Source organism: Mesorhizobium sp. BR1-1-15 (assembly GCF_020165475.1).
Taxonomy (GTDB): Bacteria; Pseudomonadota; Alphaproteobacteria; order Rhizobiales; family Rhizobiaceae; genus Mesorhizobium.
In genome coordinates this window covers 1-42,763 of record NZ_JAIUIF010000026.1, presented here as the reverse complement: position 1 = coordinate 42,763, position 42,763 = coordinate 1, and the positions used below count along the sequence as shown (strand labels likewise).

The window sequence follows — 42,763 nt, the reverse complement described above, 5'->3', positions numbered from 1 at the left end:
GCCAAGCTCTACAATGCATGCCGGCGGAGCGCCAAGCAGTGGTGGGAGCGCATGTTCCATTCCAAGCGGCGTTCGATCATCTTTTTAGGAGCAGCCTGCGAGCATTCTCTATCTCACCATTTCGGCAGCAACGATCACCGTGGTTTGTGTTCCTCGATTGCGCGTTCGATAGCCTTTACGCGTCTCACCCAAGCGAAGGTCGGCAGTCTGGAAATCGTCTGATGGCCGCGCCACTGACAGTCTCCGAAGCCGACAGTTCCTCAACACGGGTTCGGGCGTCCAGCCGTGTGAAGATGCAATCGCTTTCAGTTCGGCGGCGGTTTGCGTCGTCGGCGCCCGCCAAACGGTGAGTACCCCGCAGCCGTGAGCGAGGCGGCCCATCAAATGACCGAAGATGTTGTCGCTCGACATCGCTGCATCGTACTTCAGCTGCCGAACCTCACGATTTGAGCTTCTATTGTGCAGCTTGCATCCGGAACCAAAGTCTGAGGAGCAAGTTTGGCCGTGAATGCCGAAGTTTGGCATGGCCATTCAAGGAAGGAAAATCCGATGAAAGTACAATGTGGGACGACGGCAGCTGCCGCTGCTTTGGTCATGTTAAGCTTGCCGGCGCTCCCCCAGACGAGTGGGACACCGGAGCTTAAGCCGCCGCCGCAGCAGTCTGGATCCACACCACTGCCAGGCCCTAACAAACAGACAGAAGACCAGACGCGTGAGATGATGCGGCAGATGATGGACGAGATGTTACAGGACAAGCTGCAGGGAGATCGCGGCCCCGAAGAAAGGCCTCCGCATCGGCAAGATTGGCACCGGGACATAGGGCAAAGGCCGCACGATGGGGACAGGATAGCTCGAAAGCCTGATCGCATGGGGCCTCGCATGATGCACGCGGCCAGGATGAAAATAATGTTTGCGATAATGGACGCCGACGGCGATGGAGCACTTTCGCAGAGCGAGATCCAGGATGTGATCGGGAGGATATTTGACGTCGTCGACGAGAACGGCGATGGCAGGATTGATTTGGAGGAGATTGAATCCTTCTCACATAGTCGCGGAAGTGGAGAGATGCAGTAGCACTTCGAACTTAGGCGCTTTTTTGGACGCTATCCCTAGCATCGGTTGGTAGTATGCCCGGCTGGTCGATCGGACCTCCACACCGATGCGAGCATGCTCGTGCAGTGACCCGAAGCAGGCAAGCGTCTCTTCAATTCGTGGAACGTGCCAGAGGCCGAAGTGCCTCGGCGCTTCCAGCAAGGTTTCATGAATTGGCTCAGTTCCGCACCCTGATGGGCGGCTGGTGCAGGCAAAGCACGTCTATTCAAATGCAGGACTGCACAAAACCCGGCGCAAGCCGAACATCCGCCTCACACACCCGACCTTGCGCGTCTCCGATGCCGCGGCGGCGCGGACTCGCCACGACTGATCAGATAATTCGCGACGATTCTCCTGTGGCAGCGCCACCAAAGCGTTTCCGAGCACATGATGGCGCACCGCTGCTGCCTGCCGACGGACAAACGAACCTTAACGGAGACTTTCATGGGCAAAAATCAGCATGTCGTACCTCGCGACGGTCAGTGGGCGGTGCTCGGCGCCGGCAATAACCGCGCCACTTCGCTTCATCCGACCCAAGCCGGTGCGGTCGCCTCGGCAAGAGACATCGCCATCAACCAGCACAGCGAGGTGGTGATCCATCGCCCCAACGGGCAGATCCGCGACTCGAACTCTTACGGCAACGATCCCTTCCCGCCGCGCGGTTAGCGGCTTCAACACAAGGATATCCTGCGCACGTAAAAATAGGCGCTCTTCTTTCTTATCAGACCAGCGACTTTTGCCACCCAAAACCACCCAAATGTTGGAGCCAATGTTGGAACCATACAGGGCGGAAAGCGCTTGGAAACAGCAGTTTGTAGGATTTACAAGGGGTCTAGAGGACGATGGTGGGCCCGGAGGGTCATCGTTTTCTACGGGAAAACAATACGTTAGTAGCTGGTTCGCCAAACCTTTTCCTTCGTATTCTCTCGTATGGTCTGGCGAACCAAAGGACCAAAAAGACGACTAGTTTCTCTGAAAGCGGTGCCTCAGTTCTAACCACAAAGAAGGTAGTCATGCATTTTGATGATAGCGTTATGAGCGCGGCCGCATTCGTCACGAAAGCGGGTTGACCGTCTCGATATGGTCTGGAGGGAAAGCTGACCTTGCATCCAGCTCAGCGCGACGCGGCTTAAATCAGTGGCAAACAACGGCTGACGAACTGTCCGGCCTTGGCGTGCTGATGGGCAGCGCTATCCAGGCGATTCCGAGAGCGGCATGGCCGCGCTGAAGCTGGACTTTCGCTTGTCGAAGGTCGGCACGCGATCTGTGCCGGCAGTTGCGCTGCAAGTTCGGACAGCGTGGTCCGGGACGCCCGGAAACTCTCCCTGCGAGGCCTGCTCATTATCTTGCCGCTCTTCATACGCTGACCATCACGTTCTTCCCAAACTGGCCTCGCGCGCTGGCGGCGGAAATACCCGACTTGCAAAGCTCGCTGATCCCGGATCGAGGCGGGATCGAAGCAAACCTGTCCGCGCTGACAGATGGGAAGGCTGGCTTCTTCCTGACCTATGCGCATCCTGATGTGGCGTTTTAACTCGACCGCGAGCGCTTCGATTTCAGAAACTCTCGTGTCTCGCCAGCGTTGACCATTGGTTCGCGACAAGCAATCGAGAACGCATTCTCAAAACTCACGGCGCTTCTGCGCTCCAAAGCAGCGCGACTCATCAAGGCGCTGTGGGGCGCAGTCGGTTCGATCGTCGAGCTGCTCTCAGGGTGAGTGCCAAAACTACTTCCACGCCACAGGATATGATCCGGATTAAGCGGACATGCTCCAGCCAAGAAGCGGCGGAGAAAGGTCGGCCGGAAGAATGTTCACCACAGGATCGCGCGCCAGTCTGGAGGCGTGCTCCTTCTTCGCCTCGATCAACACGGCAGCGTCGCTCAGCAGATCCGCCCCGGTGGCTGCCATCACCTTCGAAACATGCACCATTCCCTTATGGGCATGAGGCGATTTGCCTTGGGCTGTGACCTGCCAGGTGTGAAGCGGCGTCCCGATCGCCATAGTGGCGCCATAAGCCTGGACCGTCGGTACCTTCCAACTCACGTCTCCCACATCAGTCGATCCGAGCATCTGCTTGCCGTTCGATCCGACTCCAATGATGCGGTCGCACAATGCCGTTGCGCCGGGCTCCAGCCCGAACATCGCATATGCCGACTGCACATGATCCTGCGTCAGACTTGCCTGTATCCGTTGCGCGAAGGCCTCGTCCTCCGCGTCGAATTCCGGTGGCCCGAGCATTTCGAAATTGCGGGCCAAAGCCCGCTCCAACACGCGATTCCCAAGCAAGCTGTTCATGGCGCACACGAGGCGCGACTTTACTGTGGTCTCACTCATCAGGGCAGCGCCATCGGCGATGCCCTTGACACGGTCGACAAGCGCCACGACTTCGCCGGCGCGTGGCGATCGCACGATGTAACGCACCGTCGCCTGAGCCTGTACGATGTTGGGCGCCGGCCCACCTGCGTCGAGATAGGCATAGTGAAGCCGGCAGTCGGAGGGGATATGCTCGCGCAGGTAGTTCGAGCCAACGCTCATCAGCTCGACGGCATCGAGCGCGCTACGCCCAAGGTGCGGTGAGCCAGCAGCATGAGCCGAGCGCCCCGTGAAGGAAAAATCCAGAATGGCATAGGCCAGCGCTGCTGGCTCCATCACGCCGGCGAATGCAAATGGATGCCACGAGATCGCCGCATCCACATCATCGAAAATGCCGTCGCGAACCATGAAGGCCTTGCCGGCCCCGCCTTCCTCTGCCGGACAGCCATAGTAGCGCACGCGGCCGGGCAGGTTGCCCGCGGCCAGCCATTCCTTCACCGCCGTGGCGGCGAGCATCGCACCGGACCCCAGAAGGTTGTGGCCGCAGCCATGGCCTGGCCCGTTTCCTGCGAGAGGCCGATGTTCCGCCGCGCCAGCCTCCTGGCTGAGTTCCGGCAGCGCATCGAACTCTCCGAGGAAGGCTATTACCGATCCGCCCTCCCCCGATTCTCCCATGACTGCGGTCGGCATTCCGGCGAGCCCCGTCTCGACCCGAAAACCCTGCTCCCGCAGCATGCGCGCGTGCTCCTGTGACGAGCGGTGTTCCTGATAGTTGAGTTCGGGCGTTCCCCACACCCTGTCGCTCAGCTCAACAAAGCGCCTGGCCAATGCCTCAACGTGCCCCCAGACGGCAGGACTATTGCTCATGTCGTCCCCGCTCAGACAGCTACGGTCTTGTGTTCGATGTAGTGGTTGATCGCCTCGGGACCGAATTCGCGTCCGATCCCACTGCGCTTGAAGCCGCCGAATGGCGACAGGAGATCGGAGGCCGCGTTGTTGACGGTCACGCCGCCGGTTCGGATGCGACGCGCGACCTCCAATCCTCGATCAGGATCCGAGGTCCACACCGAACCCGACAGGCCATAGATAGAGTCGTTCGCGAGCCGAACGGCATCGTCCACGCCGTCGTAGGGAATGACGCACACGACCGGGCCGAAGATTTCCTCCTGAGCGATGCGCGAGGCGTTATTGACATTGGCAAAAATCGTGGGCTTGACGAAGGCGCCGTGATTGATGCCTTCCGGCATCCCCAGCCCTCCGGCGGCAAGATCGGCTCCGCTTTCGATGCCCGCAGCGATGAAGTCGAGCACACGCTGACGCTGGCGTTCCGCCACGAGCGGCCCCAGAAAAGTCTCAGGATCCGCCGGATCGCCAATCGTCATGCCAGAGACATTGTCCACAAGCGCGTCGACAAAGGCATCGTGGCGCCGGCGCGGCACGAGGATACGCGTTTGCGCGACGCAGACCTGCCCATTGTCGGGAAAGGAACGATAGCGGAGCGCATCGACTGTCTGGCCGATATCAGCATCGTCCAGCACGATTGCCGCGGATTTGCCACCGAGCTCGAGGCTGACGCGCTTCAGTTGTGCGCCCGCCAGGCTGGCGATGCGGCCGCCGGCAGCAGTGGAGCCGGTGAAGCCGATCTTGTCCACGCCCGGATGCGTCACCAGATATTCGCTTACCTCCCGGTGAGCGACCAGGATGCTCAGGACACCCTCCGGCAGTCCCGCCTCACTGAACAACTCGCCCAGATACTGGCCGTCAATCGCGGTTTCCGGCGCCAGCTTCAGGATCACCGTGCAGCCGGCGAGCAGGGCCGGAAAGAGCTTCGCCAGAGCGACCTGATGTGGCGCGTTCCACGGGATGACAGCGGCGACCACGCCTACCGGGTCACGGACCCAAACTGCGTTGCCCCGGGGATAGCCAGCGCGATGCACTTCCCAAGGATACCCCTCGGCGGCAACGACATAGGCTTGGCCCTGATCACGAATGAGGGTCTGGATGGCTTTGGCAAACCAGGCCGGCGCGCCCATCTCCGCCGTCACCAAACCGGCGAACTCGTCGGAGCGGGTCTCGTAGAATTCCGCGAACCTGCGGATAACAGCAATACGGTCGACCACCGGCATGCGCGGCCAAGCGCCCTCGTCGAATGCCTTGCGCGCCGTCGCGACCGCAAGATCCACGTCGGCCTGCGCTGCCAGCGGCACCGCGCCGACCTGGCTTCCGTCGTAGGGCGAGCGGACCTCGATGAAATCGGCGCCCAGGGGATCCACGCGCCTGCCGCCGACGAAGTTCTGCGTGAAATTCCGCGTCATGATAAACTAGTTCTCCGCTACGGATGGATGAGGTCGGCCGCACGCTCGCCGATCATGATCGCCGTCGCGTTGGTGTTGCCGGCGATATGACGCGGGAAGATCGAGGCATCCGCGACCCAGAGCCCTTCGGTGCCGTGTACGCGAAGCTCCGGGCTGACGACCGCGTTTTCGTCCGATCCCATCCGGCAAGTGCCCACCGGATGCAGGAACGGCACCGTGGCCTTGCGCGCATAGGCTTCGTCCGCGGCAGGCCCCGCGCCTTCAGCCGGCACGTCGATGAGCTCGCGCACATGGCTGCCGAACGGGGGCGTCGAAGCGAGCCTGCGTATCCAATCCAAGCCGCGCAGCACGCAGGCAACGTCGTCTGGATGGTCGAGCAGGCGCGGATAGATCGCCACCGGCTGTCGCGGATCGCTGGAACGAAGCTCGAGGTGGCCGGTGCTCTTGGGATAGTTGACGTTGGCCAGGATGGTAACAAGGTTGCGCGTCGGCACGTGCAAACGGCCGTTGTCGTTGAAGTATCCGAAGGGGAAGAGATGGAACTGGAGGTCCGGTATCTCCCTATCCGGCGTCGATTTCAGGAAGGCGAGCACCTGGGCGGTGGGCACGCTCAACACACCATTGCGCGAGAGAATCCATTCGGCGAATGCTTTTGCCCGTCCGATCGGCGATGCATAGGCATTCCCCGTCTTGACATTCATCTCCGCACGGACATAGAGGCCCGGATGTTCCATCAGGTTGCGGCCGACCTCGGGACTTGCGATCCGCACGCCAATCCCATGGGGGGTCAGTTGGTCCGGATCGCCGATGCCAGAGAGCATCAGTATCTGCGGCGAGTTGATGGATCCGGCCGACAAGACCACGCCGCGCCGTGCCGTGGCTCGTACCTTCTGGCTGCCGCGCAGAATGTCGACGCCGGTAGCCCGTTTGCCTTCCAGTACGATGCGCTCGACCAACGCATCGTCCAGGAATGTGAGCTTGGCGTCACCGAGGCGAGGCAGGATGAAGGCGTCGAATGCCGAGTGACGAACGCCGCCTCTGGTGGAGCCCTGATTCCAGGCGACACCCTCGTGGGATCTTCCGTTGAGATCGGGGTTCAGGGGGACGCCCGCATTGACGAAGCTGTCGATGAACTTGGCCGATATCGGGTGCTTCCAGCGTAGGGCCGACACCCGGAGAGGTCCCATGCCGCCGCGATAGGCATTATCCTTGTCGTTATCGGCGGTCTCCATCTTGCGGAAATAGGGAAGCACCGAATTCCATCCCCATCCCTTGTTGCCCATCGCCTCCCAGGCGTCGTAGTCGGCCGCGGCGCCGCGAATGAAGATCATGCCGTTGATGGCCGAGGATCCGCCCGGAACGCGCCCCCGTGGCCATGATTCCTGCAGACCATTGCGACTGGGATCCGGCTCGGTCACGTAATTCCAGTCGTAGCGGACGTTGCCGATCGTATGCATCAGCGCGGCCGGCACGCGTGTCAGATGCAGCTTTTCGCTTTTGCCCGCCTCGAGGAGAAGGACACTCGCGCCCTTTTCGACGAGACGCGCTGCGAGCGGTGAGCCGGCGCTGCCAGACCCTACGACAATGTAATCGAATTCCATAGTGGACGTGCTCATCAGAAATTTGAGGCGGGCGCTGCAAGCCGCATCGCGCTGCCGGACGCGGTTGGAAATCTAGCTATCCTCACGATGCCCTCACATCCACGGCGGGCATCCTCACCGGTGCGGCGGCTCCGGCGGTGACAAGATGGCAGGCAGCATAGTCGTCGCCGCTGCGCTTCATCAGCTTGGGGTCCTCGCTCACGCAACGCGCGAAGGCGAAGGGGCAGCGTGTGCGGAAACTGCAGCCCGGAGGGATGTCGATCGGATCGGGCGGTTCGCCTTCCAGCAGGTAGGTCCCGGTATCGTAAGGCTTGTGCTCAATGGCTGGCACCGCGCTGAGCAATGCCCGCGTATAGGGGTGCGCGGGATCGAAAAACGTGGCCCTGTTGCCGGCAAGTTCCGCCACGCGCCCGAGATACATGACGGCTACGCGGTTGCAGACGCGGCGAACCATGCTCAGATCGTGGGAGATATAGACATAAGTGATGCCGTGCCGGTTCTGCAGCCCCTCGAACAGGTCCAGCAACTTGCCCTGCTCGACCTGATCGAGCGCGGACAAGGTCTCGTCGAGAATGAGCAGTTCCGGCTCCAGCACCATGGCGCGCGCGATATTGACACGTTGGCGCTGACCGGCGCTGAGGCCCACCGGCAATCTGTCCGTAAGGTCGGACCGCAGGCCAACCTCGTTCATCGTCGCCGCCACGCGTTCCCTGATCTCCTTCGCGGCCAACCCGCCATGGATACGCAGCGGCTCAGCGATTGTGCGACCGATGCTCAGGTGTGGCGGGATGGCGTTGTAGGGGTCCTGAAGCAGCAGTTGGAATCTGTGGCGCAAGTCCATCAGCTTGCGGCCGCCCAGACGGGCGATGTCTTGTCCCTTGAACAGTATCTGTCCCTTGTTCGGAGCCTCGAGGCGGCTGAGCAGCCGCGACAACGTCGATTTCCCGCAGCCGGATTCGCCCACGATGCCGAGATTGTCACCCTTGTAGACGTCGAACGAGACGCCGCGTACGGCCTGCACCACGCGATGCGCGAACAGCCTCTGGCGATCCTTGGTGGAGTAGGAGCGATAGACGTCACGTACCGAGAGGATGACTTCGCGCTTGTCGTCCACAGCTTCTTCCGGCGCGGCCGCCGTCGGTTGGGCATTCCATATGCGAGGCAGGCTCCCGATGAGATTGCGGGTGTAGCTGTGGTCCGGCTTCTCGATGAGGCTGCGCGTGTCACGACATTCGACCACCCGGCCATCGGCCAGCACCAGAATGTTGTCCGCAATCTCGTTCAGCACCCCGAGCGCCGAGGAGACGAATATGATCGCTGTCGAGAAGTCGCGCTGCAGATCGCGCAGGAGGCGCAGGATCTGGGCCGCCACTGTCACGTCGAGCGGCTGCGTGATGTTGTCCGCCACCAGCAAGTCCGGATTCGTGACGAGCGCGTCGACGATCAGTACACGCTGCATCATGCCGCCGCTGAACTGGAACGGAAATTCGTGGAAGCGCTGCGCCGGCGAGGGAATGCGTACCGCATCCAGCACCCGCAATACGCGGGCCCTCGCGTCGGCGGTCGAGATACCAGGCTCAACGGCGCGAAGCTTCTCTATGATCTGCTGGCCGACCGGAATGGTGGGATCGAGCGCGCTGCCTGGGTCCGAGCCGATGTAGGCTACCTTGCGGCCGCGCAGCTTCTGCATCTCGGCGGGCGGAAGGCCGAACAGATTGCGCCCACGGTAGGCGATACTTCCACCCGTCGGCAGAAGCGGTGGGCTTATCCAGTTCACCAGTGCGCGCGACAGGACCGTTTTGCCGGAGCCGCTTTCGCCGATGATGCCCAGGACTTCGTTCTTCGAGACCGAAAGATCGACGTTGCGCAGGATCGCGCGCCGAGCACCGGCAGCCGTGGCGAGATCGATCGAGAGGTCCGAGACCTCGAGGATTTTGGCACTTTCCGCGCTCATAGAACCCCCTGCAGGAATTTGTTACGGGAGCGTTCGAGAGCGCCACCCATCAGGTTGATGCCGCACAGCGACGCTGCCAGCAGCAGGCCGGGTATGGTGGTGATCCACCAGGCATTCATGAGATATTTCGTGCCGTCGGCGATTATGGTGCCGAAGGTCGGCGTAGGCGGCTGGATGCCGATGCCTATAAACCCCAGGATCGCCTCGAATATCATCATGCGCGCGACGTCGAGCACGGCCACGAAAGCTATAGGCGGCAAAGTGTTGGGCGCGATGTGCACAAGCAAAATGCGCAGGTCCGAGGCGCCCAGTATCTTGGCAGCGCGCACATATTCCTTTCGCCGTTCCGACATGGTGACGCTGCGCGCTATGCGGGCGTAGCCCGGCCAGCCAGCGAGGATGAACACCAGAATCACCGACATCGGTGTCGGCCGTGTCACGCCGAGGATCGTGATTGCCAGAATGATGACTGGGATGGACATCTGCGCGTCGGTGATGCGCATCAGGATGAGACTGGTCCAGCCGCCGGCATAGCCCGCCAGCATTCCGATCGCCGAACCTATGACGAACATGCCGATGACGCTGGCAATGCCGATCATCAATGCGTTCCGCAGCCCTATCAGCGAACGTGCCAGAAGATCGCGGCCGAGCTGATCTGTGCCAAACATATGCGGCCAGACCCAGCCTTGCTCCGGGAAGGGCGGTGAGAATTTCAGCCCCACGCTGAACTTTGTCGCCGAAAGCCCGAGCAATGTGGGCGCGACGACCGACAGTAGCAGGAGGCCGAGGAATATCACCGCACCCACCCTGAACTCCGCCGTCCTCGCGGCATTCAGGAAAATGCTGGCGCCCAGGCTGCGCGACTTCGCCGGCTGGCTGGCAGTGGTTTCGACGATGGCTTGCTCCGACATCAGTACTGCAGCCTTCTGTCTATCGTGGTCGAGGCGAAATCGACCAATATGTTCACAAGTACGAGCGCGACGCAGGAGAAGATTGCGATCGCCTGGATGATGGGAAAGTCGCGCTGGAACACTGCATTGATCATCAGCAGACCGATGCCTGGATAGTTGAAGAGATACTCGATGACGAAGAGACCACCGAGGATCAGACCCACCGCCTGAATGCCGAGAAGGTTGAGCAACGGAATGGATGAGTTGCGCAGCACATGCGCGGCGATCATCCGCGCACGCGTCAGGCCGCGTATCTGACCTACGGACACATAGGGATCGAGGAGGTTCGACGACACGGACACCGACAGGGAGCGCACGATCACCGGAATGAGTTCAACCGCGAGGACCAGCGCCGGCAGTATGGCATAGGTCCAGTTCTGATAACCGATCGCGGGAAGCCATCCGGTTTTGGCTGACAGCAGGAAAATGAACACAAGTCCAAGCCAGACATTGGGCAATGAAACCAGCACTGAGCTCAGATAGAGCGCGAAGCGATCCGGCCATCTCCCGGCATTGAGCCCGGCCCAGACACCGAGCGGCAAGGCGACAGCCAGCGAGATCAGAAAAGCGAGGCCGGCCAGCAGGAGGCTGTAGGGCAAGGTCGTGACGATAAGCCCGATCACAGACGCTCGATTGCTCGCATCGAAAGTCGATTCACCGCGAGAACCGCCAGTGCTGCCGCCTTGAGCGCTTCGCACGAAGGAGCGTCCGAAATCGCCTTGCAGAACGTGTCCCATATAGCGACCGAACTGAACGATTATCGGGTCGCGCAATCCAAGATCCTTGGCGGTTTGCTCCGCGACCGAGGGCGACACCATCGGCCCCAGCATGAGCCGCACGGGATCTCCGGGCACGACACGCAGCAACGTGAAGATCAGCAGCGCGATGGCAACGACGATGATCGCGCCCTGGGCCAGGCGGCGGATGAGAAAATCTATGGCAAACAGCATGGAGTCCGTCTCGTGCGGGGAGAGTGGCGGCGTCGGCCGGTAAGAATCCGGCGCCGCCTGTTCCTTGCGTCAGACCAGATCGGCTTTGGACAAGTCGATCGGCCCGTAAGGGAGGTAGACGGCGCCCTCAAGGCTCTTGGATGCGCCATGGAAGGTGAGCGCAGAGAATAACGAGAAGCTCGGAACCTTCTTCGCCATCGTCGGGAAGGTTTCCTCGGTAAGAATCTTCAGGCGCTCTTCCGGATTGGGTGCCTTGCGCTCCTTGTCGAGCGCCGCATCGATCTCGGGATCGTTAATGCCGCTGATGAGCGCGGCACTCGAATGCCAGTTCGGCCGCAGCACAAGGTCCGGCTCCGGCGAGGGCGTCATCCAGCCCACGTCGCACATATGGCCCTGACCCTGTCCGTCCGCTCGCCGATAGATGGCGACTTCCCATGCGGCCGGCTCAAGGACGGTAAGCTGGACATTGAAGCCCTGCTCCTGGAGCATGGCGGTGATCAGCTCGCCATATTCCTTCGTCTTCGGATAGAAGCCGATCGACGTGATGTATTCGAGCTGCGGCAGGCCTTCGCCTTTCGGGAAGCCGGCTTCCGCGAGCAGGCGCTGCGCCTCCTCCGGATTGTAGTCGGGATAACCCTCGATATCCTTGAAGCCGAACTTCATTGGCGAGATGTAGCAGCTGGTGGGCAGCGCCGCGTCACCCATGAGTTCCAGGATCTGCTTGCGGTCGATCGAATGGCATGCCGCGAGGCGGATGCGAGGATCATCGAATGGCGGCTTGTTGCAGCGGAAGTGCAGATACTTGTTCTCTGTCGTCAGGCCCTTGCGGGTGACGACCTTGGGGTTGCCCTGAAGCGAGGCGTACTGCTCTGGCTCGAGGCGCTCGGCGATATGATACTGGCCGTTGAGCAAGCCTAGGACACGTGTATTGGCGTCGGGCACGTAGGCGTAGATCACCTCATCGACTTTCGGACGGCCGCCGAAATAATCGTCATTGGCGGCCAGCACGTTCTGGTCGCCGTTGGTGGCAACATATTTGAACGCGTTGGTGCCGTTCGGGCGCTTTTCCAGGCTCTTGGGATCGGCGACATCCTTGGCCGACAGAACCGGTATCACACTCGAGATGAACCACCAGGCGGAAGCCGGATAGCCGTACTTCCCGGTGTGCAGTCGAACCGTGAGGCGGTCGACGACTTCGACATCAACCTTGCCAGGACAGAATGAGGCGGCCGGGCGCTTCGGATCGGAAGAGTATTCGTAGGTGGCCTTCACATCCTCGGCGCCGAATTCCTTGCCATCGTGGAATTTCACACCATCGCGCAGCTTGAACTCGATCGTGTTCGTGTCGATCAGGGACCAGCTTTCGGCCAGCGCCGGCTCCAGAAGGTCCGCCTCGCCGTCACGCATCGGGGCCCTGGTCAGCGCATTGAACACGAACTTCTCGAAATTGCCCTGCCCGAGCGTGGTGTGGGAGGTCGGGTCCCAGTTGCCGGTAACCGGCCCCATCGAGGCAAGCACGACACTTTTCTTGCCGTCAGCGCGCACTGGCACCGGCATGCCGCCGACCATGCCCGCCACGCCAAGCGCACCAGCCCCTACAATAAGATCTCTACGCGTAACCATTGATGTTCCCCTTTGCTTGCATGCGCGCCTTGCTGGAACGCGCGACTTCGTTATCAATTGCCAAGCCGATCACAGTCCCAGCCTCCACCGCCGGTCCGAAACACTCCATCCATCTCTGGATGTGCAGGAAATGCGCGGCGTCGCAGCCACACTCGGCGATTCCAATCGCGGCGCCCGGAAGGGCGCCTTGAAGGGCTCGTCGCGCAACCGATTCGTCCGCCAAAGCCAGAATCAACAAATCGGTCAAAAACATCATTATAGTCGCACCATTCAGAGTCAAGCCAAACCGCTCTGCAAGCGCACAGATTCGTAAATCGGATGACATTGAGGCCGCTTAGAGTCAGTCAGATTTGATATAACTGTTGATTTTAAAGGTGAAATTTCTTTCCAAACTCAGCCTGATGCATGCTATGGCTGAACGATTTGGATGTTTTATGAATTTTTGCCGAATTGACGGATCATCGGCCTGAACTTATCATGCCGGAAACGGGAGGCTTGACTTGGTCGCGGAAGCCATTAGCCCAAGGCTGTTGAAGCCGCTCATGTCAGGGAACGCAGATGGGCTGCCCCAGCGGCCGGCGGTAGAATGAGTCCATGAGATTTTCAGAATTCCGGCAGGAAAAGATTCTTGAAATCCTGCGAGCCAACGAACGCGCGAGCGTCAATGCCTTAGCGGAGCGTCTTGAGGTCAGTCCTGAATCCATCAGGCGCGACCTGCGCATCCTTGAAGTCAACGGCTTCGCCCGAAGAGTCTATGGCGGTGCGGTCATCACGCCCAACGAGGCCGACAAGCCCTTCGTCGAACGAAACAAGGTCAACGCGCCGGAAAAGAACCGGATCGCGGAGAAGGCTGCTAGCCTCGTTCGCGACGGGATGAAGATATTCGTCAGTTCCGGCACGACGACGCTCGCCTGCGTGAAGCAGTTGCACAAGCATCAGGACCTGACCATCTTCACAAATTCCATTGCCGTCGCGGCGCACTTCTTTTCGCATGGCTGGGGTACCAGCGTTCGCGTGCTCGGCGGCCCGATGGTGCCGGAGTACCAGGCGACCTTCGGCCACGCGACCATCACCGCGCTCAATGGCCATCGTTTCGATCTGGCGCTGATGGGCGTCAGCGCTGTTCACTACGACCACGGCTTCATGGGCTTCGGCGAGGACGAGGTCGCACTGCACGATGCCGCCAGACTACAGGCTTCCACCACCATCATGGTGGCCGACGCATCGAAGTTCGGACGCTTCGGCTCCGTGCGCGCCTTCGGCCTTGGCGATGCGCATCACGTCATTACGACTAAGGGCGTGGGCGAGGAGTTCGTGCAACGTTTCGACGAACTGGGCGTCGACCTCATCAGGGTCTAGCCAAGGCGCGCATTCCAAAACCTGCCTGCCTCCAAATCTTTTCTTTACACAAGACACCGGAGCGATAGCATCGGCTTGGCCCTGTCGGCGCCGTTGGCCGGACCGGCAGCGGCATCGTTCGAACAGTGCGCGAGACAATCTTACCTGACGGAAATGGCTTTGGCGGAAAAGGGCTCGACGCCCCGCAAAGACTTAACGGAAGTCGCCGGCACTGCCGCGACGAATGCACTTTCTGCGATTCTCGCGAAGGATTGGGATGGCCTTGTCGATCGCGCGGCGACATCGCGCCTGGACCGTCAGACATGGAGCGCAGCCCGGATAAAAGTCGCGGCGGAGGCGGGCGCGCCTGGTCTCCTTGTGCCTACGCATCGCGGCATCGACAGCACGCGGCTCGAACTATCAATGGAAGGCCAACGCCCTTCCCTGCTGCTGAAAGTCATTCATCCCGATCAGCGTCGTTATATCGATACGGCTGCTTCTTTCGACGCCCAGCGGAAGGCGGCGATACTCGGCTGCGCGCCCGACATCCTGGTTTCGGACGCCGTGCGCGGCATCGCGCTGATGGACTTTCTGGACGGATGGAGGACAGCACGCGTCAATGACTTGCGCAACGCAGACGTCATGGATGCCGTGCTTGCCATCAAGCGCAGGATCCATTCCGGCCCTCGCCTGACGCGTACCTGGTCTGTCTTCGACAGGATCAGAATCCTTCAGGCGGAAATCGCACGCAACACGAGCGGTGCGCCGAGTGAACTAACTGTCTTGCAGGACGATGTGTTCCGTATCGAGCGCATGATCGAGGCTGCCGGCGTGGACACCGTTCCGGCTCATGCCGATGGCCTCGCCTCCAACATCCTGATCGACACTCACGGCAATATCCAACTCGTGGATTTCGACGAGGCGCGCAATGTCGACCCCTACTTCGAGTTTGGTATCCTGATGAACGAAGCCTTCGGGCCTGAAGAAGAGATGCTGCCTGCTCTTGAAATGTTCGAGGGCCGCGCGCGGCTTGAAAGCCTTCGCCGCGCCAAGCTCTATGCGGTTGCCGATGACCTGGCGTGGACCATGTGGGGACTGGTCATGGACGCCGTCTCCGCAAGGAAGGATGTCGAATTCTTCCGCTATGCATGTTGGCGCCTGATCCGGTGCCGGACCACATTGGCCGGCGTCGATCTCGACCCTCGTGCCGGGTGGCTTTGAATGTCCGCCGTTGAAAAAAGCCTGGGCGAAGGCAACACCCTCGCCGAGCGCCAACTCGAGGCAGCATTATCCAAGGTCATCGCCTGGCAAGGCAAGGCCATTCGCTACCGGCCGATGTTCGGCGGCTTCAGCAACTCCAACTGGCGTGTCAGCGTGGCCGGCGAACGCGGCTCCTTTTTTGTCAAGTTGCCTGGCCCGGGCACGGAGCGCTTCATCGATCGCGCCGCGTCCCTGGAAGCGGGCCAGCGAGCCTACCTGCTCGGCATCGGGCCCCGATGCTTCGACTATCTGAAAGACGAGGGCATAGAAATCTACGATTTCGTCGAGAATTCCCGCACATGCGTTACCAGGGATTTTCACGCGGCCGGCATCAGGGAGAGCACAATCGCGCTTTACCGCTCGTTCAACGACTCCCCCCTTCTCGGTCTCACAAAGACCGTCTTCGACATGATCGAGGAGCATCTCGAGCAACTGGCCGAGTTGGGAGGGGAGCTGCCCCTCGGCTTTCCTTCGATCCACGCACAATATCGGGCAGCGCGTACTGCGCTCGAAGCCGCGGGGATCGATCTCGTGCCTTGCTACAACGACCCCGCCCCCGCCAACTTCCTGTCAACCAGCGACGGCCGTATTATGATCGTTGATTTCGAATACGCTTCCAACAACGACCGTTGCTACGATTTGGCAACGTGGTGCTCGGAAATGTTCTTCGATGATTGTATGAACAACGAAGCCATCGAAGCCTATTTCGGCCGGGTGGAGCCGGCCGTTCAGGCGCGCATGTTCGTCTATCGGATGCTTGGCGATTTCAAATGGTCGCTTTGGGCCATGATCCAGACGGCTATCTCCGACATTGATTTCGATTTCTACAAGTTCGGCGCCTGGAAGCGGATGCGACTGCACTCGACGCTGAACGACCGGCGCTGGGGCCGATCGCTGGCCTCACTCTGATTCGGGGACGATCCGAATCTCAAATTGCCGATTGGCTGGTTTGCAGTCAGTGCATTAATCACGACCCTCCAATCGGGATGGTCCATACCCCTGTTGATCTCGAGCCAAGGCAGTCGCGCACCAGTATTCCTCGTTGCTCAGCGCCAACCTCGCGCCCTGCCAATCGCGTCCTTGTGCCTAGCCCTTAGAACATCGCGCGCGATAGCGGCGGGGAAGAACCGCGCCACGACCCCGGCCGCAATCTTCATCGGGATTTTTCTGACCTGGTCGTTTGCAAGCGTCGCGCACCCCAGGGCAGTCAATTCATCTATTTGGGAGCATATGATTTCCCGTCCGAGAATGTCGGCCAGAAACTGGCAAAAAAAGGTGCTACGCACCAAACCGCCATCGATTGATATGGGATCGGCCAGGGTCAACGTTTCCTGTGGGCAATCCATACGTTAGCGAATGGTTCGCCAGCCCATTCCATCGTATTCTCTCGTATGGTCTGGCGAACCTAAGGACGGGAGGAGGACTAGTTTTCCATGCGCGCGGTGTCTCTTTCATCCACAAAGAGTCGATGAACCCGCAAACGAGCACGGCTGGTTTGGGGCCGGAGCAGATCGGCAGCTTCCGACCGGGAAACATCGATTGCGGCATCCAGCTTAGCGTTGGCGTGGTGCTCCGGCGCTAGTACCGCGGTGGCGTAAGCCTTCTGGGTCGAGATCGTCCCAGATTACGCATTGATCGCAATACGCGAGCGCCGACATCACGCCAACGGAGGAAGGCGCCTGGTTTCGTGAATGCTTCTCCCGGTGGCGGAAATCGGAGACGGTCATCAAGCTGCAGTCGCTTGCACGATGAGGTTGGTCTTAGCCGTTGAGCAAGTCGTAACGGCGTCGCAATCCAAAAGCTGATGGGCTGTCGCTGCAGCAAGTCGGTGTCAGCTCTCCAGATCACGACCGTTTGAGCTTTCCATGACGATGCCACCCCAGTCCTCGGGCACTACATCAGCGATCGACTGCGAAAAGGTCCAATTGTGGCCGTCGAGGTCACGGCAGGAATACTGACGCTCGCCATAGGGATGGCTCGTTGGCCCGCTGAGAATAGCTGCGCCATGCCGCGCGGCTCGCCTGTGGTGCCCGTCGACATCCTCGACGCGTACCATCACTGCGAATGGACCACCTGTCCCCGTCAGTCCGCCAGACTTCAATTCTGTGACAACGACGGTGCCGTCTCCGAAGCCGAGCTGGGCACGATGATTGCCGATCATCAGCCGTATTTCAAAGCCGAAGGCCTCACAAAGCCAATGGCTGGCCGTCTCGACATCGCGATACGAAAGCACCGGTATGACCGTGCTCGTGGGCATCGAGCGGTTGTCGATCATGGTCATCCCCTATGCTGCCTTGAAAGGGTTGGAGGCCCTCAGCGAAGAGCCTTCAACTATAAGGCGACCAACATTGTTGGCGAGGACCGTTATAGGGCTGGTAGCTGTTGTCCCAGGCGCGGTAGGAGACGTAGCGCTCGTAGCACCAGCGCACATGCGCTGCTTCCAATCGGACGGCCGGACTTGGCGCTACCGGTGCGACAGTCACCGCCGCGACGCCGGCGGCAAAGGCGGCTGCCGGGAACCAGTAGCCATTATAGTAGCGGTAGCCTGGCCGCACGCGGGCATAGCCGCGATACCCATTATAGTAGTATCCGCCGCCAACGACGTAGAAGCCGCGCCGAAACCAGACTGGCGTCGGCGCTGTGGCGACCGACGCCGGGGCAGAGGCCGGCACGACAGGCAAGGCCTCGGCCGGCGAGGCGAGCCCTGTGGCGCCAATCATCAAACCGCAAAACGCTGTGATTGTCCGCTTCATCTTTTCACTCCTGTTGAATGGGGTCGAAGGGTTCGGGGATTACTGACGTCGGAGCGCACGCAGTTCGGAGATAGAAAGCGCGCCATCGCCATTCGTGTCCGCCTGCAGCAACCGGTCAGGGATGAAGGCGGCGAACTCGGCGCGCGAAATCTTGCCGTCGCCATTGCGGTCGATGCGGTCGGCCTGGGCCTGGAAGCCGCCGAATTGGGCGGCCTGGAAGTCGCGCTTCGACTTCACCTGTTCCACTGCCGCGCGCACTTCGCCCGCGTCGAGCAAACCATTGTGGTTGGCATCCATCCGGTCGAACATCTGCGCTCGCGCGGCCTGGATTTCGCTGAATTCGAGCTTGCGGTCGCCGTTGGTGTCCACGCGCCGGAAGAGTTCCCTGGCACTGCCGTCCGCCGCACAGGCGCTTCCCGCGCCAAGCAGCAGGCCGGCAAAGGCCATGACGATCTTGTTCATATTGATCTCCGCATTGGGGTCGGATGGTCCGCCGCGGACCGTCCTTGCAGAGGCTTCTACGCAGCGCCTTTTGTGCTCCTACGCAACGCGAAGATGACTTTTTTCAAAGTGCGGTCGGCGCCGCTGCCTATCCCCGCCGCGATAGAGAATTCGAGGCAGCAAAGAATCTTGGGCGTCGAGCGTAGGAGCCGAGCTCTCGCTGCGTATCGGGCTGCAGTGGCCGCCCGCGGCCTGACAATGAAAGGACATGATCATGAAACGCTCAGTACTGATAGCGGCCTTGCTTATCGGGCTCTCGCCGCTGTGCGCGGCTCAGGCTCAGGACATGCCGGGCCAGCGCATCCTGCAACGGATCGATACCAATGACGACGGCGCCATCTCCAAGGATGAGATGACAGCCGCCCGCCAGCGCCTGTTCAAGCGGCTTGATGGCAATGACGATGGCGTCATCGACGAGAAGGAAATCGAAAGCGCCCGCCAGGCGATCAATGACCGCGCCGAGACCGCGCAGGCGCGGCTCGCCAGCCGCTGGCGGCGCATGGACGCCAATGGCGATGGCAAGGTGTCAGAACAGGAATTCGCCAGCAGCATGCCTTTGTTCGACCTCGCGGACCGCGACAGCGACGGCAAGCTCTCGGCCGACGAGCTCGCCTCGGTCCGCAAGCTGATCGCCGAGCACGCCAATTGATAATCGGCAGCGATCATTCCCTTTACAAAACAAGGAGTACGACATGTTGTCTTCGGTAAAGATTCCGATGTTCTGCCTCGGTGCGATGCTTGTCTGGTCGGCCGCTTCGCCGGCGTCAGCCGAGGAATGGCAGCGACCGACCGTGCATGGTGGCGAGATCAGCCGCAGCGTCGGCAAGGACAGCAGCGTCTACACCGGCTCGACCACCCGCACCGGTCCGAATGGCGGCACCTACACGTCGAGTTCCAAATGCGTGGGAGGCGTTGTTGACCGCTGCGCCAGAAGCTATTCTGGGACTGGGCCGAATGGGCAGTCCTTTTCGGGGAAACGGGTGTCGGCGCGCGGGCCGTTCCGGGGCCGCTCGGTCGGCAGCTTCACCGGCCCGAACGGCAACACGGTCCATGGCTTCCGCCACTGGCGGCGCGGACATCTGGTGTGATGGACTTGAATCCGAAATTCGTTTCTGTGCTCCTCCTGATCGATGCGAATTTCGGATTCGCCGAACCAGCAGTCTCGTCCGTGGATGCCCGCCGCCGTGCGACATGAGGAGCCCCGCGGTGACGATGAGCTTCTGGCGCGCATCGCCGCGGGCAGCCAAAGCGCGCTGTCCGAGCTTATCGCCCGCCATGGCCGTGGGCTGCGGATATTTGCCGCGCGCTATCTCGGCAATGCCGGCGACGCCGAGGATGTGGTGCAGGAGGTGTTCGTGACCGTCTGGAAACAGGCCGCGCGATTCGATCCGGTCAGAGGGCGGGCTTCAACCTGGCTCTACCGGATCACTGCCAACCGTTGCATCGACCAGCGTCGACGCAGGGCGCTACGCAGTTTCATCGGGCTGGACGACGTAAGGGACGAAGTCGCTTCGCCGGAGGCGGATGCCGAAGCGACGACCGCGGCGCGGCAGGAACTGGCGATCGTGCGCGACGGGCTCTCGCGCCTGCCGGAACGGCAGCGCATGGCGGTGCTGCTCAGGGCCGTCGGCGACCTCGACATCGCGGCGATCGCCGAGGTGATGGGCAGCAGCGTCGGCTCGGCCGAGCAATTGCTTGTCCGCGGACGGCGCGCGCTCAGGGATCATTTGGCAATGGCGGCCGTGGGCCGCGAAAGGAAGTCCTCATGACACGGGACGAATTTGAACGATGCAGGCGCCGCTTCGGCGACACAGTCGAGGCATGGCCCGCACCCTTCCGCCAGCAGGCACTGGCCTTGATGGCAGCGGAGCGGAAGAACGATCCCGATGCCGCTCTCGACCGCCTCGTGCTCGAGGCGGCGCTGATCGATGGCGACGACCAAGAACTGGCACGCAATGTGCTGGCTCGCATCGAAGCCGGCTCGCCTGGCCCGTCCTTGTTGGCGCGCCTGCTCTTAAGTCCGACCGGGTTCGTAGCCTGCGCCGCTGCCGCGCTCGTGGCGGCGACGCTGGCCGGCTACCAGGTGGCGCGGCTGCAGGACGATCCGTCGGATACGGAGCTTCTGGCGTTGGCGTCGGGATCGTCATTGGCCGATGGCGGTGTTGTCGCGGATTATCCGGCAGAGGAGGGCTCGCTTTGAAGCGTTCCTGGACATGGACGGCGACGCTGGTGCTGCTCGCCCTTTCGCTCGCCGTCAACTTCTTCCTGGTCGGTTATGCCATGCACGGCCTGCGCCAGGGCGCGGCGGCGCGCGTGCTGTTGTCAGAGATTGCCGGCAGCTATCCGCCCGAGGTGAGGAAGGAGTTCCGTGGCGTGCTGCGCGACAACCGCGCGCGCACCTTCCAGGCACTGCGCGAACTGCGTGCCGCGCGCGCCAATCTGGCAGCGGCACAATCAGCCAAACCCTTTGACGAAGCGGCGGTGAAGGACGCGATGGCGGCGGTGCGCAGCGCAACGACCAACCTGCAGGCGACCATGCAGGACTATCTCCTGGCCGCGCTAAAGAATGTCAACGCCAAGGCCGCCGTGGGAGGTTGAGACGCGACGGCCCTACTGGCGGCACAATCGTCGCCGACCTATGTCGATATCCAACGGTCTGCGATCACGATGATGGAACAATGCGGCACGACAGGCTTGTCCTGACTCTGCTTCGGCGCGAGCTCTTGGCTGGCTTGCGCTCGATGCGCTGCCGCGACCTTGCCTGGATCGTCGCCGGCGGTGCGGCTCTGCTTGCCTATGCCATCGCTGACATCGTTCTCGCTTTGCAGGCGGCATCCGCGACGCTGCGGCAGGAGCAGGCGCTGTGGCTGCTTGGTTTGCCGGGCGCGCTTCTCATTCTTGGCGGCTTCGCTGGCAACGCGCTCGCCAGGCTTTGCTTGTCGCGCGCCTTCGCGCCGTTCCTGAAGGCGTTGCCGCTCTCTCTTCGGGAGCGCCGGCGCATGGCGACGGTGGCGATATTTGCGATGGGCGTTCCGCTTGTCGTGGCCGTCATGGCGGCGGTCGGTCTTGGCTGCGCCGTCATCGCAAAACCGCTGGCGCCGGTCTGGGGTCTGGGCGCCGCGATCCTGTTTGTCGCCGGCCTGTGGGCGGCAGCCGGCTGGCGGCTGCGCGGCCGGGACACGATCAGCCTCGACGACAAGGCCAGCCCGCTGGGCGATGGGCGTAGGCGCCGTCCATGGCTCGGTGCTTTCGACCGTTCGGCACCAGCCTGGCTCTCCAGCTGGGCCTTGGGCCTGCCGGCTGGCCATGTGCGCGCGTCCTGGCGACTGGTGGGGGCGGCCGTCTTCTTCGGTTTCGTCGCGGCCCTTTCCGCAGCAATCAGCCTCGTTCATCACGACGCCGTGCCAGCGGCCATGGCGGGCCTGACCGGCGGCCTTCTCGTCTTCATGCTGAGCGCGCGCTTCCATCCGCTCGGCTCGCCGGTACTGCGCACGGCTCCAATCGGCTTTGTCAGGGCGTGGCTGCGGCTGGCGCGGCTGCCCCTGCAATTGTCGCTTGCCTTCTTTCTCATGCCGGCAGGTGCTGCCCTGGCGGCGGAGCCATCGGCTTGGACGATGCCGCTCGCCAGTGGCTTGTGGCTGCTGGCGCTGAACGGCGCCTATGCGGTGTTCGCCGCCTATTTCATGACGGCGCCGTTCGTCGCCGTGCTGAGCTTCCTCAGCGCCATCGCCTACACCAGCTACGAATCGCTCGAATATGGGCGCACGGTGCTGATTGGCTTTGCCGCCCTTGTCCTGTTCCTATGGCACCGGGCGCAACGGAGATACCGCCATGGATAGCAGCGCCGATCCCGTCGAGATACTCGCGGTTCGCGGGCTCAGCGCCGGCTATGGGGGCCGCGCGGTCGTCAGCGACATCGATCTGTCGATCGACCGAGGCGACATCCTTGGCCTGCTTGGCGCCAACGGCTCGGGCAAGTCCACCTTGCTCAGGGCGATCACCGGCCAGATTCCGCCACTTGGGGGGACCGTGGCGATCGACAGGATCGACCTTGCCGGCGCACCGGAACGTGCCAAATCCGGTTTCGGTCTTGCCATGCATCCATCCGATCTACCGGTGGCGCTGACCGGGCGGCAATATCTTGAGCTCGTCGCCTCGATCCGCGGCTGCGCCGAAGACGACTGGCCTGGCGTCAATGTCGCTGACCGGCTCGGGCTCAACCGCTGGCTCGACCGACCAATCGCCGAATATTCACTCGGTACGCGGGCCAAGATCGCCATTGCCGCGGCTCTCCTCGGGGCGCCGCCGCTGCTGATCCTGGACGAGTCCCTGAACGGCCTTGATCCGCTTGCCGCCTTCGAGGTCAAACGCGTCATCCTTGCATTGCCGGCGAGCCGCCGCCAAGCCGTCATCATCTCCACCCACGTGGTCGAAGCGGTTCCCGGCCTGTGCAGCCGCGCGGTGCTTCTGGCCGAGGGCAGCATTGCCCGAGAGTGGGACGCCCGGCAGTTGGCCGACGCCAGCCACGCACCCGGGACCTTTGAGCTCCACGTTATGCAGGCGCTGTCGGAACCCATGAGCTGGCGAAGGAGGTAACGCGGCATATTTTGCCGAGAGGGGATGGCTTTCGGGTGACGTCTGCTTTTGGGTAATGGCAAAGGCATCCCGAACTGCCGGAATTGGGCGCATTGCTGCCATTCGGTAGAAGATGAATGCGGTTCAGCGAATGGCTGGATCAGTTTCTTGAATCAATTTGGGCGAACCGCTTCGTAGCCCATTGACAAATAACCATCATCTTAGTCGCCGAGGGTCAGCATTTTCTAGAGCGGTGCCTCAGTTCTAACCACAAAGAAGGTAATCATGCATTGTGACGATAGCGTTATGAGCGCGGCCGCATTGGTCACGAAAGCGGGTCGACCGCTTCGCCATGATCTGGAGGGAAGCTGACCTTGCATCCAGCTCAGCGCGATGCGGCTTAAATCAGTGGCAAGTAACGGCTTTCGTTAGGTAAGGAAACGGACAACCCAACAGAGAATCGTCACGCTCCAGCAAGAACGCTTAGCCTGTCCAGAGCAGGTGCGAGCCCTTTCAGCGATACGGACAAAGCGACGTCCTTCTGGTCGGTGCTTCTGACCTTGATCTTCAGCACCGAACCCGCCCGCAATGCGGCTACTGTTCCTTCATCGAGGCTGAGCGGTACGATGCAGCCGGCCGGCAAGCAGGTGGAGAAGCGCAGCGCCTCAGGGGGCTGGCTGTCATCGATCTGCAATGTGGCGCCGGCGTCGAGCATAAGCCCAAACGGAAGCACGACATTGCCCGCGAGCGTGGCGTCGCTGTTTCGCCTAAGCTCAACAGCCAGGATCCGCTGTCCGTTCTGCTGCGTCTGTTGCTGGGAGACACCGCACGCTACCGTTGATGTGCTGCTTTGACAGGTCAGGCTCCAGTCCTGGTAGCTCTCCTGGAGCGAAGTCGCGCCGCCTGGCAGCTTTGAAGTCACCTCTTGAGACAAGGCCGCGGTGCCCATCACCATCAAGCTGAGTGTTGCTGCTGCACTGGCCAGCGGGAATTTCCACATGCGCAATTCGATGACCTTTCATTACTCAGCCGGCGCCTTGGCCGGCCGACACATTTGATAAGCCGACCTTATAGTGATCGGCCGAACCATCACTTCGGTCCGCCTACCACTTGACGCTGAAGCCGAGCTTGGCGCCGATGGAGCGGCTGTCGCCGAACTCTTTCAGGCTCGACTTGGCGAAGGCCTCGCCGAAGACGGTGTAGCGGTCTTCGTTCCAGCTCAGTGATCCACCGACACCCAGCCCGCCCCATAGCGGCTGGTCGTGCTCGTGCAGCGCGGTGCCGGAGACATCGACGTCGTTGCCGTCCAGGAAGTCATAGTAGAGATTGGCGATGCCGTAGAGATGCGATCGGCTTACCCTTCCCTGAGCTCCTGTCCAGGCATCCTCGTGGTCGAGCGACAGGCCGGCACGGCCGATGAGCGTCTGGCTGCTGTCGAGCGACACTGCCGCATCGAACGGATCGGTGAAGCCGTCGAAGCGGACTGAGGAATAAGAGAGTTGAGCCTGCGGCGTCAGTGTCCATTTGCCCTGGAGCGCGAACTTCTGGCCGGCTTCGATGCTCAGAGCATAACCGAACCCGTTATTGCCATTGGCAAGTTCGCTGCCCAGCGTGGCGGACTTCAGGTCGCTGTCATACCACGTCACCTGGGCCTGGGCGTCGGTGTAGAAACCGTTGTCGCCATACCAGGTCAGCGTGCCGCCGAAGCCATAGCCGGTGGCATCGATGGAGCCGGCCCCATAGATCGAGGAGATGTCCGACGAGGCTGTACCGTAGTGGAAAGAGACACCGCCAAGCAGGATGCCGGTGGCGTCCTCATAGAGCAGGCCGTCGACGCCTGACTCCAGTCTCCATGTCGTCACGTCATAGTCCGAGACGGTGGTGGCGCTCTCGGGGCTCTGCCGCGTGTGGGCGCCCTCGATGCGGGCCCAGATCGCGTTCTGTGTGGGAACGCTGCCGATCTCGTCGGCGCCCTGGGCGGCACCCACCCATGAACGGTTGCCGACGCGCTGCTGCAAAGTGCCCAGTTCGTTCAAGCTCTGCAGGACACCCGGATAGGCCTCATAGATTGGCACGGCCGGCGAATAGAGCGGTCCCTGTGGGCCGGTCGGGGTGGTCAACGCCGAGCGCAGATACCAGTCGCCGTCGCTCGGCGTGCTGACGCCATTCTTATAGAGCCGGTAGGCATAGGCGCCGCTGACCACGGCCTGGTCGCCTTGGAAGACATAGTCGCCGGCAAGCGAGAAGGTGCCGGCCGAGCTTCCGCCCACATCGATGATCTTGATGCCTTCCACCGTCTGCGCCCCTGCCCCGCCGACATTGGCGACCGCAAGAATGCCGGTGCCGGAGGTGTTGCCATGGATGACGACCTTGTCGGTGGTCGAGGCATCGCCATCGAGCGCTGCATTGAGGCTGCCCAGACCACGAGCCGCTCGAGATCGACTGACTCGGACCAATCTTACGCGCAGATATTCTGTTATCGCGGGATATCTACCATCAGGGTTTTCTGGTAATATACTTCTTGGCGGACCCCAACCCGCTAGGCCGGCGCCCTATTAAAAGCCGGGTTTACCCCCCCGCCCCCCCAAAAGGCGCCGGCCAACAGTTCTATATGGTACCTCTGTACTGGGTAGCCTCAATCCATAATGAGAGTGCAATAGCTGGCGACCGCCCCTTAACTTCCAAATCGCGACCTCGAAAGCCGCCAGCCGCGATCCATACTGTCTTTGAACGCTGATAGATTTTAATGCCCCGTGCGCTGGCCCAAGCGCACAGGTATTCAAAGTCTCGCTTCATGGTTTCTCCACACTAGCCAATCGGAACGCACATAACTGCGAGGGCGGAGGTATGTTCCATTGAGCAAGAGCAGCCCGCATTTGCCTGTTGGTTTGCGTTGCCACTCTCATTAGTTCTCTGGATCGATGTCATTGTCTTTTGCTCACCAAACATACTGCAAATAGAGGGCCCGCCAGCCACCGAGGCGGCTTGCGGGTCCTATCAGCACAGGAAGGGACGTAGCTGTGCCGATCCACAACATGTCAGCCAAGGAATATGCCGATCACCAAAAATGTGACGGCTGCGGCGAAAGTTGGCGCGAGCAACCAACGCGCTTGGCCAATGCTTTTATCCATCTGCTTTCTCCGAATTTGGAGAAGCAACTAGCCTAGCCCTAAGCCGTTCCGCCTAGTCTCAAGAGATAAGACCATTGCGTTTTGTGATCGGCCTTTGGTCTGGTCAGGATTCCGACTGAAGCCTGATCGAGGAACGTTCGGCCTGCCGACGTGTTCAGTTGCCTGGCGCACAGAAGACTTGTGCTGTCGCCGGAACAACAGGAGAAAAACCATGAGGATCCCCCTTACCAGCACCGCTGCCGCGCTATTGCTTTTGGCCGGCGTCGGCGCAGTTGCGGCACAGGATGTTGTCATCACACCGGAACAGGACACCGTCGTGCGCAAATACGTGAAGAAGCAACCGCTGGCTTCCGTGAACCTTCTCGGACTTGAGCTGAATGTCGGCACGGCTCTGCCGGACACGGTCGAGCTCCATGAGGTCCCCAATGTCAAATACCGGTATGTGGTGATCGACAACCGCACGGTTTTGGTGGACCCGGGCACCCGCAAGATCGTCAAAGTCTACGACTGAGACCTAGAACGAACCCGACCTCCGCCATAGCTGGCGGCGGGTTGGGTATGTCAAATCGCCATTCGGACAGTTGAGATAAACTCCTGAAGTCGAGACGTCGCAATCCCCTCGTGGCGCGCCTGGTGGATCTCTAGAACACGCGCTCAACTCGACTTGGCACAAGGTACTTACTTCCTGGTGATCCAATCCAGCAAGCCAATTTGGACCTCATCACACCCGGCGTACCCGAGTACCAGGGTCTTAGCCAGATCGCGCCATTGACACTCGGGCACGCTCGTTCCCAACACCAAATCTCTGAACGCTGCGCGGAGGACATCGGCATCGAACGCTGAGATAGTGAAGGGAGCCGGGTCTGCATCCGCCCAAGCTCGGGAGGTGTCATCGCCATGGCTTTGGCGCAGGCGTTTCAGAAGCTCTCGTGATGCCGCGAGCACGCGTCGGGAGTGATCAATATCGCGCCGAAATGCGGCGTTTGCTACCATGGAATGACGTCGCAACAAAAAGGTGGCTTCAATAGCCGCCCGCGCAATGTCTATATGGGTATCATGGGTATCGAGCATCGCTGCCTCCCTTAAGCAGCTATCGGGGCTGCACCTTCTTAGGTGCTGAGCTGCGAATCTCAGCGGTCAGCCGCTGCTCCCGGAGCCGAGCTGTCTTCGCATCCCGTGCCGCCCGCTCGACCTCGATCAGCTCGCGCGCAACATCCGAGGTACGCTCCTTTCTCTCGTGCCTTTCTTTGTCGGTGAACCGTTGCCTTCTCCGCATCGTTGTCCTGATCTAACGGTCCCGCAGTGTTGCCGCACAGAACGATTGTCGCCAGATGGGGTTCCACCCACACAGTAAAAAGCCCGCCACCTTCGGCAGCAAGTGTTTGGCCGCAAAAAGACGTAGGCGAAATGCGGGAGAGACGCCCTTAAACGCAAAACTGGGCAGGCGGTTAGTTTCCGTGACTTTGGCTAACGGCCCAGCGGCTGCCTCGAAAGCGAAAACAACTCGGCCTCGTCAACCACACCTGCCATGTAATTTGCAATGATCCGGGAGGCAATCGAGTCGCGCTCATCAGGCAATGGGTTGTCCGGCTTAAGCTCGTCGAAGACCCGCCCAAGCAGTGCCAACTCGGATTCGTCGAAAATACCGGCCTCGGCCGCCTTTCGTTGAATTGGCATGATTTTCTCCCGGAAGTCCAACCGCGAAAACATGCAGCAGGACCTCCGGTCGCGCAAGGGCTTCACGGGCCGCGATCCTGGCCGACATCAAAATGGCCGGCGCTGGGTTTTTAGAAACCGGGCTTCGCGCAGCAGCGAGTTCCAGTCTGTCCCGATGAGCTTGATCAGATCCAGTGCATCCACTTCGGGAATGCCGACCTCGTTTGCGAGCCGTCGGGCGAGCAATTGCTGATTCTCCCTCTCGTGCCCATCGCTATCCTTTTGCATCGGATCGATCCTCCTTCGCAACCAAACTAGCCAACTGGCCCTTCGTTTCTCGGAAAAGAAAAAGCTCGCCACTGAGAAGCAGTGGCGGGCTTCTGGGAGCTGGCCAACGGAGGACGATGCTGGCCCAGGGCAGCAACGTGGCCCCAAACCATTGGTTGCATCTAAGCGGAAAAAGCCTGCCACATCTCGGCAAGCGGGCGAGTCTGGGGGAACACATGCATTGTATGGGAACAGTGCAAGGGCCGAAGTTTCGCGGCGTTGGCGATAAACAAATTGAAAGCCTCCGATTAGGAGATAACCGGCAGGCCGCGCTACATGGCGGCGTGTATGCCGCCACGGCTGGGTCCACCGGCATCGGCACGACATGCGCGCGCGCCACGCCGTCGCGGAGCCATGTCGATCCGGTGGCGATGGCGATGTTCTGAAAGCCCAAGGCCAGTAAGTCCTGCGCCGACAATCGGCTTTCGAAATAGACGTCGACATTGGGCATCTGGCTGAGCTGATACTGGCCCACCCGGCCCCATGCCGAGAGGCTGGGCAAGCGGCATTCGCGCGCGACGAAGCCGCCGACTTCGGTGCCGGTCTCGGTAATCTGATAGCCGCGCAGGCCGAGCGGGCACGCGCCGATCGGCACGGACATGCCCGGCAAGCGTATTCAGCAACGGATGGACACCAACGGCGACGGCGTCATCTCGAAGGAGGTGGCGACCGCCCGCGAGCGCCTGTTCAGGAATCTCGACCGTAATGGCAACGGCGTCATGGAATGAAATAGAGAGCGCCCGCCACGCCATTAAGGACCGCGCCGAGACCGCGCAGGCGCGGCTCGGCAACCGCGGCATGCTGTGCGACAACCGTGGGCGCGCCTTCCAGGCGCTGGGTGACCTGCGCACCGCGCGCTAATTTGGCGACGGCGCAGTAGCCACGCCCTTCAACGAAGCCGCGGTGAACAACGCGATGACAGCGGTGCGCACCGTCACAACCAGCCTTCAGGCGACGATGCAGGACTGTCTCCTGTCAGCGCTGAGAAACGTCAGCGCAAAGCCCGCGCATGGGAGGCTGAGGGCGACGGCCCTACTGGCGGCACACTCGTCGCCGACCTATGTCGACATCCAACCGGTTTGCGAGGTCGATCGCGATGATAGAACAATGCGGCACGACAGGCTTGTCCTGACCCTACTCCGGCGCGAACTCTCGGCTGGCTTGCGCTCGACGCGCCGCCGCGATCTTGTTTGGATCGCCGCTGGAGGTGGTGCTCTGTTCGCCTACGCCGTTGCCGACATCGTCGTCGCATTGCAGGCGACATCCGCCACGCTTAGGCAGGCCCAGATGATGTGGACGGTCGGACTGCCGGCCGCACTTCTACTGCTTGGCACCTTCACCGGTAGCGCGCTCGCCAGGCTTTGCCTGTCGCGCGCCTTCGCGCCTTTTCTCAGGGCATTGCCACTTTCACTCGTAGAGCGCCGGCGCATGGCGGCGACGGCAGCGTGTGTGCCAGGCGTTCTCACTACCTTCATCGTCGCGGCGGCAGTGGGCCTTGGCTGTTTCGTCATCGCAAAACCTCTCGCACACGCCTGGGGTCTCGGCGCTGCGATCCTGTTTGGCGCGGGTTTGCACGGCAGCCGTCCTGCGCCTGCGCAGCGCTCGCGATCTGGTCAACACCGACACTGCCCATCCGGTGAGCGTTCGCGGCGGACGCAAGCCTTTGCTCGGCGCCTTCGATCGCTCGACGCCGACCTGGATCTCGAGCTGGGCCTGGGGTTTGCCCGCCGGCCACGTAACGCTTTCATGGCGGCTGGCGGGAGCAGCTGTCCTGTTCGGTCTGGGGGCGCCAACCTCCGCTTCCATTAGCTTGGTTCGCCATGACGCGGTGCCGGCGGCCATGGCCGGCCTGACCGGTGGCCTTCTCATATTCATGCTGAGCGCGCGGTTCCATCCGCTCGGCTCGCCAGTGTTGCGCACTGCCCCGCTCGGCTCCGCGAGGGTCTGGCTGCGCCTGACGCGGCTCCCGCTGCAACTGTCGGTCGGCTATTTTGTCCTGCCCGCCACCGCTGCCCTAGCGGCAGAGCCGTCGGCCTGGGCTATGCCGCTTGCCAGCGGTTTCTGGCTGCTGGCGCTGAACGGCGCCTATGCGGTGTTTGCGGCCTATTTCATGGCCGCGCCGTTCGTCGCCGCGCTGAGCTTCCTCGGGGCTATCGCCTACACCAGCTACGAGTCGCTCGAATATGGGCGCACGGTGCTGATTGGCTTTGCCGCCCTTGTCCTGTTCCTGTGGCACCGGGCGCAACGGAGATATCGCCATGGATAGCAGCGCCGATCCCGTCGAGATACTCGCGGTTCGCGGGCTCAGCGCCGGCTATGGGGGCCGCGCGGTCGTCAGCGACATCGATCTGTCGATCGACCGAGGCGACATCCTTGGCCTGCTTGGCGCCAACGGCTCGGGCAAGTCCACCTTGCTCAGGGCGATCACCGGCCAGATTCCGCCACTTGGGGGGACCGTGGCGATCGACGGGATCGACCTTGCCGGCGCACCGGAGCGCGCCAAGTTCGGCTTCGGCCTTGCCATGGATCCATCCGATCTACCAGTGGCGCTGACCGGGCGGCAATATCTTGAGCTCGTCGCCTCGATCCGCGGCTGCGCCGAAGACGACTGGCCTGGCGTCAATGTCGCCGACCGGCTCGGGCTCAACCGCTGGCTCGACCGACCAATCGCCGAATATTCACTCGGTACGCGGGCCAAGATCGCCATTGCCGCGGCTCTCCTCGGGGCGCCGCCGCTTCCTGGACGAGTCCCTGAACGGCCTTGATCCGCTTGCCGCCTTGGAGGTCAAACGCGTCGTCCTTGCATTGGCGGCGAGCCGCCGCCAAGCCGTCATCATCTCCACCCACCTGGTCGAAGCGGTTCCCGGCCTGTGCAGCCGCGCGGTGCTTCTGGCCGAGGGCAGCATTGCCCGAGAGTGGGACGCCCGGCAGTTGGCCGACGCCAGCCACGCACCCGGGACCTTTGAGCTCAACATCCTGCAGGTGCTGTCGGAACCCATGAGCTGGTGAAGCGGTAACCTCGGCCGCAGACATGGGGAAGTCGAGAGTGACGATCAACCGGCGGGGGTGCACCCTGAGCCTAGGCGATCGCCAGCGAGCTTTCGAGGTCTCTGGTCGATAGCAGCGTCGCCAACCGAAACGTGGGCCGCCGGCGTCAGCCTGGCACTCCCATCCCCCACCGACGAGCCGTTGGGAAAGGGTAACCGGTTGTCCTCCTCAGCGCCAGTCCCTCCCGCCGACGGCACCACTGCCAGATGGCCTCATCGTCACCCGCAGATGGAAGACGCTGGCCGGTCGCCAACGTCGTGGGGAGACCCCGCTCCCATCAAGGGCTATCTGCTCGACGGTTGAGAAGTCGTTGGCAGCTGATTAGTGGGAAATTTTGACGTCACTCTGCCGTTTTCACCAGCGACTCGGCCATGCCCCGCTCCGTGCTCGCCCGTGGGAGGGATGGGGCGGTGGTCGAAGCATAAGGGTCTGATGCTCTGTTTTCGGCATTGCGGCGATGAGGATGATGATAGTCCATGTCCAGACCACGACCGCGCAGCCACGGGCCGGAACAAATCTTGGCAAACGATGTTTGGCAGCCCGAACAATAGGTGGAGTTTGATGCTGCAGCAAATCGTATCAGGTCTCAGGCACATGCTTCGACCGCGGGCGCGTGAATCGCTGGCGGATCCGGTTGACGCCATCATTCGCCTTCTCAAGGAAGACCACCCATCGACCCGGAATCCTCCCGCGACCGCAATGCCCGAACGTCCGTATCAGATTCAGCGAAGACGTCGCCGCTACCGCGATCGCGGAGATCCACCCCAGGGCTGATTGCCTGCGGGTGTCGTCCGATCCGCGATCGAAGCGAGCACTTGTGTCCTCACTTACAGGCGTGGGGGACGGTTGACCGTCGCGGTGATAGCGCCTTTCCGGGCGCGCTGGGTCAAGCGACGTTTGAAAAAATCTGCTGATCCAGGTCGCACGTGGCCAGCCCATAGCGCCACCTGTGATTCGTTGCCTCGCGCCGGCTCTGATAGAACAGCGTCAGTTGCCGGCCCTCTATCATCACAGTCGAGTGCCCGTTCTCTCCCGGCTCGCCCGGATCCAGCACTGGGCCGACGGACACGTAAGGTCCTTCGACGCGATCGGCAATTGCGAAGAATACACGCTGGCGGCTGCCGCGCGGCCCCTCGGGCAGGAAGCAGGTTGCATTGAGCAGCACGCGTCCATCCGGCAACTCGACCAGTTGAGCGCCTTCGATGCCCCATTCATAGTCGGGATGCTCGCGTGCGTTGTGATGCGGAACGTCCAGGTGGTCCAGGATCTTGCCAACGCGCTTCCATGGTCCGAACCAGGAGTCGGACTGGCTGCGTGCGAGATAGACGTCGGGTTGCGGGACCCTGCTGAACTTCGGCATTCCCGAGTAGACGATGTAGCGCTTGCCGCCGATGACCGCCGGATGGGGATCGTAGATGCCATCTTCATCGGTGTCCGGCAGGGATAATATCGCCGACGTCAAAACAACCCAGTGGAAACCATCATTAGACACCGCATGCTCGCACCGCCCACCCGACTTCATGAATTCGGTCTGGATGAACATGTGGAAAACCCCGCCTTCGTGGATGACACCGGGCGCCGCCACACCCGAGCCGGTGATCGGCAAGGCGATCGGTTCATGCTCGGTCCAGGGGCCACGCGGATCCGGCGCTGTGGCGTGCAGTATCTTCCATTCCTCCCTCGTAACGGTGCCGCTCGATCCGAACATGTGCCAGAGCGTTCCGTCGAATACGGGACAAGGATCTTTCAGGTCGTCCACCTGCTGCGGGTGAAACAACGGAAAGACGTGCGTTTCGAAATTGATCTTCATGTCCACAAACCTCGACCGCCTCTCTCAGCTTCCGACACCCAGGTCCAAACAAACTGATTCGAGGCGTTCGTATTCTAGCAGCGTCGGCTAACACGTGTTGATTTTCCCGCCGGCCTTCAACAGCTGGATGCGTGGCAAAGCGCCACGTTAGGGCGCCGCCGTAGTCCCAATTCCAGCGGATCTCATGCCGCATTCCGACACCGCCTGCGAAGCAGTCGGGCGAGGCCGGCGATCGACCTACGCGGGTCAATTAATCCCGTTGGAACAACTTACTGAATCGCAAGTTAGATAGGACTGATGGGTATCAGATGGCAACGTGAAAAATTAACCTACGTTAATTTTCGCAGTTATAACTCGTATTAAAAGGGAAAATATATGGACATCGCGCTTTCAAAAACAAAAAAAAGCACATCACAGGCGTATAATTCAGTACTTATCTGCTTTTCACATCTCCGATGGAATTTTGTATTTCAAAGGCCACAGCACCTCCTGACCCTCGCCGCCCGGCAGCAACAGGTAATTTACTTCGAAGAACCAGCCTTCGAAGATGTCCGCGGTCCCTTCATGCGCGTGAACGACGTAGCTCCGGCAATCAGGGTTGTCACGCCGGTCGTCCCCATTGGAACATCAGCGACAAAGGTGGATGCGATCCAGCGAAGTTTCGTCAATGAACTCGTCGCGCCGGTTCCTCATGACCGGCTGATTGCCTGGTATTACACGCCAATGGCGCTGCGCTTCAGCAGCCATCTTCGCTGCAATGTGTGCATCTACGATTGCATGGACGAGTTGTCCGCCTTCCGCGACGCGCCGGCGGAATTGGCACAGATGGAAAAGGAGTTGTTCGGCCGCGCCGATCTGGTCTTCACGGGCGGGCAAAGCCTCTATGAGGCAAAGCGCAGTCAGCATCGTTCAATTTTTCCGTTCCCAAGCAGCATCGATGCTGCTCATTTCAGCAGGGCGAGAGGGGGTGGCGACGAACCGGCCGACCAGGCAGGCATCCCCCATCCAAGGGTCGGCTATTTCGGCGTGATAGATGAACGGCTCGACATCGCCCTTGTGGGCCAGACGGCTGCGGCAATGCCCGACATCCAGTTCGTCATGCTGGGGCCGGTGGTCAAGATCGATTCGGCGATCCTGCCACGGGCTGGCAATTTGCATTGGCTCGGTCCCAAGAACTATGCCGACCTGCCGAGCTATCTCCGTCATTGGGCAGGCGGATGGATGCCATTCGCACTCAATGAGGCAACGAGATACATCAGCCCAACCAAGACCCCCGAGTTTCTTGCGGCCGGACTGCCGGTGATCTCCACCGCCATCGTCGATGTCGTTCGCACCTACGGTGCGGCGGGTCTCGTCGAGATCGTCGACGCCGACGATATTGCGATCAAGCTTCGCTCCATTCTGGCCCGCCCCAAAGACCTGCAGGTGAGGGAAGTTGATGCCTACCTCGCCGACAAGTCGTGGGAACGTACTTGGGATGCCATGGCCTCACACATCCAGGGTGTCCAGGCGATGAAAACTGTCGTTCCGCTGCGCAGGAGAGCCTGACGATGTTCGACTGGCTGATCGTCGGAGCCGGCTTTGCCGGCAGCGTGCTTGCCGAGCGCATTGCATCGCAACGCCGCGAAAGTATCCTGCTCATAGACCGCAGAAATCATGTCGGCGGCAACGCCTATGACTGCTACGACGAAGCGGGACTCCTGATCCATCGCTATGGTCCCCACATCTTCCACACCAACGCGCAATCCATCGTCGACTATCTGTCGCAGTTCACGGCGTGGCGGCCCTACGAACATCGCGTCCTGTCTTCGGTGGACGGCAAACTGCTGCCCATCCCGATCAATCTCGACACAATCAATCGTCTTTACGGACTTGATCTCACCTCCGACCAACTGGAAGACTTCTTCGCTTCGCGACGCGAAACGGTGGAGGAGGTCCGAACCGCCGAAGACGTGGTGGTCAGCACCGTGGGCAGGGAACTCTACGAAAAATTCTTCCGCGGTTATACCCGTAAACAATGGGGCGTGGATCCGTCTCAACTGAGCAAGTCCGTAACGGCACGGGTGCCGACCCGCACCACCCGCGACGACCGCTATTTTGGCGACACGTTCCAGAACATGCCCGCCGGTGGCTATACGCGGATGTTCGAGCGGATGCTGGACAGGCCTGAAATCAAGGTGATGCTGCAGACCGACTATGGCGAGATACGCGAGAAGATCGGCTTTCGGCAGCTGATCTATACCGGGCCGATTGACGAATATTTTGATTGGAGGCTCGGCCGTCTGCCTTACCGTTCCTTGCGGTTCGACCATGTGACAGTGGATTGCGAACAATTCCAGCCAGTGGCGGTGGTGAACTATCCGCAGACGGAAAACTACACCCGCGTCACGGAGTATAAGCATCTGACAGGCCAACGGCATCCGAAAACCAGCCTCACCTACGAATACCCGACCGATATAGGCGATCCCTATTACCCTGTTCCGAGAGCCGAGAACGAGGAGCTGTACAAACGCTACGAGGCAATGGCGGACGCCTGCCCAAACGTCTGGTTCGTTGGACGGCTAGCGACCTACCGTTATTACAACATGGATCAAGTGGTGGGTCAGGCCTTGGCCACATTCGCGAGGATACAAAAGACCCTGCCGGCCTCGGCTTCTTTGGAGGCGCCGACATTTGCTGTGCTCGCGCCGTAACCATTTGCCGGACGAAGCCGAACGCGATGCCGTTCTACCCGACAGGCCCATGCTGCACGCGTGATGGCCGGGCTTACGCGAACAGAAGGCGCTGGCGCGCCAGCTCGTCCGCAACTGGCTGCCGGATGCTGCGCGAACCATCCGCGTGCACGGTAGAAAACAAGCCGACTTCGGCGTGGCGGGAATTGTCCCAACCCGGATAGGCTGTCACGGGATAAATGCAAATGCCTTGGATGGGGACGCCCAGCTTCATCGCGGCGCGGACCTCATCGCAGACATAATGCAGCCATGCTGGCCCGGCGGATCCTTCGGACCCGGTTTCAGCAATGAACATCGGCTTGCGGAACCTGTGAGCGACCTCGAGCAACATCTCGGACAGCGCCCGATATTCATGGTGGCCCATGGGAATGGTCGGACCGTTTAGATACCACTGGTTGTGAGGATAAAAGTTCAGGCCAATCACGTCGACAAGATCTTGGCTGCCGCCCAGTTCAGGCTCGACCTGTCCCATCAGCATCTCATACGCCTCGAACTGACCTCGCCGGGCGTTCTGCGCGCGTTGCCGTTCCGCTCGGCTGCCGTCGCGAGGCGCGATATGGATCAGCGGCTCAGCCCAGACGAATCGACAGTCGGGGTCGGCCTGTCGCATTGCACGGATGCCCGCGACCGCTGCCTTAACGAGATGCCGTTTGAACCATCCGCGCTTCTTTGGGCCGACACGCGGGAAGTAGCCGACTTCGACGGCCCAGGCAAAGAACGAGATTTCGTTGATTGGACAAAGCAGCGGAGAGGTGCCCGTGAAGGAGCGATGGAACCGCACGGCCTCCGCGGCAAAAGCGGCGTAGGCGTCGATGAATTCCTGCGATCCCTGATCGATGTGATCGGGCGATCCGTAATGAAAAACATCCCAGATCACCTGCACGCCAACGGCACGAGCCGCTTCGATCATGGCCGCCCAACTCGACCAGTCATAGATGCCCGGCGCCGTTTCGATCAGGTGCCAGCGCAACCCGTCTCGGATCGTTCGAAGCCCGAGCTCGGCACAGCTCCGGTAGTCCGCCAAGGCATGGATGTTGTGCGAGGTAGCGCGAACAAGATCGAGCCGGACACCGTCGTTCCGCCTGTGGGAGGAACATTCAAAGCCGGCCATGAAGAAGCTTTCGAAGGTTCGGCCGACCGCTCGGTGTTGACCACCGTCTACCACATCCTGGACCGGGCCGGATCGTTCGGTGGGGGCCGGCCTGGCCATCATGCTCTCTCGCGGGTCTGGCGATTTGCCCGTAGCTCGTTGCAGTTCACGGTGCTACGCGATTCGTCGACAGGATCGGCTTCAGGATGCCGACTGGCGCGAGCCTCTGCTTGGCTTCTGTCCTGCTCGTCCATGCCGCGCTTGGCTGTGTGCGGCCAGGCTAGCCTACCCGAGTGTGCCGGCTCCTTGATTGTCATTGATGCATTTCTCCGCTGGCGATCGGCGCCGGAGCTAAACCGCGAGCACAATGCTTTGTTCCGGCTGCGCCCGTTACGAACCCCATGCGGATGATTGTTCCCCGGCGCGTCGCAAACCCCCACGGCGGGTCACCGCCTGCACGAGAATGGAACCGGCGACCGTCCCGGTAGTTGGGATGATTATCGGTCGGAGGTTTGTCCATGCTTTCCCCCATCGAGGAGCTCGCGCGTTCCGTCAGGGAGCGGCGCGCGATCCTGTTCGTTGGGGCTGGCGTGTCAATGAGTGTCGGCCTGCCCTCCTGGCGTAAGCTCATCGATCATCTGGTCGAGGACCTGGGCATCGATGATGGCATCATCGCGCCGTCGGACGTCAGCTACCAGACCCTGGCGGAGTTCTACCGGTTGAAGCGGGGCACCATCGGACCGCTGCGAAGCTGGATGGATCGGAACTGGAGTGTCTCGCATGAGAAAGTGAGACGTTCGGAGATCCACCGCCTGATCGTGGCACTGGACTTCCCGATCATCTACACGACCAACTACGATCGCAACCTCGAGGTCGCCTTCGAAGTCCATAGCCGCGACTACGTGAAGGTGGCAAACGCAAAAGACATCGCCAAAGCCAGCAACGGGGTCACCCAGATCGTCAAATACCACGGCGACTTCGACGACGACTCCTCCCTCATTCTGGCCGAGACCGACTATTTCGACCGGCTGTCCTTCGATTCACCCTGGATGTGAAATTCCGCGCGGATGCATCGGGGCGGACGATCCTTTTCATCGGCTACAGCATGTCGGATATGAACATCCGCCTGCTTTTGCACCGCCTGTGGCAGACCTGGAGGCTGTCCGGCTATGAGACCGACCGCCCCAGATCGTTCGTATTCATGCCAAGCCCGAGCGTCGTCCAGGAGGCGGTGCTGGGTCGATGGGGCATCGAAATGTTGAGTGAAGAGGCGGCTCAGCCTGAACAAGCGCTAGCGGCGTTCCTGTCCAAGCTGCTTGACGCCATGAGGGGGGACGAACCGGGCACCAGGGCGGCCTTGAGGGCGGGGTGAAGGCGATCACCCCGCGGGTCGCTTCATGGTGGTCTTGCGCCAAACAACCGCGCCCTGCCGAAGCGGATTGCACACGTTTCGCGCACTCGCGTGCAACTCGACATGGTCAGGATAAATACTGTCGAACAGAAGGAACATCTGGTTCTGCGGTCGGTTGGGCGAGATCAATGGAGATAATATGAGATGTTTTACACCGACAAGAAATTGCAATTCCCTGTGCGCGTGGAAACGCCCAGCCCGATCTTCGCTCGCGCCTTGCAGCAGGCGATCGGGGGCGTCGAAGGCGAGATACGAGTTGCGCTGCAGTACTTCTTCCAGGCCTGGGGGGCGCGCGGCCCAAGCAAGTACCGGGACCTGCTGCTGAACACCGCCACTGAGGAACTCGCCCACATCGAGATGCTCGCGACGGCCGTGGCGTTGAATCTGGAAGGGGCGCCGCTGTCTTTGCAAGAAGACATTTCAGCCGATACGATCGGCGGCTCCGTGTTGAACGGCATGAACTTCCGCCACATCCTTTCCACCGGACTCGCGGCATTGCCGGAAAATTCAAACGGCGTGCCCTTCAATGCTTCACACGTCTACGCCAGCGGCAATCTCGCCGCCGACATGATCGCTAATGTCACGGCGGAAAGCAGTGGCAGAGTGCTTGCCACACGCCTCTACAATATGACCGACGATCCCGGCATGAAGGAGATGCTATCGTTCCTGATCGCCCGCGACACGATGCACCAGCAGCAATGGCTAGCAGCCATCGAGGATATGGGTGGGCTCGCGACCTCGCTGCCGGTTCCAAACTCCTTCCCCCAGGAACAGGAACTTCGCGACGTCAGCTATGCATTCGTCAACTGTTTCGTCGACGGCGTGCCGCCGCCCGAGGGCCGTTGGTCGAGCGGCAAATCCATTGACGGCAACGGAGAGTTCACGACCGTCCCGGGCCAGCCGATGGGTGAGGAACCCATGCTTGGCTCCCCCCGCGCGGACAGCGGAGCACAGAGCGAACAGATCGGTTCTGCCAAAGGCTCCAGTCGCGCCAGGGGGTCGGACGGCAACCGCGCTCGCGCCTAGTGACACCTTCCAGCTCGGGGCTGACGCCAACGCTTTCTCCCGTGCCGCCAATCCCGGGGGAAAGCACTCTATGGCGTCGCGCCTCTGCTCAGGGTGAAGTAGCCGTATTGGCGGAACTCACCTGCTGCCCATCACTTGGCCAGCGAACCATCGTCACCGTCAATCGAACAAATCGATGAGGGGACGCGTGATCATGAGCCAGAAGATGGCGAGCACGGCGGCGAAGGCTGGGAAGCCGAAGACAAACCACAACCGAAACAGCTTGTTGTATCGCTCCGGCGGCGGGTCGCCAGATGTGGCGGCGCGCGCCACCAGATTGCGCATCTCCATCTGCATCCAAACAACCGGCAGCCAGAACAGGCCGGTCACGATATAAAGCACAATCGACAGCACGATCCATCCTTCCCTCAGTGAATAGCCAGCCTGCCAGGCAAGGGCTACCCCGGTGATCGGCTGCGCGACGACGGCAGTCGCGGTAAAGAGGAAATCAGCGACAACCACGATGCGGGCAACTGCCGCGATCGTTGCGGCATTGCCGGTCCGGTGGGCAAGGAGCATGAAGAAGGCGATCCCCGCCCCTGTCCCAAGCAGCACGGCTGCGCCGATGACGTGCAGATATTTGATTACGAAATAAAGCATCAGCGCTCATCCAGGATCGCCAGGGCAACGAAGTGCAAGACGAGGATCGGCAGGATCTTCATCAGCGGGCCGAGTGACTCGTTCCAGAGATCCGGGCGCAGGATGGTGCCGGCGATGGCGTAGGACAGCGAGATCGCGATCGCACCCCAAAGACCCGGGCGGCTTGTCGGCCGGAAGGCAATTAGCGCGCCGACAGCCGCGTCGGCGATTGCACCGGCCACGACCGCGGCCTCGGCGTGGGGCGCCACCGCAGTGCCGATCAGCAGTTCGACGCCATTACGCCAGCCTGTCGTGAGCGAGATGATGCCGGTCATGATCCAGAAGAATGGCAGCACAACGAAGATCGCCGGCTTGATGAAATAGAGCCCGGCAAACCATCGCTCCTGGACCGTTGCCGGGTCGGCCGCAAGTGCTGATGCGAGGCTTGCCGGGTGAATGCCTGTCGTCGCGATCCAAGGCTGCGGATCACCGACAGCGCCTCGAGTGATTTCTTTTTGCGCATTGCTGCGGATCGGCGGTCGCCAGCCGAGCCATCCAGCCAGATCGCCCAGACGATAGAGGCCTCTCGCCGCCCAGCCAGGCACGGTGAATACGGTCGCCTTTTTCCATCCGAACCACTGGCGGTAACGACTGATGAGCTCTGTCATGGTGAGTGCCTCCGGCCCCGCAAGTTCCAGCGTCAAGCGAGTAGGACTCGCGGGCTGGAGGAAGAAAAGAACAGTGGAGACAATGTCATCGAGCTGAACGACTTGCAGGCGACCGGTATCAGGCATGGCGGGCAACAATGGTAGTGCGGCCAGCCCACGCAACAATGCGCTTGCGCCAAAGACGCCGCGCCCCAGCACCACCGAGGGACGCAGGATCACCCAGCCGATATCGAGCGCCATCAATGCCTTGTCGCCGGCCAGCTTGCTGGCGGAGAAGGCGGACGGGTGATCGCGGTCGACACCGATCGCCGAGAAGTGGATGACCGTCTTGATGCCGGCCCGTTCGCAGGCCCTGAAGAGAGCGGAAGCGGCGAAGGCATGGACCTCCTGAACCTTTTCCCGCGCGTTGTCCTGCAGAACGCCGGCGCAGTTCACGACGGCATCGACGCCTGAAAGAGGGGAAGACCAGTCCTCCGGTCGGACCGCCTTCGTCATATCCACGATGACGTCCGAATTCTTCGGAAAGCCCGCAGGTCGGGCGCGGCGGAGCACGCGCCGTACTTCGTGTCCCTCCGCTTCCAGGCGCGCGCATAGTGAGGCGCCTATCAAACCCGTAGCGCCGGTGACGAGGATCTTCATCCCTGGAGCCCGGCCTGCACCGGCGCTCGAGTCTGGGGTGCCCTGTTTGCCGGCCCGGAAAGAACCACGCCTTGTTTGTCGAAGCCGGATCCGCGGCAGGACCAGTACCATGTCCGGTCGACCGGGTTCCAACCGTCGATGCAGCCGGCAATCGAACCGTCTGCCGCCTCGCTGATAGCGAGTTGCTCGCCATCATGGTTGATCACCCGGCCGTCGCCTGGGTCGATCTCATCGATCTCAACAGCTTTGGTGCGACGTTCGGACAGGAGCTGTCTTTTGCTCGACGCCGGTTCCGCGGACATAGGCGCGGCCGCTGCTTGGTCAAGCGCCATCAATGGCCGGACATCCATGACGGACCTCCTCGGCGTGATCCAGTGCGGATATCTAGGCCGCCTTTTGCATCGCTCTCTCGTTCACACCGGCCTCCCCGAGTTGCGTCAGTGCTTCATCGGTCGCCTTCTCCTCCTTGAGCGACTGTTCGAGCAGCGGAACGGCGTTTTTCAGCCCAAGCAAACCGGCCCAGGTGATCAGCGTTCCATATCGGGCGATCTCATAATGCTCGACGGCTTGCGCGGCGGCCACGAGCCCGGCATCCAGGGCTGGAGCCTGTTGAAAGTCCTCCAGGATCTCCTGCCCTTCTTCTATGATGCCGTCGATTGCCGGGCAGGTCTTTCCCTGTGCCCGCTTGCCGAAGATCTCGAACACCTGCTGCAGGCGCTCGATCTGGCCTTCCGTCTCACCTCGATGCTTCTCAAAGGCAGCAATCACCTTTTCGGATTCAGCTCCCTTCGCCATCTTCTTCAAGGCGGAAAGGATTTTGCGCTCAGCGTAGTAGATATCCTTCAAGCCGTCGTGGAAGAGATCCTCAAGTCCCTTTGTCTGCGAAGCTTTCTTGGTTGCCATCCTCATCTCCTGCTTGAAAGCGCGCCGGGCGGCACCCCGTTCAAACGAGGCGGCTAGTTGTTTGTTCCGCCGTGTTTCAGCAGGCGGCCGGCACGCCGTCGGTTGCGAACAACCGGTATCGACGCACTGCCTAAACGCGCACACGATGGTGCTGTCTCGCCAATGCCGCATCCAGGCGCGCTATCACGGCGCCGATGCGACACTTCGATAACGCGAGCGACGAGTATCCGTTTGCGGGCACTTGCCTACCAAGAGGTTCTAAAGTTGCGAGTGTAGTCTGCTGGCCAGCCAGTCCGATACTTTTTCGATCAGGGGACGCGCTTCCCATTCGCTCAAACTGATCTGCCTGGATCGCGCAAGATCCTGGTTGAACAGGTCGATCTGCGTTTTGGCAAAATCCTGGCCGTAGACATTCAGCGTGGCTTCGTCGTTCAGCCGCAAAGAGCGCTCGTCCAGGTTGGCAGAGCCAAAGCTCGTC

Annotated in this window: 46 protein-coding genes and 4 pseudogenes; 24 read left to right on the top strand and 26 right to left on the bottom strand. The window is 61.2% G+C overall.

Annotated features, from left to right (window positions below):
* Positions 1-222, top strand: a 222-nt coding sequence (locus LB541_RS28730) for a hypothetical protein (RefSeq protein WP_210242433.1), incomplete at its 5' end; no start/stop codon positions are given.
* Positions 223-504: 282 nt separating this feature from the next.
* A complete protein-coding gene (locus LB541_RS27615) occupies positions 505-1,074 on the top strand; it encodes an EF-hand domain-containing protein (protein ID WP_224620043.1) in 570 nt (189 codons plus the stop codon).
* 332 nt (positions 1,075-1,406) lie between these two features.
* On the opposite strand, the pseudogene LB541_RS27610 reads toward LB541_RS27615, so the two are convergent.
* Positions 1,407-1,505, bottom strand: a pseudogene (locus LB541_RS27610) (DUF488 family protein); the annotation flags it as partial.
* Positions 1,506-1,536: 31 nt separating this feature from the next.
* Between LB541_RS27610 and LB541_RS27605 the strand changes: the two are divergent.
* Together LB541_RS27605 and LB541_RS27600 are read left to right on the top strand one after the other, a co-directional pair.
* Positions 1,537-1,758, top strand: a complete 222-nt coding sequence (locus LB541_RS27605) for a DUF2188 domain-containing protein (RefSeq protein WP_140495891.1) — start codon at positions 1,537-1,539, stop codon at positions 1,756-1,758.
* A gap of 940 nt (positions 1,759-2,698) precedes the next feature.
* Positions 2,699-2,852: pseudogene (locus LB541_RS27600) on the top strand (IS630 family transposase); the annotation flags it as partial.
* Here the strand turns inward: LB541_RS27600 and LB541_RS27595 are convergent.
* The 8 genes from LB541_RS27595 to LB541_RS27560 all read right to left on the bottom strand — a co-directional run bounded on the left by LB541_RS27595 (position 2,849) and on the right by LB541_RS27560 (position 13,055).
* Positions 2,849-4,273, bottom strand: a complete 1,425-nt coding sequence (locus LB541_RS27595; RefSeq protein WP_140518277.1) for a M20 family metallopeptidase — start codon at positions 4,271-4,273, stop codon at positions 2,849-2,851. The pseudogene LB541_RS27600 and the gene LB541_RS27595 sit on opposite strands and share 4 nt — an antisense overlap.
* An 11-nt stretch (positions 4,274-4,284) precedes the next feature.
* A complete protein-coding gene (locus LB541_RS27590) occupies positions 4,285-5,721 on the bottom strand; it encodes an aldehyde dehydrogenase (RefSeq protein ID WP_140672711.1) in 1,437 nt (478 codons plus the stop codon).
* Positions 5,722-5,738: 17 nt separating this feature from the next.
* Positions 5,739-7,337 (bottom strand): GMC family oxidoreductase, encoded by a 1,599-nt coding sequence (locus LB541_RS27585; protein ID WP_140518275.1) that lies wholly within the window; start codon positions 7,335-7,337, stop codon positions 5,739-5,741.
* Positions 7,338-7,404: 67 nt separating this feature from the next.
* Positions 7,405-9,276: an ABC transporter ATP-binding protein gene (locus LB541_RS27580; protein ID WP_140518274.1), complete on the bottom strand. Its 1,872-nt coding sequence runs from the start codon at positions 9,274-9,276 to the stop codon at positions 7,405-7,407.
* Entirely contained in the window at positions 9,273-10,187 is a 915-nt protein-coding gene (locus LB541_RS27575) for an ABC transporter permease (protein ID WP_140672712.1), read from the bottom strand. The genes LB541_RS27580 and LB541_RS27575 overlap by 4 nt, the downstream gene beginning before the upstream one ends.
* Entirely contained in the window at positions 10,187-11,173 is a 987-nt protein-coding gene (locus LB541_RS27570; protein WP_140518281.1) for an ABC transporter permease, read from the bottom strand. The genes LB541_RS27575 and LB541_RS27570 overlap by 1 nt, the downstream gene beginning before the upstream one ends.
* A gap of 72 nt (positions 11,174-11,245) precedes the next feature.
* Positions 11,246-12,799: an ABC transporter substrate-binding protein gene (locus LB541_RS27565; protein WP_140518272.1), complete on the bottom strand. Its 1,554-nt coding sequence runs from the start codon at positions 12,797-12,799 to the stop codon at positions 11,246-11,248.
* Complete coding sequence (locus tag LB541_RS27560) at positions 12,786-13,055, bottom strand: hypothetical protein (RefSeq protein WP_140518271.1); 270 nt, start codon at positions 13,053-13,055, stop codon at positions 12,786-12,788. The genes LB541_RS27565 and LB541_RS27560 overlap by 14 nt, the downstream gene beginning before the upstream one ends.
* A gap of 338 nt (positions 13,056-13,393) precedes the next feature.
* Between LB541_RS27560 and LB541_RS27555 the strand changes: the two genes are divergently transcribed.
* The 3 genes from LB541_RS27555 (at position 13,394) to LB541_RS27545 (ending at position 16,306) form a co-directional block, all read left to right on the top strand.
* Complete coding sequence (locus LB541_RS27555) at positions 13,394-14,158, top strand: DeoR/GlpR family DNA-binding transcription regulator (protein ID WP_140518270.1); 765 nt, start codon at positions 13,394-13,396, stop codon at positions 14,156-14,158.
* 75 nt (positions 14,159-14,233) lie between these two features.
* Positions 14,234-15,358 (top strand): phosphotransferase, encoded by a 1,125-nt coding sequence (locus tag LB541_RS27550; RefSeq protein ID WP_140518269.1) that lies wholly within the window; start codon positions 14,234-14,236, stop codon positions 15,356-15,358.
* Entirely contained in the window at positions 15,359-16,306 is a 948-nt protein-coding gene (locus tag LB541_RS27545) for a choline kinase family protein (protein ID WP_140518268.1), read from the top strand.
* Positions 16,307-16,443: 137 nt separating this feature from the next.
* Here LB541_RS27545 and LB541_RS27540 read toward each other — a convergent pair whose 3' ends face one another.
* The 4 genes from LB541_RS27540 to LB541_RS27525 form a co-directional block, all read right to left on the bottom strand.
* Complete coding sequence (locus tag LB541_RS27540; RefSeq protein ID WP_140672714.1) at positions 16,444-16,743, bottom strand: FGGY-family carbohydrate kinase; 300 nt, start codon at positions 16,741-16,743, stop codon at positions 16,444-16,446.
* Positions 16,744-17,228: 485 nt separating this feature from the next.
* On the bottom strand, positions 17,229-17,672 hold the full coding sequence (locus LB541_RS27535; protein ID WP_140672715.1) for a VOC family protein: 444 nt from the start codon (positions 17,670-17,672) through the stop codon (positions 17,229-17,231).
* A gap of 52 nt (positions 17,673-17,724) precedes the next feature.
* Positions 17,725-18,150 (bottom strand): BA14K family protein, encoded by a 426-nt coding sequence (locus LB541_RS27530; protein WP_140518265.1) that lies wholly within the window; start codon positions 18,148-18,150, stop codon positions 17,725-17,727.
* Positions 18,151-18,189: 39 nt separating this feature from the next.
* Positions 18,190-18,597: an EF-hand domain-containing protein gene (locus LB541_RS27525; RefSeq protein ID WP_224620038.1), complete on the bottom strand. Its 408-nt coding sequence runs from the start codon at positions 18,595-18,597 to the stop codon at positions 18,190-18,192.
* Between the two features lie 268 nt (positions 18,598-18,865).
* Between LB541_RS27525 and LB541_RS27520 the strand changes: the two genes are divergently transcribed.
* The 7 genes from LB541_RS27520 to LB541_RS27490 all read left to right on the top strand — a co-directional run bounded on the left by LB541_RS27520 (position 18,866) and on the right by LB541_RS27490 (position 23,247).
* Positions 18,866-19,300 (top strand): EF-hand domain-containing protein, encoded by a 435-nt coding sequence (locus LB541_RS27520; RefSeq protein WP_140518263.1) that lies wholly within the window; start codon positions 18,866-18,868, stop codon positions 19,298-19,300.
* Positions 19,301-19,343: 43 nt separating this feature from the next.
* Complete coding sequence (locus tag LB541_RS27515; protein ID WP_140518262.1) at positions 19,344-19,739, top strand: hypothetical protein; 396 nt, start codon at positions 19,344-19,346, stop codon at positions 19,737-19,739.
* Between the two features lie 84 nt (positions 19,740-19,823).
* On the top strand, positions 19,824-20,420 hold the full coding sequence (locus tag LB541_RS27510; protein ID WP_140672717.1) for an RNA polymerase sigma factor: 597 nt from the start codon (positions 19,824-19,826) through the stop codon (positions 20,418-20,420).
* Positions 20,417-20,851: a hypothetical protein gene (locus tag LB541_RS27505; RefSeq protein ID WP_140518261.1), complete on the top strand. Its 435-nt coding sequence runs from the start codon at positions 20,417-20,419 to the stop codon at positions 20,849-20,851. Before LB541_RS27510 ends, LB541_RS27505 begins: the two co-directional genes overlap by 4 nt.
* Entirely contained in the window at positions 20,848-21,249 is a 402-nt protein-coding gene (locus LB541_RS27500; RefSeq protein ID WP_140518260.1) for a periplasmic heavy metal sensor, read from the top strand. Before LB541_RS27505 ends, LB541_RS27500 begins: the two co-directional genes overlap by 4 nt.
* Before the next feature lie 125 nt (positions 21,250-21,374).
* Positions 21,375-22,490 carry a hypothetical protein gene (locus tag LB541_RS27495; protein ID WP_224620036.1) on the top strand — a complete coding sequence of 372 codons (1,116 nt, stop codon included), beginning with the start codon at positions 21,375-21,377 and terminating at the stop codon, positions 22,488-22,490.
* Positions 22,483-23,247, top strand: coding sequence for an ATP-binding cassette domain-containing protein (locus LB541_RS27490; protein WP_140672719.1), 765 nt, complete (start codon positions 22,483-22,485; stop codon positions 23,245-23,247). The genes LB541_RS27495 and LB541_RS27490 overlap by 8 nt, the downstream gene beginning before the upstream one ends.
* Before the next feature lie 442 nt (positions 23,248-23,689).
* On the opposite strand, the gene LB541_RS27485 is transcribed toward LB541_RS27490, so the two are convergent.
* Both LB541_RS27485 and LB541_RS27480 read right to left on the bottom strand, forming a co-directional pair.
* Complete coding sequence (locus LB541_RS27485) at positions 23,690-24,226, bottom strand: invasion associated locus B family protein (RefSeq protein WP_140672720.1); 537 nt, start codon at positions 24,224-24,226, stop codon at positions 23,690-23,692.
* Between the two features lie 103 nt (positions 24,227-24,329).
* Complete coding sequence (locus LB541_RS27480; protein WP_318012641.1) at positions 24,330-25,682, bottom strand: autotransporter outer membrane beta-barrel domain-containing protein; 1,353 nt, start codon at positions 25,680-25,682, stop codon at positions 24,330-24,332.
* 886 nt (positions 25,683-26,568) lie between these two features.
* Here LB541_RS27480 and LB541_RS27475 point away from each other — a divergent pair.
* Positions 26,569-26,868, top strand: a complete 300-nt coding sequence (locus LB541_RS27475) for a DUF1236 domain-containing protein (RefSeq protein ID WP_140515085.1) — start codon at positions 26,569-26,571, stop codon at positions 26,866-26,868.
* Positions 26,869-27,035: 167 nt separating this feature from the next.
* Here LB541_RS27475 and LB541_RS27470 read toward each other — a convergent pair whose 3' ends face one another.
* From LB541_RS27470 to LB541_RS27455, 4 genes are all read right to left on the bottom strand, one after another.
* A complete protein-coding gene (locus LB541_RS27470; RefSeq protein WP_140672732.1) occupies positions 27,036-27,428 on the bottom strand; it encodes a hypothetical protein in 393 nt (130 codons plus the stop codon).
* A 396-nt stretch (positions 27,429-27,824) separates the two neighbouring features.
* Entirely contained in the window at positions 27,825-28,034 is a 210-nt protein-coding gene (locus LB541_RS27465; RefSeq protein ID WP_140518312.1) for a hypothetical protein, read from the bottom strand.
* Between the two features lie 87 nt (positions 28,035-28,121).
* Positions 28,122-28,301, bottom strand: coding sequence for a hypothetical protein (locus tag LB541_RS27460; protein ID WP_140518313.1), 180 nt, complete (start codon positions 28,299-28,301; stop codon positions 28,122-28,124).
* A complete protein-coding gene (locus LB541_RS27455) occupies positions 28,288-28,941 on the bottom strand; it encodes a hypothetical protein (protein ID WP_224620034.1) in 654 nt (217 codons plus the stop codon). The genes LB541_RS27460 and LB541_RS27455 overlap by 14 nt, the downstream gene beginning before the upstream one ends.
* On the opposite strand from LB541_RS27455, the gene LB541_RS27450 reads away from it, so the two are divergent.
* The 5 genes from LB541_RS27450 (at position 28,940) to LB541_RS27430 (ending at position 31,349) form a co-directional block, all read left to right on the top strand.
* A complete protein-coding gene (locus tag LB541_RS27450; RefSeq protein WP_224620032.1) occupies positions 28,940-29,068 on the top strand; it encodes a hypothetical protein in 129 nt (42 codons plus the stop codon). The two genes, LB541_RS27455 and LB541_RS27450, sit on opposite strands and share 2 nt — an antisense overlap.
* Positions 29,046-29,201: a hypothetical protein gene (locus tag LB541_RS27445; RefSeq protein ID WP_224620030.1), complete on the top strand. Its 156-nt coding sequence runs from the start codon at positions 29,046-29,048 to the stop codon at positions 29,199-29,201. The genes LB541_RS27450 and LB541_RS27445 overlap by 23 nt, the downstream gene beginning before the upstream one ends.
* 697 nt (positions 29,202-29,898) lie before the next feature.
* On the top strand, positions 29,899-30,606 hold the full coding sequence (locus LB541_RS27440; RefSeq protein ID WP_224620029.1) for a hypothetical protein: 708 nt from the start codon (positions 29,899-29,901) through the stop codon (positions 30,604-30,606).
* Complete coding sequence (locus LB541_RS27435) at positions 30,599-31,105, top strand: ATP-binding cassette domain-containing protein (protein ID WP_224620027.1); 507 nt, start codon at positions 30,599-30,601, stop codon at positions 31,103-31,105. Before LB541_RS27440 ends, LB541_RS27435 begins: the two co-directional genes overlap by 8 nt.
* Positions 31,047-31,349 carry a hypothetical protein gene (locus LB541_RS27430; protein ID WP_224620045.1) on the top strand — a complete coding sequence of 101 codons (303 nt, stop codon included), beginning with the start codon at positions 31,047-31,049 and terminating at the stop codon, positions 31,347-31,349. Before LB541_RS27435 ends, LB541_RS27430 begins: the two co-directional genes overlap by 59 nt.
* Before the next feature lie 925 nt (positions 31,350-32,274).
* Here LB541_RS27430 and LB541_RS27425 read toward each other — a convergent pair.
* The gene (locus LB541_RS27425; RefSeq protein ID WP_224620024.1) at positions 32,275-33,198 is read right to left on the bottom strand and encodes a hypothetical protein; all 924 of its coding nucleotides are present in this window, start codon (positions 33,196-33,198) and stop codon (positions 32,275-32,277) included.
* 375 nt (positions 33,199-33,573) lie between these two features.
* Between LB541_RS27425 and LB541_RS27420 the strand changes: the two genes are divergently transcribed.
* Both LB541_RS27420 and glf read left to right on the top strand, forming a co-directional pair.
* The gene (locus LB541_RS27420) at positions 33,574-34,746 is read left to right on the top strand and encodes a glycosyltransferase family 1 protein (protein ID WP_140819217.1); all 1,173 of its coding nucleotides are present in this window, start codon (positions 33,574-33,576) and stop codon (positions 34,744-34,746) included.
* Between the two features lie 2 nt (positions 34,747-34,748).
* Complete coding sequence (glf, locus tag LB541_RS27415; RefSeq protein ID WP_140819190.1) at positions 34,749-35,891, top strand: UDP-galactopyranose mutase; 1,143 nt, start codon at positions 34,749-34,751, stop codon at positions 35,889-35,891.
* Positions 35,892-35,964: 73 nt separating this feature from the next.
* Here the strand turns inward: glf and LB541_RS27410 are convergent, their stop codons facing one another.
* Positions 35,965-37,143 carry a beta-glucosidase gene (locus tag LB541_RS27410; protein ID WP_224620022.1) on the bottom strand — a complete coding sequence of 393 codons (1,179 nt, stop codon included), beginning with the start codon at positions 37,141-37,143 and terminating at the stop codon, positions 35,965-35,967.
* A gap of 395 nt (positions 37,144-37,538) precedes the next feature.
* Between LB541_RS27410 and LB541_RS27405 the strand changes: the two are divergent.
* Positions 37,539-38,392 (top strand): annotated as a pseudogene (locus LB541_RS27405) (SIR2 family NAD-dependent protein deacylase).
* A 183-nt stretch (positions 38,393-38,575) separates the two neighbouring features.
* Positions 38,576-39,457: a manganese catalase family protein gene (locus LB541_RS27400; protein ID WP_140880283.1), complete on the top strand. Its 882-nt coding sequence runs from the start codon at positions 38,576-38,578 to the stop codon at positions 39,455-39,457.
* Between the two features lie 159 nt (positions 39,458-39,616).
* On the opposite strand, the gene LB541_RS27395 is transcribed toward LB541_RS27400, so the two are convergent.
* The 5 genes and pseudogenes from LB541_RS27395 to LB541_RS27375 form a co-directional block, all read right to left on the bottom strand.
* Positions 39,617-40,096, bottom strand: coding sequence for a DUF2269 family protein (locus LB541_RS27395; RefSeq protein WP_140819198.1), 480 nt, complete (start codon positions 40,094-40,096; stop codon positions 39,617-39,619).
* Positions 40,096-41,382 (bottom strand): SDR family oxidoreductase, encoded by a 1,287-nt coding sequence (locus tag LB541_RS27390; RefSeq protein ID WP_224620020.1) that lies wholly within the window; start codon positions 41,380-41,382, stop codon positions 40,096-40,098. Before LB541_RS27390 ends, LB541_RS27395 begins: the two co-directional genes overlap by 1 nt.
* Positions 41,379-41,717 carry a hypothetical protein gene (locus tag LB541_RS27385; RefSeq protein WP_140880281.1) on the bottom strand — a complete coding sequence of 113 codons (339 nt, stop codon included), beginning with the start codon at positions 41,715-41,717 and terminating at the stop codon, positions 41,379-41,381. The genes LB541_RS27390 and LB541_RS27385 overlap by 4 nt, the downstream gene beginning before the upstream one ends.
* 49 nt (positions 41,718-41,766) lie before the next feature.
* Positions 41,767-42,285, bottom strand: a complete 519-nt coding sequence (locus LB541_RS27380) for a ferritin-like domain-containing protein (protein WP_140501426.1) — start codon at positions 42,283-42,285, stop codon at positions 41,767-41,769.
* A 258-nt stretch (positions 42,286-42,543) separates the two neighbouring features.
* A pseudogene (locus LB541_RS27375) lies at positions 42,544-42,763 on the bottom strand (cardiolipin synthase B); the annotation flags it as partial.

Bases quoted from the DNA above. Each gene is read 5' to 3' on its own strand.
- LB541_RS27540 (WP_140672714.1), bottom strand. From the start codon at position 16,743: ATGGATTGCCCACAGGAAACGTTGACCCTGGCCGATCCCATATCAATC.
- LB541_RS27490 (WP_140672719.1), top strand. From the start codon at position 22,483: ATGGATAGCAGCGCCGATCCCGTCGAGATACTCGCGGTTCGCGGGCTC.
- LB541_RS27395 (WP_140819198.1), bottom strand. From the start codon at position 40,096: ATGCTTTATTTCGTAATCAAATATCTGCACGTCATCGGCGCAGCCGTG.
- LB541_RS27590 (WP_140672711.1), bottom strand. From the start codon at position 5,721: ATGACGCGGAATTTCACGCAGAACTTCGTCGGCGGCAGGCGCGTGGAT.
- LB541_RS27485 (WP_140672720.1), bottom strand. From the start codon at position 24,226: ATGTGGAAATTCCCGCTGGCCAGTGCAGCAGCAACACTCAGCTTGATG.
- LB541_RS27585 (WP_140518275.1), bottom strand. From the start codon at position 7,337: ATGAGCACGTCCACTATGGAATTCGATTACATTGTCGTAGGGTCTGGC.
- LB541_RS27535 (WP_140672715.1), bottom strand. From the start codon at position 17,672: ATGATCGACAACCGCTCGATGCCCACGAGCACGGTCATACCGGTGCTT.
- LB541_RS27505 (WP_140518261.1), top strand. From the start codon at position 20,417: ATGACACGGGACGAATTTGAACGATGCAGGCGCCGCTTCGGCGACACA.
- LB541_RS27530 (WP_140518265.1), bottom strand. From the start codon at position 18,150: ATGAAGCGGACAATCACAGCGTTTTGCGGTTTGATGATTGGCGCCACA.
- LB541_RS27565 (WP_140518272.1), bottom strand. From the start codon at position 12,799: ATGGTTACGCGTAGAGATCTTATTGTAGGGGCTGGTGCGCTTGGCGTG.
- glf (WP_140819190.1), top strand. From the start codon at position 34,749: ATGTTCGACTGGCTGATCGTCGGAGCCGGCTTTGCCGGCAGCGTGCTT.
- LB541_RS27545 (WP_140518268.1), top strand. From the start codon at position 15,359: ATGTCCGCCGTTGAAAAAAGCCTGGGCGAAGGCAACACCCTCGCCGAG.
- LB541_RS27460 (WP_140518313.1), bottom strand. From the start codon at position 28,301: ATGCAAAAGGATAGCGATGGGCACGAGAGGGAGAATCAGCAATTGCTC.
- LB541_RS27560 (WP_140518271.1), bottom strand. From the start codon at position 13,055: ATGATGTTTTTGACCGATTTGTTGATTCTGGCTTTGGCGGACGAATCG.
- LB541_RS27420 (WP_140819217.1), top strand. From the start codon at position 33,574: ATGGACATCGCGCTTTCAAAAACAAAAAAAAGCACATCACAGGCGTAT.
- LB541_RS27515 (WP_140518262.1), top strand. From the start codon at position 19,344: ATGTTGTCTTCGGTAAAGATTCCGATGTTCTGCCTCGGTGCGATGCTT.
- LB541_RS27400 (WP_140880283.1), top strand. From the start codon at position 38,576: ATGTTTTACACCGACAAGAAATTGCAATTCCCTGTGCGCGTGGAAACG.
- LB541_RS27390 (WP_224620020.1), bottom strand. From the start codon at position 41,382: ATGAAGATCCTCGTCACCGGCGCTACGGGTTTGATAGGCGCCTCACTA.
- LB541_RS27510 (WP_140672717.1), top strand. From the start codon at position 19,824: ATGCCCGCCGCCGTGCGACATGAGGAGCCCCGCGGTGACGATGAGCTT.
- LB541_RS27380 (WP_140501426.1), bottom strand. From the start codon at position 42,285: ATGGCAACCAAGAAAGCTTCGCAGACAAAGGGACTTGAGGATCTCTTC.
- LB541_RS27410 (WP_224620022.1), bottom strand. From the start codon at position 37,143: ATGATGGCCAGGCCGGCCCCCACCGAACGATCCGGCCCGGTCCAGGAT.
- LB541_RS27595 (WP_140518277.1), bottom strand. From the start codon at position 4,273: ATGAGCAATAGTCCTGCCGTCTGGGGGCACGTTGAGGCATTGGCCAGG.
- LB541_RS27555 (WP_140518270.1), top strand. From the start codon at position 13,394: ATGAGATTTTCAGAATTCCGGCAGGAAAAGATTCTTGAAATCCTGCGA.
- LB541_RS27475 (WP_140515085.1), top strand. From the start codon at position 26,569: ATGAGGATCCCCCTTACCAGCACCGCTGCCGCGCTATTGCTTTTGGCC.
- LB541_RS27450 (WP_224620032.1), top strand. From the start codon at position 28,940: ATGCCCGGCAAGCGTATTCAGCAACGGATGGACACCAACGGCGACGGC.
- LB541_RS27445 (WP_224620030.1), top strand. From the start codon at position 29,046: ATGGCAACGGCGTCATGGAATGAAATAGAGAGCGCCCGCCACGCCATT.
- LB541_RS27465 (WP_140518312.1), bottom strand. From the start codon at position 28,034: ATGCCAATTCAACGAAAGGCGGCCGAGGCCGGTATTTTCGACGAATCC.
- LB541_RS27580 (WP_140518274.1), bottom strand. From the start codon at position 9,276: ATGAGCGCGGAAAGTGCCAAAATCCTCGAGGTCTCGGACCTCTCGATC.
- LB541_RS27470 (WP_140672732.1), bottom strand. From the start codon at position 27,428: ATGCTCGATACCCATGATACCCATATAGACATTGCGCGGGCGGCTATT.
- LB541_RS27605 (WP_140495891.1), top strand. From the start codon at position 1,537: ATGGGCAAAAATCAGCATGTCGTACCTCGCGACGGTCAGTGGGCGGTG.
- LB541_RS27525 (WP_224620038.1), bottom strand. From the start codon at position 18,597: ATGGCCTTTGCCGGCCTGCTGCTTGGCGCGGGAAGCGCCTGTGCGGCG.
- LB541_RS27520 (WP_140518263.1), top strand. From the start codon at position 18,866: ATGAAACGCTCAGTACTGATAGCGGCCTTGCTTATCGGGCTCTCGCCG.
- LB541_RS27575 (WP_140672712.1), bottom strand. From the start codon at position 10,187: ATGTCGGAGCAAGCCATCGTCGAAACCACTGCCAGCCAGCCGGCGAAG.
- LB541_RS27425 (WP_224620024.1), bottom strand. From the start codon at position 33,198: ATGAAGATCAATTTCGAAACGCACGTCTTTCCGTTGTTTCACCCGCAG.
- LB541_RS27435 (WP_224620027.1), top strand. From the start codon at position 30,599: ATGGATAGCAGCGCCGATCCCGTCGAGATACTCGCGGTTCGCGGGCTC.
- LB541_RS27455 (WP_224620034.1), bottom strand. From the start codon at position 28,941: ATGTCCGTGCCGATCGGCGCGTGCCCGCTCGGCCTGCGCGGCTATCAG.